Consider the following 41,365-nt stretch of genomic DNA (forward strand, 5'->3'; position numbering starts at 1 on the left):
GAAGCCGCGAACAGACTGACCGTTTCGCCCAGCGAGGCGGCGCCGAAGATGCCCACCAGGTTGGGCCAGAACGCCGTGCGCTGGTTGCTGCACAAGCGCGACAGGTTGCCCAGGTAAGGCCACCAGGAGAACCCTGCGGCGATGTTGATTTCCACCGCGATCATGAAGTTGACGTGCGGGTCTTCGAACGGCGGTTGCAGGGCCGGCATGGCCAGCAGATCGCCGATGCTGAAGCGCTGGAGGATCAGGTACATCAGCGCCAGCATGATCAGGATCAGGCTGGGCGCAATCACCGCGCTCAACCGGCGGATCATGTCCGGCCCACGCATGGCCACCGTCGCCGCCAGCACGATGGCCAGCAAACCACCGGCGGTCACCAGCCAGCCGTCACCGGCACCGGCCGGGCGCTGTTGAACCAGGGTGTCGAGGTTGTCCAGGGCGCGGCCGCACATCAGCCCCAGCACCGCCAGCCAGCCCATGGTCAGCACCACTACCGACAGCACGTAGACCAGCCGGCTGCCATTGATGCCGAACATGCTGCGCAGGAAGGTGAACTGCTCGACGCCGTACTTGCCGCACGGCAGGCTGGTGGAACAGCCGGCGAGGATCACCCCGATGATGTTGCCGATGACCACAGCGCAGATGCCCTGGCGTGGCCCGACGAACAAAGCAGTGGCGCCGCCGATGAGAAACACCCAGGTGGCCACGGCCAAGGCTGAGTTGGCATAGGCGAAGCCCCAGAAGCCCCAGACCCGCTCGCTTGGCAGCAAGGGGGTATCGCCACGTTCGGCGCCCAGGCGAAATTCCTGCTCGCGAGAATCGCTCATGGCTGGCCACCCCACAGGTAGAAGCCGACGACCAGTGCCAGCGCCAGCACGGCCAGGGCGATGCAGTCGGTCGTGGTCAACGCACCCGGCCAGCGCTGGCCGCTTTGCAGTTCTTCATAGGCGCGCAGGCGCCGGTCCAGGTCTTGCGCACGCTCCACATCGACTTCGCTGTTCATGGGCATCACCTCGGTAGGTTCTTGTTCTTGGAATACGATGCATGCCGATTCGCCAGCGCCGCCACCCAGAGGCAACGGCGCTGGCCACCCTGTCGGTCAGGGCAAGGTGATCCACACGGCTTTGGTTTCCAGCAGGAACTCCAGCTGTTCGGCCCCCATGTCCTTGCCATAGCCCGATTGCTTGTAGCCACCGAACGGCATGGACGGGTCCAGGGTGCTGTGCGCATTGACGTACACGGTGCCGGCACGCAACTGCGGGATCAGGCCGTGGACCCGGCCCAGGTCATTGGAGTAGAGCGCCGCCGCCAGGCCGAACGCCGAATCGTTGGCCAGGGCCAGTGCCTCTTCCTGGCTGTCGAAGGGCTGGGTCACCAGCACCGGGCCGAAGATCTCTTCCTGGACCACACGCATGTCGTTGCGGCAGTTGGCGAAAATGGTTGGCTGCACGTAGAAGCCCGGGCCTTCGACGGGCTCGCCGCCGTAGTAGAGCTGTGCCCCTTCGGCCTTGCCCAGGGCAATGTAGTCGAGCACGCTTTGTTGCTGCTTGCGCGACACCATCGGGCTGATGAAGCAGTCCGGGTCCAGGCCGGGTGCGATCTTCAGCGTCGCGGTGTATTCGGCCAGCGCCGCCAGGAACTGTGGGTAGATGCTGCGCTCGATGTAGGCCCGTGTCCCGGCATCGCAGACTTGCCCCGAGTTGAAGAACACGCCGTTGGCCACCGCCTGCGCCGCCGCCGGGATATCGGCATCGGCGAACACGATCACCGGTGACTTGCCGCCCAGCTCCAGGGTCAGGCGCTTCATCTGGTCCATCGCCGCCTTGCCCACGGAACAGCCGACCGGGGTCGAGCCGGTGAAGCTCAGCTTGTCGATGCCAGGGTGGCTGGACATCGCCTCGCCGACCACGCTGCCACGCCCGGTGACGATGTTGATCACCCCGGCGGGAATGCCGGCTTCCTCGACCAGTTCGGCGAAGCGCAGGGCCGACAGGGACGTCAGCTCGGCCGGCTTGACGACCACGGTGCAGCCGGTCGCCAGGGCAGCGCCAAGTTTCCAGGCCATGGTCTGCAAGGGGAAGTTCCAGGGCACGATGACGCCCACCACCCCGACCGGTTCCTTGCGCGTATAGGCCAGGTAGTTGCCCGGCAGCGAAGGCTCCACGGTACGCCCGTGAATCTTGCTGGCCCAGCCGGCGAAGTAGCGGAACGTGTCGACGGTGCCCTGGATGTCCACGGCGCGCGCCTGCTCTACCGACTTGCCCATGTCGATGGACTCGATCTGCGCCAACTCGTCGCCATTGCGCTCGACCAGATCGGCCAGGCGATGCAGCAGACGTTCACGTTCCAGGGGTTTGAGCTGGCTCCACGGGCCACCGTCGAACTGCGCCCGGGCGGCCTGCACGGCACGGTCGAGGTCCTCGGCAGTGCCCATGGGAATGCGCGTCAGCACGGCCTCGGTGGAGGGCTCGATCACGTCGCTGGTGGCGCCGTCGCTGGCCTCGACCCAAGCACCGCCGATGTACTGGCGCTGGGGCTTGGACAGGAAGCGCTGGGTAGCTTCCAGCACACCGAATGCCTGCAGATAGTCTTTAACCTTGTTGTCCACGGTGTGTCCCCGGTCAGCGAGCGCGGGCGCGCTCATGGAAGATGAAGCCGATGCTGTTCATCAGCAGTTGCGCGGCCAGGATCGAGGTGACACCCGCCGGGTCGTAGGCCGGGGCCACTTCCACCAGGTCCATGCCCACGACCCTGCCCTGGCTGCGACGCGCCAGCGCCTGGATGATTTCCAGCACTTCGTAGTAGAGAAAACCGCCATGGCTCGGCGTTCCGGTGCCAGGCGCGATGGACGGGTCGAAGCCGTCGATGTCGATGGTGATGTAGTAGTCGCGGTCTTCCGGGATCATCGCCAGCACGCCTTCCGGGCCCAGCCGGCGCACGTCGCGCACCGAGAGGATCTGCGAACCGGCGTCGCGCGCCGCGTCGTAGTCGTCGCGGTTGGAGGACGACACGTTGCGAATGCCCATCTGAGTCATGCCGACGATGTGATCCAGTTCCGAGGCGCGGCGCAGGGGGCTGCCGTGGCCGTAGCGCACGCCGTGGCGCTCGTCGACGAAATCGAGGTGGGCGTCGAAGTGAATGATATGGATCGGCCCACGCCCCTCGAACGCCTTGATCACCGGGGCGTGGATCGAGTGGTCGCCCCCCAGCACCACCGGCATGGCACCGGAGGCGAGGATCTGGCGCACCGCGGATTCGATATTGGCGTTGCTGCTGGCCATGTCGGTGTGAACGATGTCGGCATCGCCCACATCGACCATGCGCACCTGGTCCTGGGTCAGGTAGGTGGTGTCATCCTCGTGGTCATACGCGCCACTGTGGCCGAACGAGAACAGCGTGGATGCCTCGCGGATGCCGCGCGGCCCGAAGCGCGCGCCGGAACGCCACTGGGTGCCCATGTCGTTGGGCGCGCCGAGGATCGCCACATCGGCGTCGATGGCGTTCCAGTCGGTACAGATGGGCGATTTGGCGAAAGTGCAATGCCCCACGAAGGGCAGGTTCAGGCGGCCGGATTCATAACCGTGCTTTGCCATGTTCGGGCTTCTCCACTTCTTGTTCTATTCAGGAGACGGGGCCCGTGCGGGACCTCCGTTGCAGCCACTATGGGCGCAGCCCGGCAGCAAAAAAATGCGCAACTGCAGATGCATACATCGGCTAATCCGAAGTATTCGAGGCTTTTGAAATCCGCAAGATCCCGGCATTGCGGTAGCACGCCCAGCCATGCTTACCTTGGCAGAAAACAATCGATCGGATGCTCATATCAGCTTCACCGATGTGACGCACCGACAGGAGGCCAGGCGTGATCCAGCTCCACGATGTCGATCTCAAGCTCCTCAGGGTATTCGCCACCATCGTCAGGTGCGGCGGGTTTTCCGCAGCACAAGCCGCGCTGAACGCCGGCCAGTCGACCATCAGCGAACAGATGACGCACCTGGAAACGCGGCTGGGGGTCAAGCTCTGCCAGCGCGGGCGCAGCGGCTTTCGCCTGACCGAGCAAGGGGTGGCGATCCATGAAGCGGCGTTGCGCCTGCTCGGCGCCGTGGAAAGCTTCTGCCTCGACGCCGATGTGCTCAAGCAGCACATCAGCGGCAAGCTCAACCTCGGGATCATCGACTCGACGCTGACCGACCCCGACTCGCCGGTGCCGCGCACCACGCAACGTTTCGTCTCACGCGGCCACGACGCCCACCTCAACGTCTATATCGGCACCCCCGCCGAGCTCGAAGAGCGTGTACTGGACGGCCGCCTGCACCTGGCCATCGGGCACTTCCCCATGCGCGTGCCAGGGCTGTCCTACCTACCCCTCTACGACGAGGCGCTGGGCCTGTTCTGTGGCCGCCGCCATCCCTTGTTCGGCAGCAAGGCCAGCAATGGCCGCCTGCTGGAAGAAGTGCGCGCCTGCCGCCTGGTCGCGCGCGGCTACATGCAGCAGTACGACCTCGATCAACTGGGCATGAGCAAGGCCGCGGCCACCGTCGAAAATATCGAGGCGGCGGCGATCCTGATCATTTCCGGGGCCTATGTCGGGTTTCTTCCCGTGCATTTTGCCGAACCGTGGGTGAAGAGCGGGGAGATGTGCCGGTTGGGCGCGAGCACCCTGGACCTGAGCTCGCCCTTCGACGTGATTACCCGTCGCGGGGTGGCTGCGCCGCCGATATTGCAAGCGTTTCTGGAGGACCTGGCGGCTTGCATGCAGCCGGTGGTGTGAGCCGGCGTTTGTATCTTTTTGTGTTCAAAGTGCGAGCTGACACACAAGTACGCTGACTGCACTGTCGAGAGACACAACCGGGATACAACGATCTTCTTTACTGGCTTGCATTGATCAGCGCCAGGAGATGCCCATGCTCACCCTTCCCATTCCCCAACGTTTCCAGCGTTCCGCCCTGCTCGCCTGCGCCCTGATGAGCGCGACAGGGGCTTATGCCACACAACCTGCGCAGCCCGAGCGCCGCGTGGCGGTGGCGGATGACTTCGGGCCCTTGAAGCATATCAAGGCCGGTGTGCTGGAGGTGGCCTACGTCGAACAAGGGCCGGCCGATGGCCCCGTGGTGATCCTCCTGCACGGCTGGCCCTACGACATTCACAGCTTCCAGGAAGTCGCCCCGGCCTTGGCCGCGAAGGGCTATCGCGTTCTGGTGCCGTACGTGCGCGGTTATGGCGAAACCCGTTTCCTCTCCGCTGACACACCCCGCAACGCCCAGCCTGCGGCCCTGGCCAGCGATGTCATTGCCTTCATGGACGCACTGCAGGTCAAGCGCGCCGTGCTGGCCGGCTTCGACTGGGGTGCGCGCACAGCCGATATCGTTTCGGCCCTGTGGCCGGAGCGGGTGAAGGCACTGGTCTCGGTCAGCGGCTACCTGATCAGCAGCCAGCAAGCCGCCAAGGCGCCCTTGCCGCCCAGTGCAGAGCTGCAGTGGTGGTACCAGTACTACTTCGCCACCGAGCGCGGCGAACTTGGCTACACCCACAATCGCCATGCCTTCGCCAAGTTGATCTGGCAAACCGCATCACCCAAGTGGGCATTCGACGACGCCACCTTCGAACGCAGCGCCAAGGCACTGGACAACCCCGACCAGGTGGCCATCACCGTGCACAACTACCGCTGGCGGCTGGGGCTGGCCCAAGGCGAAACCCGCTACGACCCGCTGGAAGCCAAGCTGGCCAAGTTCCCCAGCATCGGCGTGCCCACCATCACCCTGGAAGGCGACGCCAACGGCGCACCGCACCCGCCCGCCGAGGCCTATGCCCAGCGCTTCACCGGCAAGTACGAATATCGCCTGCTCAAGGGTGGCGTTGGCCACAACCTACCGCAGGAAGCCCCCCAGGCCTTCGCCCAGGCAGTGGTGGATGCCGACCATCTGTGAGCGCACTCAGTTGGCCGCTGGCAATACGCTCAACGGATCGACCGGCTTGCCGTTCTGACGGATCTCGAAGTAGAGCTGTGTGCGGTCGGTGTCCAGGTCACCGGCCTCGGCAATCAGCTCCCCCTTGCTGACGGTTTGACCTTCCTTGACCAGCAATCTGCGGTTGTGCCCGTAGACGCTGGCGTGGGAGGTGCCGTGCTGGAGGATGATCAGGTTGCCGTAGCCGCGAATGTTGGTGGCGAACGCCACCTTGCCGCCGAGGCTGGCGAACACTGGCTGGCCTGGGGTGGCAGCGATGCGGATGCCCTTGCTGAGCTTGTCGGCTGGGGCATATCGACCGATGACCACAGCGTTCTTGATCGGCCAGTCCCAGCCGCGCAAGGTCACTTTGGTGGCCGGCGCAGTCGAGGTTTTGGTGGCGGTTTTGGTTGCAGTCTTAGTCGTGGCGCTGCCCGGGCCGAAGCGAATGTTCTGGCCCACGTTAACCGCGTAGGGTGGTTTGATGTTGTTGTAGCGCGCCAGTGCCTTGAAATCCCAGCCGTGCCGAGTGGCGATCGAATAGAGGGTGTCGCCACGCTTGACCTTGTAAACGCCACTGACGACTTTGTTGGCAGAGGTGCCGGTGCTGGGTGATTGGGAACTGCACGCAGAGATCGACAGCAGGACAGCGATCAGAATGAACCTGAAAAACACACCACACCTATTGAACGGAGACGCGATTGACGGAGTGGCCACTATAAAGCACTGAATGGCATGTGCATGCCAGGTAATGGCAATAAAACTGGCCTTTGCCCTACGCCTTCAGCTGGCAGACCCCGTTGGCGCGGTTTTTACCGGTGTAGGACACGTCGGGTGAACCATCAGGGTTGATCGTCAGGGAAATCGTCACGCCACTGCCTTTGGCTTCGAAGTAGTTGTCGTTGAACTTCTTCAGCTTGGCTTCCTTGCCATTGATGTAGATCGGGCCGCCCTTGTCGGCGTGGACTTCGATGTTTCCGGGACAAGTGGCATCAAGGAGGGGGATCTGGGCTTGGGCGATGGCGGGGGCTGCCAGCAGGAGGCCTAGCAGTAATGGCTTCATTTCATGCTCCTTGGTGTGTTGGCATAGGAAGGGAAGCAATAGCTCAGGTCGACCAACTTTGCCATGTCAGCGACAGCCAAGGCCCCAAGACTTGGGAAGGGAGGACTGCCGGAAAGTCGAGCCACGATTGATCCTCTGAAAAACAACAAATACCGCCAATCGGCGGGCATTCAGATCGGGCTTCCGAAATTGCAGGCACTGATATAGCCTCACCTAAAAAAAGGTCAGGGAGAGGCCGGCGAATAGAAGAGAAAACTGATGCTCTGGATCGCTTCCCTCATTCTGCTAATCCTTGTCGCTGCAGCAATTGTTCTCATCGTGTACCTCGTCGGCAAGCGGATCGATAAATGTGAGGATTACGATTAACAACGTCGAGATTGCACCCCCTTTTCCGATACCGTTGTCCCGACCCTCGTAGCCAAACCTGGTCTCAGGCCCCATTGTGTGTCCGGGTCCGAGCGGCCAATTGCGAGCGGGGCGTCAATATGGCCAAGGCAACCGCCACGATGAAGAGCGCTGGCACGTCACCTGCCAAGTGCCCCATTTGCTCCGGCTGGGTGACCGCCTGGACGGTCATGATTGCGCCGTGTACGGCGCTAGACCACACGGTGAACCAGATCAGGCTCAGATTGGCTAATGGATCACGTGCGGCCAGGATCAAGAAGACGCCGAGTGTCGCGTAGATGCCAACGATCATCATCGGGTAGTCCGAGTAACCGACGTGCCAGGCCCAGCCGGAAGGCCAGAACAACATCAGTGGGTAGAGAGCAAGACACGCGAGGCCAGCCAATACTAGAACGAGACGCAAATACCTGAGGCGGTCGACTACGGTCATGGCGGACTCCACTTTGGGTCTGGCATCTGGATGTTGGGGCCGCTTCGGGTCGGCCATGATTAGCCACTGGACTGGCTAGGCTAAGTAGGTAGCGTCGACCTTCTGTACTGGATCTTAACCGCAGCCGAGCTGGGTGTAGTGGCTGGAGGCGTTGCAATGACAACAATCGATGTGAAATCCCGATTCGAAGCAAAGCTTCTTCGTCCGGCACAACCTGGAAATGATACGTCGTGGGCGTTCGTAGTACTGCCAAGAGACGCGAGTGAACAGCTTCCGAGGCGAGGAAGGACGACAGTTGAAGGCAAAATCAATGGGCACCCTTTCCAGGCAACCCTTGAGCCTGATGGTCAGCTGAGCCATTGGCTGCAGGTAAGTAAAGCGTTACTCAAAGCCGCGGGGGCGGCCGTTGGCGATACCGTTACGCTAGAGTTAACCCCTGTGAAGCAGGAGCCCGAGCCTGACATCCCACCCGATTTTCAGGAGGCACTGGCAGCCATGCCTGAGGCTCGTTCAGTTTGGAACAGTACGACCACCCTCGCACGCGTAGACTGGATACATTGGATTACTTCAGCCAAGCAACTCAAGACGCGCGCAAAACGAATAGGGGATGCATGCGATATGCTTGCATCCGGCAGGAAGCACGTTTGCTGTTTTGACCCGTCAGGCTACTACAGTAAGGCCTTCCATGCGCCTGAGGCAGAAAATGGGAAATGAGGGGGGAAATGCGGAATGAAGGAGATCGGTAGAGGCTCGCGAATCAGCACCTCAGAAACGCAAAAAGCCCTGAATAATCAGGGCTTTGAATATGGCGGAAGCGTAGAGATTCGAACTCTAGGATAGTTGCCCATCGACGGTTTTCAAGACCGTTGCCTTAAACCACTCGGCCACGCTTCCAGCTCGTTTTGCGGCCGCCATAATACCGTAATGAAACACGCTGTCAAACTCTCTATGACGCCGGTTGCGGAACCTCTGATAGACTCCTTTGCATCTGAACGTTTCAAAACCACAGGTTTACCAAGGAGTGTCGCCATGCGCGAACAGGATTATGCCGTACACAACGGCCAGCAGGTCGAGCAGCGCGAGGTCAGCAAAGTCCTGCGCAACACGTACAGCCTGCTGGCACTCACCCTCGCCTTCAGCGGTGTCATGGCCTACATCTCCCAGCAGATGGGCGTCCGCTACCCGAACGTATTCGTGGTGCTGATCGGCTTCTATGGCCTGTTCTTCCTCACCGCCAAACTGCGTGATTCGGTCTGGGGCCTGGTGTCCACCTTCGCACTCACCGGCTTCATGGGCTTCATCCTCGGCCCGATCCTCAACCGTTACTTGGGCATGAGCGGCGGCGCCGAAGTGGTTAGCTCGGCCTTTGCCATGACCGCCCTGGTGTTCGGCGGCCTGTCGGCCTATGTGCTGATCACCCGCAAGGACATGAGCTTCCTCAGCGGTTTCATCACCGCTGGCTTCTTCGTCTTGCTGGGTGCTGTAGTGGCCAGCTTCTTCTTCCAGATCAGCGGCCTGCAACTGGCGATCAGCGCGGGCTTCGTGCTGTTCTCGTCGGTCTGCATTCTGTTCCAGACCAGCGCCATCATCCATGGCGGCGAGCGCAACTACATCATGGCGACCATCAGCCTGTATGTATCGATCTACAACCTGTTCATCAGCCTGCTGCAGCTGTTCGGCATCATGGGCCGTGACGATTGATTGGTTGAGTTGCAAGGAAAAGCCCGCTTCGGCGGGCTTTTTTGTGGGCGGGATTTGGAAATGCGTTTGGGTTGAGAGGCGGTCGTCGTGTGAAGTGCGGCGTCTATGAGATCGAGCGCCGCGCGGGCGGCGCTCGATTTATGCACCACCTCAAATCCCAAGCCAGCCCCCAAAAACCCACCCTATAAATTGACCTAAAAGTCAGCTTAAACAGCAAATGGTCGCCGATCTTGCCGCCAACGTGCTTCCCCCTACCCCAATCCCGCTTCATTCCGTAGAATGCGCTCCTTTTTTCCTCCGGGGCAGCAACCTGCAATGAGCTCACACGAACACAGCCCAGGCGCGGTGGCGCCTGCCAATGAACTGGTGCTTGGCCTCGAGGACAAGCCACGGCTGTTGATCGGCCTGCTGGCGGCGCTGCAACACCTGCTGGCAATCATCGTCCCCATCGTCACCCCTGGCTTGCTGATCTGCCAGGCGCTGGGCGTTTCGGCACGTGACACCAACCTGATCGTGTCGATGTCGCTGGTGATTTCCGGTATCGCCACCTTCGTTCAGTGCAAGCGCTTCGGCCCGTTCGGTGCAGGATTGCTCATCGTCCAAGGCACCAGCTTCAACTTCGTCGGCCCACTGATTGCCGGCGGTGCGTTGATGGTCAAGCAAGGCACGCCGGTGGAAAGCGTGATGGCGGCGATCTTCGGCGTGGTGATCGCCGGCTCGTTCGTCGAGATGGGTGTGTCGCGCATCCTGCCGTTCGTCAAACGCCTGATCACCCCGCTGGTGACCGGCATCGTCGTGCTGATGATCGGCCTGACCTTGATCAAGGTCGGTCTGATCAGCATGGGTGGTGGCTTTGGCGCAATGGCCGACGGCACTTTCGCCAACGGCGAAAACCTGCTGCTCTCGGGCGTGGTGCTGGCGATCATCGTGATCCTCAACCGCATCCCGGTGGTGTGGATGCGCAGCTGCGCCATCGTCATCGCCCTGGCCGTGGGCTATGCACTGGCAGGCTACCTTGGCCGCCTGGACTTCACTGGCATGCACCAGGCCGCACTGTTCCAGGTCCCGACCCCGCTGCACTTCGGCCTGGGCTTTTCCTGGGCGCTGTTCATTCCGATGCTGGTGATCTACCTGGTGACGTCGCTGGAAGCCATTGGTGATGTCACCGCCACCAGCAAGGTCTCGCGCCAACCGGTCGAAGGCCCGGTATGGATGCAGCGGATCAAGGGCGGTGTACTGGTCAACGGCGCCAACTCGCTGCTGGCCGGCTTCTTCAACACCTTCCCCAGCTCGATCTTCGCCCAGAACAACGGCGTGATTCAGCTGACCGGCATCGCCAGCCGCCATATCGGCATGTGGATTGCCGTGATGCTGGTCCTGCTGGGCCTGTTCCCCAGCGTTGCCGGGGTAATTCAGGCGGTGCCCGAGCCGGTGCTGGGTGGTGCAGCCATGGTCATGTTCGGTGCGGTAGCCGCCTCCGGCATCAACATCCTGGCCAGTACCCGCCTGGATCGCCGCGCCTTGCTGATTATCTCGGTATCGCTGGCGCTGGGCCTGGGCGTGGCTCAGGTCCCGGAATTCCTCGCGCACATGCCCGAGGCGATTCGCCATGTGCTGGAATCGGGCGTGGCCACCGGCGGCATCTGCGCCCTGCTGCTGAACTGGTTCCTGCCAGAGAACAAGGAACACGCCTGACCCGGCGTGCTTCAGCCGACAAAGCCCGCGCCCACCGGCGCGGGCTTTTTGCTTTATCATGGCCGCATTCCTTTATTCGAGTTGTCCATGAAATTCGCCATCGCGGTTTTTTCCCCGGCCCATGCGCCCTCCTCGCGCCGCGCCCTGCGCTTCGCCGAGGCGGTACTGGCCGACGGGCATGAGATTGCCCGGCTGTTCTTCTATCAGGACGGCGTTCACAGCGCCTCGGCCAACATCGTCGCGCCCCAGGACGAAGTGGATGTCGCGGCCCAGTGGCGCGCCTTTATCGAAGCCCAGCAGCTCGACGCGGTGGTGTGTATCGCCGCCGCCTTGCGCCGCGGTGTGCTCGATCAGACCGAAGCCACGCGTTACCGACGTCCGGCAGTGAACCTGCCCCAGCCCTGGGAGCTGTCGGGCCTGGGTCAGTTGCATGAAGCGGCGCAGCTTGCCGACCGCCTGGTCTGTTTTGGAGGCGATTGAAATGGCCAAATCCCTGTTGATCATCAGCCGCCAGGCGCCGTGGAATGGCCCTGGCGCACGCGAGGCACTGGACATCGCCCTGGCGGGCGGTGCGTTCGACCTGCCGCTGGGCATGCTGTTTCTCGATGACGGTGTGTTCCAGCTGGCGCCTGGCCAGCAACCGAGCGCCGTACAGCAGAAGAACCTCGGCGCCAACCTGCAGGCGCTGCCAATGTTCGGCGTCGAAGAACTGTATGCCTGCCAGCACAGCCTGACCCGCCGTGGCCTGGCCGCCGACACCCTGGACCTGCCGGTGGAGGTGCTGGACGACACAGCACTGACCGCGCTGATTGCCCGTTACGACCAAGTGGTGACGCTCTGATGCCAACCTTGCACGTGCTCTCCCATTCCCCCTTCGGCGACGACCGCCTGGACAGTTGCCTACGCCTGCTCGGCAGCAATGATGCCTTGCTGCTGTGCGGCGATGCGGTTTACGCCCTGCGCGACGGCAGCGACACGCAGCGCGTGCTACAGACGGCCGGCCTGGCTCAACGCCTGTTCGCCCTCGACGAAGACCTGCAAGCGCGCGCCATCAGCAGCGAGCTGGCCAAGGCGGTGGACTACCCGGCCTTCGTCGCCTTGTCACTGCACTACGACAAGGTCAACAGCTGGCTATGAACACACTGACTGTTGGCGATCAGGCGATCGCCCTGGACAAGGACGGCTTTCTGCTCGACCTGCAAGACTGGTCCCACGCCGCCGCCGAAGCACTGGCAGAGCGCGAAAGCATCGCGCTGACCGCCGATCACTGGGAAGTCCTCGAACTGCTGCGCCAGTTCTACGAGGAATACCAGCTGTCCCCGGCCACGCGCCCGTTGATCAAGTACACCGCACTCAAGCTGGGGCCGGAAAAGGGCAACAGCCCACACCTCAACCGCCTGTTCAATGGCACCCCCGCCAAGCTCGCAGCCAAGCTCGCGGGCCTGCCCAAGCCGACCAATTGCATATGACCGACGCTCGCCCGCTGACCCTGGAAACCCCGGCCGAACACCCCTTCGCCGAATTCGTGCGCATCCTTGGCAAGGGCAAGCGCGGTGCGCGCGGCCTGACCCGCGAGGAAGCCCGCGCTGCCATGACCCTGCTGCTGGAAGGCAAGGTCGAAGACACCCAGCTCGGTGCCTTCCTCATGCTGCTGCGGCACAAGGAAGAGAGCGCCGCAGAGCTGGCCGGCTTCACCGAAGCCGTGCGCGCCCACCTGCAAGCGCCCTCCATCGCGGTCGACCTGGACTGGCCGAGCTATGCCGGCAAGAAGCGCCACTTGCCGTGGTACCTGCTGGCAGCCAAATGCCTGGCCAACAACGGCGTGCGCATCCTCCTGCACGGTGGCGGCGCGCACACCGCCGGGCGCCTGTACACCGAACAGGTGCTGGCCCTGCTGCAGATACCGCTGTGCCGTGACTGGCATGCGGTCAGCGAGGCTTTGGACCAACAGCGCCTTGCCTTCGCGCCCCTGCAGGACTGGCTGCCGCAGCTGCAGCGCATGATCGACCTGCGCAACACCCTCGGCCTGCGCTCGCCCATCCATTCCCTGGCGCGCGTGCTCAACCCGCTGGGCGCCCGTTGCGGCCTGCAGAGCATCTTCCACCCCGGGTACCAGGCCGTGCACCGCGAAGCCAGCTGCCTGCTCGGCGACCATGCCGTGGTGATCAAGGGTGACGGCGGCGAGATCGAGGTCAACCCCGATGTCATCAGCCACTTGTACGGCACCACGGCGGGAGAAACTTGGGATGAAGAATGGCCAGCGCTGAGCGAGCGCCGCCACGTGAAACCGCCGAGCCTGCAGCCAGAACAGCTGCTGGCCGTCTGGCGCGGCGAAACCGAAGACAGCTACGGTGAAATGGCCGTGATCGCGACCATGGCCTTGGCCCTGCGCGGGCTGGGCCAGGATCGCGAGCAGGCATTTGCCACGGCACGCGATTACTGGAGCGCAAGAAACCCATCGAATAAATAGATGATTACCCCGCAGTCTTTGCACTAGTTGTTCGAACGATTTCCCCTAGACTGAGCTCCAACGACAAACGACTTTGTTCCGAGGAGCTCACCATGGGCCTTTTGATCGACGGCCGCTGGCATGACCAGTGGTACGAAAACGGCAAGGACGGCGCGTTCAAGCGCGAGAATGCCCAGCGCCGCAATCAACTGCCCGCCCCCGAGGCCGGCCGCTACCACCTGTATGTGTCGCTGGCGTGCCCGTGGGCTCATCGCACCCTGATCTTCCGCGCGCTCAAGGGCCTGGAACCGCTGATCGATGTGTCGGTGGTGAGCTGGCTGATGCAGGAAAGCGGCTGGACCTTCGACCCGCAGCAAGGCTCCAGCGGCGACCACCTCGACGGCCTCACCTACCTGCACCAGCGCTACACCCAGGACGACCCGCACTACACTGGCCGTGTCACCGTGCCCGTACTGTGGGACAAGCAAGAGAAGCGCATCGTGAACAACGAGTCGTCGGAGATCATCCGTATCTTCAACAGCGCCTTCAACGAGCTGACCGACAACCACCTGGACCTGTACCCCGAGCCACTGCGCCCGGCCATCGAGGCGCTCAACGCTCGTATTTATCCGGCGGTGAACAACGGCGTGTACCGCGCAGGCTTCGCCACCACGCAAGAGGCCTACGAGGCCGCGTTCGATGACGTGTTCAATGAGCTGGATTATCTGGAAGATCTGCTAAGCCGCAATCGCTACCTGGCCGGTGAATACCTGACCGAGGCCGACGTGCGCCTGTTCACCACGCTAGTGCGTTTCGATGCGGTGTACCACGGGCACTTCAAGTGCAACCTGCGCCGCTTGAGCGACTACCCGAACCTGTCCAACTGGCTGCGCGAGCTGTATCAGTGGCCGGGGGTGGCGCAGACGGTGAATATGGAACATATCCAGAAGCACTATTACATGAGCCACAAGACCATCAACCCGAATGGGATTGTGCCTAAGGGGCCGTTGCAGGACTTTAACCAGCCGCATGATCGGGAGCGGTTGGTGGGCAAGGGTATTTGGCAGGTTTGAGATCGTCGGGGCTGCTTTGCAGCCCCAACAATTTCAGTCCTGCTGCGAGCCTTCGAACCAGGCCAGCTTCTCGCGCAACTGCACCACTTCCCCGACGATCACCAGGGTCGGCGCATGCACCTCATGCTGGGCCACCAGCGCCGGCAAGTCCGCCAAGGTGCCGGTGAACACCCGCTGATTGCGCGTAGTCCCCTGCTGCACCAACGCCGCCGGGGTACTGGCCGCGCGGCCATGACGAATCAGCTCGGCACAAATGGTCGGCAACCCCACCAGCCCCATGTAGAACACCAAGGTCTGCGCCGGTGCAACCAGGTCATCCCAAGGCAGATTACTGGTACCGTCCTTGAGGTGCCCGGTCACGAACCGCACCGACTGGGCATAGTCACGGTGAGTCAGCGGAATACCGCCATAGGCGGAACAGCCACTGGCCGCGGTAATGCCCGGCACCACCTGGAACGGGATGCCATGCTCGGCCAGCTCCTCGATCTCCTCGCCACCCCGGCCGAAGATGAACGGGTCGCCGCCCTTCAGGCGCAACACCCGCTTGCCCTGCTGCGCCAGGTCGACCAGCAGGCGGTTGATCTGGTCCTGCGGCACGGCATGGTCGGCGCGGCGCTTGCCCACATAAATGCGTTCGGCATCGCGCCGGCACATCTCGATGATCGCAGGCGCCACCAGACGGTCGTAAAGCACCACGTCAGCCTGCTGCATCAGGCGCAAGGCGCGGAAAGTCAGCAAGTCCGGGTCACCCGGTCCAGCGCCTACCAAATACACCTCGCCGCCCTGCTGTACCGGGGCACCGTCGACCATGGCCTGCAACAGCTTTTCGGCCTCGGTCCCCTGCCCGGCCAACTGGCGCTCGGCAATCGGGCCCTGGAACACGGTTTCCCAGAAGCCGCGGCGCTGGTTGACGTCCGGGTACAACGCCTTGACCTTGTCGCGAAAACGCGCGGCCAAGCCGGCCAGCTCACCATAGGTAGACGGAATCCAGGCCTCCAGCTTGGCGCGGATCAAGCGCGCCAGCACCGGGGCGTCACCGCCACTGGAAACCGCCACCACCAAGGGTGAACGGTCGACGATCGCCGGGAAGATCACCGTGCACAGGGCCGGCGCATCCACCACGTTGACCGGCAGGCTGAGCGCCTGCGCATCGGCCGAGACCTGGGCGTTGAGCCCCGAGTCATCGGTGGCTGCGATCACCAGCCGGCAACCGACCAGGTCGTCCGCCCGATAGCCACGCACCTGGACCTCGCCGCCGCCTTCACGGGCCAGCGCGGCCAGCTGGCCATCGACGTCGGGCGCTACCACCCGCAGCGCGGCGCCGGCATCGGCCAGCAGGCGCGCCTTGCGCAAGGCGATTTCGCCGCCGCCGACGACCAGCACGCGGCCGCCCTGCAGCTTGTGGAACAGCGGCAGGTAATCCATTTAGCGGATGACCTCGACACCACCCATGTACGGCTTGAGCACTTCCGGCACACGGATCGAGCCGTCGGCCTGCTGGTAGTTCTCCAGCACCGCTACCAGGGTACGGCCCACCGCCAGGCCGGAGCCATTGAGGGTGTGCACCAGCTCAGGCTTGCCGGTTTCCGGGTTGCGCCAGCGGGCCTGCATGCGGCGGGCCTGGAAGTCACCGCAGTTGGAGCAGGAGCTGATCTCGCGGTACTTGTCCTGGCTCGGCACCCACACTTCCAGGTCGTAGGTCTTCACGGCGCCGAAGCCCATGTCGCCGGTGCACAGGGCCAGCACGCGATACGGCAACTCCAGCAGCTGCAGGACGCGCTCGGCGTTGGCGGTCAGGCCTTCCAGCGCTTCCATCGACTTGGACGGCTCGACCACCTGGACCATCTCGACCTTGTCGAACTGGTGCTGGCGGATCATGCCGCGAGTGTCGCGGCCCGACGCGCCGGCTTCACTGCGGAAGCACGGGGTATGGGCAACCAGCTTGAGCGGCAGCTGCTTGGCGTCGAGGATCTCGCCCGCCACCAGGTTGGTCAGCGACACTTCGGCGGTCGGGATCAGGTAGAAGTCGGCTTCGCCTTCGCGGCTGATCTTGAACAGGTCTTCCTCGAACTTCGGCAGCTGGCCAGTGCCTTGCAGCGCCGGGGCCTGCACCAGGTACGGGGTGTAATGCTCTTCGTAGCCGTGCTCACCGGTGTGCAGGTTGATCATGAACTGCGCCAGTGCGCGGTGCAGGCGGGCGACCGGGCCACGCAACACGGCAAAGCGGGCACCGGACAGCTTGGCCGCGGCTTCGAAGTCCAGGCCACCGCTGATCTCGCCCAGGGCGACGTGGTCCTTGATCTCGAAATCGAACGCTTTCGGCGTACCCCAGCGGCGCACTTCGATGTTGTCGTCTTCGCTGGCACCGACCGGAACGCTGGCGTCCGGCAGGTTCGGAATGGTCAGCAGGATGCCGTCCAGTTCAGCCTGGATACCGTCCAGCTCGACCTTGCCGGCCGCCAGCTCATTGGCCATGCGCTCGACGTCGGCCATCAGCGGCGCGATGTCTTCGCCCTTGGCCTTGGCCTGGCCAATCGATTTGGAGCGGGCGTTACGCTCGGCCTGCAACTGCTCGGTACGGGTCTGTACCGCCTTGCGGCGTTCTTCCAGCGATTCGATGCGCGCGACATCCAGGCTGAAGCCACGGGAGGCGAGGCGGTCAGCCACTTCCTGGAGTTGGCCGCGTAACAGTTTGGAATCGAGCATGTCGTTCTCTCGTTATGTATAGAGGTTGGTTCAGAGTCGGGTCAGGGACAGGCCGGCCCAAGTGGCCAGGAGCCCGCCCATCACGCTAATACCGGTATAGCCCACGGCCAGGGGCACCTGCCCACTTTCCATGAGGCGCACGGTATCGAGCGAAAAGGAGGAAAATGTCGTCAGCCCGCCCAGGAAGCCGACGATCAGGCCTGCGCGCAGCTCCACGGGGGCCATCGGCTTGTGCAGGAACAGGCCGTAAAGCAGGCCGATCAGCAGGCAGCCAACCAGGTTGACAGCCAGCGTACCGAGATAGAAATGCCGGGGCCAGTTGGCCGCAACCCAGTTAGCGGTGGCGAAACGCAGCAGGGTGCCGGCGATACCCCCTGCGCTGACGGCGGCGATGAGTGCGATCACGGCTTTCTCCGCTGTCGGGGGCTGTTGCGGTCGAGCTCGTGCAGATGACGCAGTTTTTCGCCGATCTTCAGCTCCAGGCCACGGGGAACAGGTTGGTAGTAAGGCCGTGGTTCGAGCTGGTCGGGGAAGTAGTCTTCGCCGGCGGCGTAGGCATCGGGCTCGTCGTGGGCGTAGCGGTATTCATCGCCATAGCCCAATTGCTTCATCAGCTTGGTCGGCGCATTGCGCAGGTGCAGTGGCACCTCCAGCGAACCGTGCTCGGCCGCCTCGCGCAATGCGGTCTTGAAGCCCATGTACACGGCGTTGCTCTTCGGTGCGCAGGCGATATAGGTGATGGCCTGGGCCACCGCCAGTTCACCCTCGGGGCTGCCCAGGCGCTCCTGCACGTCCCAGGCGGCCAGGCACAGGCTCAGCGCGCGCGGGTCGGCGTTGCCGATGTCTTCGCTGGCCATGCGCACCACGCGGCGGGCGATGTACAGCGGGTCGCAGCCGCCGTCGAGCATGCGCGCGAACCAGTACAGCGCGGCATCGGGATTCGAGCCACGCACCGATTTGTGCAGCGCGGAAATCTGGTCGTAGAAGGCCTCGCCGCCCTTGTCGAAGCGCCGGCGGCTGTCACCGAGCAGGCTCTGCAACAACTCGACGGCGATCTCGCCACCGTCTTCGGCCAGGTCCGAGGCGTTCTCGAGGAAATTGAGCATGCGCCGGCCATCGCCATCGGCGGCAGCCATGAGCATCTTGAAGGCCTCGTCGCCGACCCGCAGGTTGCGCTTGCCCAAGCCCCGCTCTTCGCTGAGCGCACGGTCGACCAACTTGCGCAGCGCGACTTCGTCGAGGCTCTTGAGCACATACACCCGCGCCCGCGAGAGCAAGGCGTTGTTCAGTTCGAACGACGGGTTTTCGGTGGTGGCGCCGATGAAAATCAGCGTGCCATCTTCCACGTAGGGCAGGAAGGCATCCTGTTGAGACTTGTTGAAGCGGTGCACCTCATCGACGAACAGGATGGTACGCCGGCCGTACTGGGCGGCCTGCTGCTTGGCCACCTCGACAGCCTGGCGGATCTCCTTGACCCCGGCCAGCACCGCCGACACCGTTTCAAAGTGGGCATCGCAGAACTGCGCCAGCAGCCGCGCCAGGGTGGTCTTGCCCACGCCTGGCGGCCCCCAGAAGATCATCGAGTGCAGCGCACCCTGCTCCAGCGCCTCGCGCAGCGGTTTGCCACGCGCCAGCAAATGCTCCTGGCCGACGTACTCGCCCAGGTTGGAGGGGCGCAGGCGAGCAGCCAGGGGCTGGGCGACGGGTTCGCTTCGAAACAGGTCCATGACGAGCTCCGGTTACTCCTTGATCACGTCAGCGCCTTTGGGGATGTCGAACCTGAACTTGCTGTCCGGCACCGCCTGATTGGCCTTGACCCCGTTGAACAGGATGTTGGTGCGCTGGCCGACGCTGTCGATCAGTTGCATGTCGTTGATCAGGCCCTTGCGGAACGACACGCGCAGCGAGTCGAACAAGGTGTCCTTGGTCTTCGGCTTGAGGGTGAAGTCCATCACATCGCCCTGCTCCTTGGAGGTGATGTCGAAGCTCTGGCTGATCTTCGACACATCACCGGACAGCAGCAGCGCCGGGGTCTGGTTCAGCCGCACGTCGAGCTTCTTGATGGTGGCCTGTTCCAGGTCCGGGTCCCACAGGGTGACGTTCTTGCCATCGGACACCACCACCTGCTCCTGCGGTGCGTCGGTGTGCCAGTAGAACAGGCCCGGGCGCTTGACCGTCATCTTGCCGGAGGTTTCCTGCAGGCTGGTGCCACCGGCATCCAGGGTCAGCTGGGAGAAATTGGCTTCGATGGTCTGCGACTTTTCCAGCAACTGGGTCAGGCGCTGTACATCCTGCTCACCGGCATAGGCCGACACAGTGGTCGACACAGAAGCCAGGGTCAGGGCAGAAACCAACAGCATGCGAATCGCGCGCATGTTTATCCTCATTGAGCATTGAAGGAGCCGGGCGCCACCGTTGGCGCCCGGCAAGGTGTTCATCAGTCGCGTGGGCCGCCTGGGGCGATCACTTCCCGCGAGCCGTTGCTGTTCATCGGGGTAACCACGCCGGCCATTTCCATTGCCTCGATCATGCGGGCGGCGCGGTTGTAGCCGATCTTCAGCTTGCGCTGCACGGCCGAGATCGATGCACGTCGGCTTTCGAGCACGAATTGCACGGCCTCATCATACAGCGCGTCGCTCTCCGAATCTTCGCCATCGCCACCACCGCCGCCGCCTTCGAAGCCGCTGCCGGCCTCTTCCACGCCATTGAGGATGTCGTCGTTGTAGTCCGGTGCACCGCGCATCTTCCAGGCTTCCACGACCCGGTGCACTTCGTCGTCGGAGACGAACGCACCGTGAACACGGATCGGCAGGCTGGTGCCCGGCGGCATGTAGAGCATGTCACCGTGACCCAGCAACTGCTCGGCGCCACCCTGGTCGATGATGGTCCGCGAGTCGATCTTGCTCGACACCTGGAACGCCATGCGGGTCGGGATGTTGGCCTTGATCAGGCCGGTGATCACGTCCACCGACGGGCGCTGGGTGGCGAGGATCAGGTGGATACCGGCAGCACGCGCCTTCTGTGCGATACGGGCGATCAGCTCTTCGACCTTCTTGCCGACGATCATCATCATGTCGGCGAATTCGTCGACCACCACCACGATGGTCGGCAGGGTCTTCAGCACTGGCGGTTCGTCGTCCATGCTCTCGCGGCGGTACAGCGGGTCGTGGATGACCTCGCCCGCCTCCTGGGCATCCTTGATCTTGCGGTTGAAGCCGGCCAGGTTGCGCACGCCCATCGCCGCCATCAGCTTGTAGCGCCGTTCCATCTCGGCCACGCTCCAGCGCAGGGCGTTGGCGGCGTCCTTCATGTCGGTGACCACCGGGCACAGCAAGTGCGGGATGCCTTCGTAGATCGACAGTTCAAGCATCTTCGGGTCGATCATGATCAGCCGCGCGTCTTCCGGGCCCGACTTGAACAGGATCGACAGGATCATCGCGTTCACGCCCACCGACTTACCGGAACCGGTAGTACCGGCCACCAGCAGGTGCGGCATCTTGGCCAGGTCGGTGATCACCGGCTTGCCGCCGATGTCGTGGCCCAGCGCCAGGGTGACCGGCGACTTCTGCTCATCGTACTGCGGCGTCGCCAGCACTTCGGAGAAGCGCACCATCTGGCGGTTCTCGTTGGGGATCTCGATACCCACGGTGGTCTTGCCGGGGATCACCTCGACCACCCGCACGCTGGTCACCGCAATGGACCGCGCCAGGTCCTTGGCCAGGTTGGCGATACGGCTGACCTTGACCCCGGCCGCCGGCTGGATTTCATAACGGGTAATCACAGGGCCCGGGTGGATGGAGTCCACCGAGACTTCCACGCCGAATTCCTTGAGTTTGATCTCCAGCAACTGGCCGACACCGGCCAGGGACTCTGGCGAATACTCGATCTTCTTCTGCTCGGCCGGGTCGAGGATGGAGATCGACGGCAGGGTACCTTCCACCGCGCTGTCGACGAACAACGGTGTCTGCTTCTCTTTCATCACCCGCTTGCTTGGCTCGGGCGCCTTCACCGCAGGCGGCATGATCACCGGTGCCGCAGGTTGCTCACGGGGCACCACCGTCTCGCGTGGCACCACGGGTTCACGCGGCACCACTGTTTCGCGCGGCGCAGCCGGCCGGGCTGGGGCTTCTTCGCGCTCGACGATGCGCTCGCGTGGCTGTGGCTTGATCAGCTCGCGCTTCTCGGCAGGCGTCGGCGCCGCGTCGAATTTGGGCTCGTCGACCTCGCGCAACTGCGCCTCCAGGCGTTTGCGCTCGTTGCGTGCCTCCCACCAGCGGTTGGCCGCGCCTTGCACCAGCTCGAACAGGTCGAGGGTGATCTTGCCGGTCATGTCCATCACCTTGAACCAGGACAGGTCGGTGAACACGGTCAGGCCGAACAGGAACAGGGCAATGAACATCAGTGTGCTGCCCTGCACGTTGAGCAGGTTGCGCGCGAGCTCGCCGAGGCTTTCGCCCAGAGCTCCACCGGCGGAGAACGGCAGGCTCGCCGGCGGATGGAAATGGATATGCGCCAGAGCCGCACCGGACAGCACCAGGAATACCAGGCCGATCAACCGCCAGGAGAACAGCCAGCCACTCCACTGCCACGGCTGGTGCCGTTCGCGGAATATCTGCCAGGTCTTGATCGCCAGCAACAGCGGGAAGATGTAGGCGAAATAGCCAAGCACCATGAACAGGATGTCGGCGAAATATGCACCGGCACGCCCGGCGGCATTCTGCACCTGCTCAGCGTTGCTGGTGTGGCTGAAGCCCGGGTCGGAGGTGTCGTAGGTCAGCAGTGCCATCCACAGGTACAGGCACAGGGCGCCGACAGCGATCAACGCACCTTCCTTGAGGCGGTAATGCAGCTGCTGCCGCCACAGGGGCACGGGCAAAGGAGCTGGAGTTGCGGTGGATTTCTTCAAAACGCGTCTATTCCTGCGCGTGCTGCGCGTCCAGTAGTGATCGGCCGATGTCTGGCCAATGAACCCCTACTTTTAACATTACTGCCCGCCGGCCGCCATGGCGGCACGCCGTATGGAGCTAGGCTGGGGGCGACTTTCGTATAGCTGCAATTTGAGCATGCATTTTCTTTTGTGACAAAGGCTTATGCTGTGTTTTTGCACAGGTGTGACAGCAAATGCGCTCAATGGTGCCTGTGGCTTCATGAAAGCGCAGGAAATTGCCTGCTTCACGGCCAGCACCTGCGCATTGGCGGGCAAGCATTGACCCTCGAAGCCTTGCGCGCCATGCTGCCCTCTCCCCTCCCCCACCGCACGATAGACCATGCTCACCTGGCTGACCCGCGACTCGCTGACCTTCCCTCCCCTGGAAAAGGCCCTGCACGACCCCAACGGTTTGCTCGCCGCCGGCGGCGACCTGAGCCCCGACCGCCTGGTGCAGGCCTATCGCCATGGCTGCTTCCCCTGGTACCAGGACGGCCAGCCAATCCTCTGGTGGTCGCCTGACCCGCGCACGGTGCTGCTCCCTGACGAGCTGCACGTCTCGCGCTCGCTGGCCAAGCTGATGCGCCAGGGCCGCTACCAGGTCAGCTTCGACACCGACTTCGCCGCCGTGATCGCCGCCTGCGCCGCGCCCCGCGACTACGCTGACGGCACCTGGATCACCGACACCATGCGCGATGCCTACTGCGAACTGCACCGGCGCGGCATCGCCCATTCGGTGGAAGTACGCCAGGACGGCGAGCTGGTCGGCGGACTCTACGGCCTGGCCATGGGCCGGCTGTTTTTCGGCGAATCGATGTTCAGCCGCGCCGACAACGCCTCCAAGGTCGGTTTCGTGACCCTGGTCGAGCACCTGCGCCAAGCCGGCTTCGTGCTGATCGACTGCCAGATGCCGACCAACCACCTGCACAGCCTTGGCGCCCGCGCCATCAGCCGCGCGTGCTTCGCCGAGTACCTCGCACAGCACCTCGACCAGCCCAATAGCGCCACCTGGCTGGTCTAGGCGAGTTTTGCCAGCTGGCTTACACTTAAAACAAAGTCTCACCGAAGGGGTCGATCATGACAGAGTTGGCGCGGTTGAAGTTCTATGCCACTCAGCCCCACTCCTGCAGCTATCTGCCGGACGAGCAGGCGACCACCCTGTTCCTCGACCCCAGCCAGCCGATGGACGTGCATGTGTATGCCGACCTGTCGGAGATGGGCTTTCGGCGCAGTGGCGACCACCTGTATCGCCCGCACTGCCAGAATTGCAACGCCTGCGTGCCGGCACGCATCCCTGCTGCTCGCTTCATTCCCAACCGTCAGCAGCGACGCATTCTCAAGCGCAATGCCGACCTTACCGTGACTGCTGCGCGACCGGCCTTCAAGGAAGAGTACTTCGACCTGTACCGGCGTTACATCGAGACCCGCCACGCCGATGGCGACATGTACCCGCCGAGTCGCGACCAGTTTTCCACCTTCCTGGTGCGCGACCTGCCGTTCTGCTGGTTCTACGAGTTCCGCCTGGCCGGGCGCCTGCTGGCGGTGGCCGTGTGCGACCTGCTGCCCAACGGCCTGTCAGCGGTCTACACCTTCTACGAGCCCGATGAGGAGCGTCGCAGCCTGGGGCGTTTTGCCATTCTCTGGCAGATTACCGAAGCCCTGCGCCAGGACCTGGAAGCGGTCTACCTCGGCTACTGGATCAAGAACTGCAAGAAGATGAACTACAAGACCCAGTACCGCCCCATCGAGCTGCTGATCAACCAGCGCTGGGTCACCCTCAATTGAAAGCATTGGCTTGACACACTATTTTCCGGCATAATCCACGCCACTTTTTTGCCCGCTGCAGTTATGCGTCGGGCTAACACTGGATACCTGAGGGCTCTACTGCATGTCGAAAGAAGACAGCTTCGAAATGGAAGGTACTGTCGTCGACACCCTGCCCAACACCATGTTCCGCGTGGAGTTGGAAAACGGGCACGTCGTAACCGCGCACATCTCCGGAAAGATGCGCAAGAACTACATCCGCATTCTCACTGGCGACAAGGTCCGCGTCGAGCTGACGCCTTATGACCTGAGCAAGGGCCGCATCACTTACCGTGCGCGCTAAGCTCCAGCCATGAAAAAGCCCGGCCATGTGCCGGGCTTTTTTGTGCCTTCAAGATTGTAAGGGGCTGCTCTGCAGCCCTTTCGCGACACAAGGCCGCTCCTACAGGCGTTCGCATATTCCTGTAGGAGCGGCCTTGTGTCGCGTAAGGGCCGCAAAGCGGCCCCTCGCATCACGCTACCTCTGCCGTGGTCTCGAAATCGAACACCAGTTCGCCATCGCGCAAGTCGATGTGCACCACACCGCCATGCTCGGCCAGCTCGCCAAACAGGATCTCTTCGGCCAATGGCCGCTTGATCTTGTCCTGGATAAGCCGCGCCATCGGCCGCGCACCCATCTGCACATCGTAGCCCGAGGCCGCCAGCCAGCCGCGTGCGGCATCGCTGACTTCCAGCAGCACCCGCTTGTCTTCCAACTGGGCCTGCAGCTCGATGAGGAACTTGTCGACGATGCTCTTGATCGTCTCATGGCTCAGACGGCCGAACTGGATGATGGTATCCAGGCGGTTGCGGAACTCCGGCGTGAAGCTCTTGCGAATCACTTCCATGGCATCGGACGCATGGTCCTGATGGGTGAAGCCGATCGACGCCCGTGCCGCGGTTTCTGCCCCGGCGTTGGTGGTCATGATCAGGATCACGTTGCGGAAGTCGGCCTTGCGCCCGTTGTTGTCGGTCAGGGTACCGTGGTCCATCACCTGCAGCAGCAGGTTGAAGACTTCCGGGTGGGCCTTCTCGATCTCGTCGAGCAGCAACACGCAATGCGGCTGCTTGGTGATGGCTTCGGTCAACAGGCCGCCCTGGTCGAACCCGACATAGCCTGGAGGCGCACCGATCAGGCGCGACACGGTGTGCCGCTCCATGTACTCGGACATGTCGAAGCGCACCAGCTCGACCCCCAGCGCCTTGGCCAACTGCCGCGCCGCTTCGGTCTTGCCGACGCCGGTGGGGCCGGCGAACAGGAACGAACCGACGGGCTTGTCCGGCGCCTTGAGGCCGGCACGGGACAGCTTGATCGCCGTGGCCAGCGAGTCGATCGCGGCATCCTGACCGAACACGGTCAGTTTCAGGTCACGCTCCAGGTTGCGCAGCAGCTCCTTGTCGGAACTGGTGACGTGCTTCGGCGGAATCCGCGCGATCTTGGCAACGATGTCCTCGACCTGCGGCACCTCGATACGCTTGACCCGGTTTGCCTCAGGCTGCAAGCGCTGGTAGGCACCCGCCTCGTCGATCACGTCGATGGCCTTGTCCGGCATGTGGCGATCGTTGATGTAGCGCGAGGCCAGCTCGGCAGCCGCACGCAGCGCCTCGTCGCTGTACTCGATGTTGTGATGGCTTTCGAACCGCCCCTTCAGGCCACGCAGGATACCGACGGTGTCTTCGACCGACGGCTCACTGACATCGACCTTCTGGAAGCGCCGAGCCAGGGCCCGGTCTTTCTCGAAGATGCCGCGAAACTCCTGGAAGGTGGTCGAGCCGATGCAGCGAATATCGCCGGACGACAGCAGCGGCTTGAGCAGGTTGGACGCATCCATCACCCCGCCAGACGCCGCACCCGCACCGATGATGGTGTGGATTTCGTCGATGAACAGAATCGCTTGCGGGCGTTTGCGCAGCTCGCCGAGCAACGCCTTGAAGCGCTTCTCGAAATCGCCGCGGTACTTGGTGCCGGCCAGCAACGCGCCGAGGTCAAGCGAATACACCACGCTTTGCGCCAGCAGGTCGGGCACCTGGCCGTCGACGATACGCTTGGCCAGGCCTTCGGCGATGGCGGTTTTACCGACGCCGGCCTCACCAACCAGCAGCGGGTTGTTCTTGCGCCGACGGGCAAGGATCTGCGCAACGCGCTCGACTTCCTGCTCGCGGCCTACCAGCGGATCGATACGGCCCGCACGCGCCAGCTCGTTGAGGTTGCTGGCATAGGCGTCCAGAGGGTTGCTCGAAGACGAGGTTTCACCACCGTCCTCGTCCTGCATTTCCTGGTCGCTTTCGCTGTGTGAACCATGACCTGGCACCTTGGAGATGCCATGGGCGATGTAGTTGACCACGTCGATACGGGCCACGCTCTGCTGCTTGAGCAGGAACACGGCCTGGCTTTCCTGTTCGCTGAAGATCGCCACCAGCACATTGGCACCGGTCACTTCGCGCTTGCCGGAGCTTTGCACGTGGAACACGGCACGCTGCAGCACACGCTGGAAGCCCAGGGTCGGCTGGGTTTCACGGTCTTCGTCATTGACGGGAATAAGGGGTGTAGTGGAATCGATGAACTCTTGCAGGTCGTGCTTGAGTTTGTCGAGATTGGCGCCACAGGCGCGCAGAACGGTCGCGGCAGCCTCATTGTCAAGGAGTGCCAGCAGCAAATGTTCGACGGTCATGAACTCATGACGCTTCGAACGAGCCTCCTTGAAGGCAAGATTGAGGGTGACTTCGAGCTCGCGGTTTAACATAGCTTCACCTCATACCCAAGTGGTCGGCGATTAACCGTCCTTCTCGATTTCACAGAGTAGCGGATGCTGGCTTTCCCTGGCGTATTGGTTGACCTGCATGGCCTTTGTTTCGGCGATGTCACGGGTAAACAATCCGCACACTGCCCGCCCCTCGGTATGGACGGTCAGCATGATCTTGGTCGCCAGCTCGCGGTTCAGACTAAAGAACGTTTCGAGCACTTCGACGACGAAATCCATCGGCGTGTAGTCATCGTTGAACAAAACCACCTTGTACATAGGTGGAGCCTGCAGGATCGGCTTGGCTTCCTGTACCGCAAGACCTGAGCCGTCGTCCTCGTTCGATTGCGGGCGATCCTGATTGAATGTTAGTCGAATCTTGCTAGGTGCATGCATGGAAAGAATTTCATCATGATCGACAGGTTAAGGTTGTGGGTTGACCGCACAGGCCACTGCCAGCGCACGCGCTGGGCGACCTTGACTATCGGCAAAACGGTGTTACAACCAATAAGAACCCACCGTGGTCGATAAAGATCCGCGCAGTCAACCAGATTTTTCGCATGGTTCGTATGCGGATGAAGTGGATGATACTCCAGTGATGGAGTCCTTTGCAGAGGGACATAGGGATGGCAAGCGGTAAAGTCAAGTGGTTCAACAATGCCAAGGGCTACGGATTCATCAACGAGGAGGGTAAAACCGAAGATCTGTTCGCGCATTACTCAGCGATCCAGATGGACGGTTACAAGACACTCAAAGCTGGCCAGACAGTGAACTTCGATATCATCCAGGGGCCAAAAGGACTGCACGCGATTGCGATCGTGCCCGCTGGAGCCGAAGCCGCGAGCAAGGTGTCACCCCCTCTCGAAACCGTCAAAGCCTGAATCACCCGCTCTGCCGGTATACGAACAAACCGGCCGCTTCTTTTTTAATAGAAGCGGCCGGTTTTCAATTGCCTCACATATGTTTGATCATCTCGTCCCCGAAGCCTGAACTGCCCACCAGCTTGGCCCCCTCCATCAGCCGCTCGAAGTCATAGGTCACGGTCTTGGCTGCAATCGCGCCATTGGTGCCCTTGATGATCAGATCGGCCGCCTCGGTCCAGCCCATGTGGCGCAGCATCATCTCCGCAGACAGGATCACCGAGCCAGGGTTGACCTTGTCCTGCCCGGCGTACTTGGGCGCGGTGCCGTGAGTCGCCTCGAACATGGCCACGGTATCGGACAGGTTGGCCCCCGGCGCGATGCCGATGCCGCCCACTTCCGCCGCCAAGGCATCGGACAGGTAGTCCCCGTTGAGGTTGAGCGTGGCGATCACGTCATATTCGGCCGGACGCAGCAGGATCTGCTGCAGCATGGCGTCGGCGATGGCATCCTTGACGATGACCTCGCGCCCGGTCCTGGGGTTCTTGAACTTCATCCACGGGCCGCCATCGAGCAGCTCGGCACCGAACTCGTCCCTGGCCACCTCGTAGCCCCAGTCCTTGAAGGCCCCCTCGGTGAACTTCATGATGTTGCCCTTGTGCACCAGGGTCAGCGATTCGCGGTCGTTATCCACCACATACTGCAGGGCCTTGCGCACCAGGCGCTTGGTGCCCTCGCGGGAGACCGGCTTGACGCCGATGCCACAGTCCTGGTCGAAGCGGATCTTGGTAACGCCCATTTCCTCCTTGAGGAACTTGATCACCTTGTTCGCCTCAGGCGAGCCGGCCTTCCATTCGATGCCGGCATAAATGTCCTCCGAGTTTTCCCGGAAGATCACCATGTCCACATCCCCGGGCTTTTTCACCGGGCTCGGCACACCCTGGAACCACAGCACCGGGCGCAGGCACACATACAGGTCGAGCTGCTGACGCAGGGCCACGTTCAGCGAACGGATGCCGCCACCGACCGGGGTGGTCAGCGGCCCCTTGATCGACACCACGTATTCTCTCACCGCATCCAGGGTTTCCTGGGGCAGCCAGGTGTCCTGGTCATACACCTGGGTGGCTTTCTCCCCGGCGTACACCTCCATCCAGGCGATCTTGCGCTTGCCGCCGTAGGCTTTCTGCACGGCCGCATCGACCACCTTGATCATCACCGGCGACACATCGACGCCAATCCCATCGCCTTCGATATAAGGAATGATGGGGTTGTCGGGCACATTGAGCGAATGGTCTGCATTGACGGTGATCTTGGCGCCGTCGGTCGGAACCTTGATTTTCTGGTATCCCATGCTTGCACTACTCCGCTTTCGGGTGTGATTGGACATCATGCGATCCCACTGAGCCTAAACCACATCCGCCGACCTGCAAGGCCCTATCGCCGGCAAGCCGGCTCCCACAAAAAGCCCAGGCACCGCCAACCCCTGCGGGAGCCGGCTTGCCGACGACAGGACCACCACCGCCAAACCTGCGGCAACGCACCGCATTGCCCCTACGTCTTTGGTCTTATAAATGGCGCCGATGTCACTTCGTCTTGCTGAATAGCCTGATTGGTTTGATATACTGCGCCGCGACCCAAGGGTCATCGGGGCGAATCCCAGGTAAATGCGGCTCGCCCTCGGCCAGCAATGGCCAAAAGCCTGGGTTGTTACCGCAGCTCAGCACTTGACGCTCGACTGATGCATCCACCATCACCGCTCGCAGCCTCTCGACTTTCCGCTCATGGCGTCGCCGGAGCGAAGCGCTTACCCTGCGCACCACGAGACTCGAGTACGCTCAGCACATAGAGAGTTAACCCGCATGCCCACCCGTTCCAAGATCATCTATACCTTCACCGACGAAGCCCCCGCCCTCGCCACCTACTCGCTGCTGCCGATCGTCGAAGCCTTCACCGCTTCGGCTGACATCGCCGTCGAAACCCGCGACATTTCCCTGGCTGGCCGTATCCTCGCGGCATTCCCGGAGCAACTGGGCGCCGAGAAGCAGGTAGGCGATCACCTGGCGGAGCTGGGCCAACTGGCTACCACCCCTGAAGCCAACATCATCAAGCTGCCGAACATCTCGGCCTCGGTCCCGCAGCTCAAAGCGGCGATCAAAGAGCTTCAGGCCAAGGGCTTCAACATCCCTGACTACGCCGACGAGCCGGCCACCGCCGAAGAAAAAGAATCCCGCGCGCGCTACGACCGCATCAAGGGCAGCGCCGTGAACCCGGTACTGCGCGAAGGCAACTCCGACCGCCGCGCGCCGCTGTCGGTCAAGAACTACGCTCGCAAGCACCCGCACAAGATGGGTGCCTGGGCCGCCGACTCCAAGTCGCACGTTGCCCACATGAACAATGGCGACTTCTACGGCAGCGAGAAGGCCGCACTGATCGAGGCTGACGACAGCCTGCGCATCGAGCTGGTCGGCAAAGACGGCAGCACCACCGTGCTGAAAGAAAAGACCGCCGTCAAAGCCGCCGAAGTCATCGACTGCGCCACCATGAGCCGCAAGGCCCTGAAAGCCTTCATCGCCGAGCAGATCGCTGATGCCAAGGCCTCCGGTGTGCTGTTCTCGGTCCACCTGAAGGCCACCATGATGAAGGTCTCCGACCCGATCATGTTCGGCGTCATCGTCGAAGCGTTCTACGGCGAAGTACTGGCCAAGCACGCTGCCGCGCTGACCGAAGCAGGCTTCAATGCCAACAACGGCATCGGCGACCTGTACGCCCGCATCAAGGACCTGCCAGCTGACAAGCAGGCCGAGATCGAAGCCGACATCCAGGCCCTGTACGCCGAGCGTCCAGCCCTGGCCATGGTCAACTCCGACAAGGGCATCACCAACCTGCACGTACCGAGCGACGTCATCGTCGACGCCTCGATGCCTGCCATGATTCGTGACTCGGGCAAGATGTGGAACACCGCCGGTGAACTGCAAGATGCCAAGGCGATCATCCCGGACCGCTGCTACGCCGGTATCTACCAGGCCACCATCGAAGACTGCAAAGTCAACGGTGCCTTCGACCCGACCACCATGGGCAGCGTGCCGAACGTTGGCCTGATGGCGCAGAAAGCCGAAGAGTACGGCTCCCACGACAAGACCTTCCAGGTCAAGGCCGATGGCGTCGTGCGCGTGGTCGACAGCAAGGGCAAGGTCGTTCTGGAGCAGAACGTCGAAGCCGGTGACATCTTCCGCATGTGCCAGACCAAAGACGCGCCGATCCAGGACTGGGTCAAGCTGGCCGTCAACCGTGCCCGCCTGAGCGACACCCCTGCGGTGTTCTGGCTGGACCCGGCCCGTGCCCACGACGGCGTGATGATCGAGAAGGTGCAGCAGTACCTGAAGGATCACGACACCTCTGGCCTGGACATCCGCATCCTGGCTCCGGTCGACGCCATCAAGTTCTCCCTGGCCCGCATCCGCGAAGGCAAGGACACCATTTCGGTGACCGGCAACGTGCTGCGCGACTACCTGACCGACCTGTTCCCGATCATGGAGCTGGGCACCAGCGCCAAGATGCTGTCGATCGTGCCGCTGATGAACGGCGGTGGCCTGTTCGAAACCGGCGCCGGCGGTTCGGCACCGAAGCACGTACAGCAGCTGGTTGAAGAGAACTTCCTGCGTTGGGATTCGCTGGGTGAATTCCTGGCCCTGGCCGCTTCCCTGGAGCACCTGGGCAACACCTACGACAACCCGCGCGCCAAGGTCCTGGCCAACACCCTGGACCAGGCCACCGGCAAGTTCCTCGACACCAACAAGTCGCCTTCGCGCAAAGTCGGTGGTATCGACAACCGCGGCAGCCACTTCTACCTGACCCTGTACTGGGCCGAAGCCCTGGCTGCCCAGAGCGACGACGCCGCCCTGCAAGCGCGCTTCGCACCGCTGGCCAAAACCCTGATCGAGAACGAAGCGACCATCGTCGCCGAGCTCAACGCCGTTCAGGGCAAGCCGGCCGACATCGGTGGCTACTACGCCCCGGATGCCGAGCTGACCGCCAAGGTGATGCGCCCAAGCCAGACCCTGAACAGCGCCATTGCCGCCCTGTAAGGTTCGCTTGAAGTAACAGCACAAACCCCGGCCACGCACCGGGGTTTGTGCTTTCTGAAGCACTGCCGTGCCCTTGTAGGAGCGGCCTTGCGTCGCGAAAGGGCCGCAGGGCGGCCCCAGAATTTCAGCGGCGCCGCATACATCGCTGGGGCTGCTGCGCAGCCCTTTCGCGACGCAAGGCCGCTCCTACAAAGGCTCATGGAGCCCACAAAATGACCTGGCAACCCCACATCACCGTCGCCACCATTGTCGAACACGAAGGCAAATTCCTCTTCGTCGAAGAATTCAAAGCCGGCCAGCACGTCTTCAACCAACCCGCCGGCCACCTCGAACCCAATGAGACCCTGCCCCAGGCCGCCCTGCGCGAAACCCTCGAAGAAACCGCCTGGGAAGTCGAGCTCACCGGCGTGGTCGGCATCTACCTCTACACCGCCCCCAGCAACGGCGTGACCTACCAGCGCATCTGCTTCGCCGCCCGCCCCGTGCGCCACCACGCCGACCTGGCCCTGGACAGCGATATCGTCCGCGCCGTCTGGCTGACCCGCGAAGAACTGCTGGCCGACCCCAGCCGCTGGCGCAGCGAGCTGGTGCCACGCTGCCTGGACGACTACCTCAAAGGCCCCTTGCACAGCCTCGATCTGCTGCGCGACTGACGCGCCGCCCCGGGTTTGATAGAATCGGCGTTTTTCCCCCTTGATACACATCGGTAACCATGACCAGCCCAGCACTCAAAGACCCCGCCAAGACCCGCGTCATCGTCGGCATGTCCGGCGGCGTGGACTCTTCCGTCTCCGCCCTTCTGCTCATGGAACAGGGCTACCAGGTGGAAGGGCTGTTCATGAAGAACTGGGAAGAGGACGACGGCACCGAGTACTGCACCGCCCGTGAAGACCTGGCCGACGCCCAGGCCGTGTGCGACCGCATCGGCATCAAGCTGCACACCGCCAACTTCGCCGCCGAGTACTGGGACAACGTGTTCGAGCACTTCCTCGAGGAATACAAGGCCGGCCGCACGCCGAACCCGGACATCCTCTGCAACCGCGAAATCAAGTTCAAGGCGTTCCTCGAGTACGCCCTGTCGCTGGGCGCCGACCTGATCGCCACCGGCCACTATGTGCGCCGCCGCGACACCGGCGAGCTCACCGAACTGCTCAAGGGCCTGGACCCGAACAAGGACCAGAGCTATTTCCTGCATGCCGTCGGCGGCAAGGAAATCGCCCGCACCCTGTTCCCGGTCGGCGAGCTTGAAAAGCCCGAAGTGCGCGCCATCGCCGAAAAACACGGCCTGGCCACCGCCAAGAAGAAGGATTCCACCGGCATCTGCTTCATTGGCGAACGCCGCTTCAGCGACTTCCTCAAGCAGTACCTGCCGGCCCAGCCGGGCAACATCGAAACCACCGAAGGCGAAGTGATCGGCCGCCACCACGGCCTGATGTACCACACCATCGGCCAGCGCCAGGGCCTTGGCATCGGCGGCCTGAAGGACGCCGGCGACGAGCCGTGGTACGTGCTGCACAAGGACCTGACCCGCAACGTGCTGGTGGTCGGCCAGGGCAACGAACACCCTTGGCTGTTCTCCCGCGCCCTGCTCGCCTCGGAAATTTTCTGGGTCAACCCGATCGATTTGAGCAGCCCGCGCAAGCTCACCGCCAAGGTGCGCTACCGCCAGAGCGACCAGCAGTGCATCCTGGAGCTGACTGAAACCGGCTACCGCGCCGTGTTCGACGAGCCGCAGCGCGCCGTGACCCCGGGACAGTCGGTGGTGTTCTATGACGGCGAGGTGTGCCTGGGCGGCGGCGTGATCGAAACCGCCGAGCCGTGGAGCCCGCGCGCATGAGCAACCTGCAGGAGCAATTGATTGCCCTGGGCGGAGTATTCCAGGCCGCCGTGCTGGTCGACCGCATCGCCCGCACCGGCCAGGCCAGCGAGGCCAACATCGGCTGCATGCTGGGCAGCCTGCTGGTGCGCGACCCGAAGGACACCCTGGAAGTGTTCGGTGGCGACGACCTGAACCTGCGCGACGGCTACCGCGCGCTGGTCGGCGCCCTGGAGCGCGACCCCAACAGCCTGCAGCGCGAACCGCTGCGCTATGCCCTGTCGATGCTGGGCCTGGAGCGCCAGCTGAACAAGCGCGGCGACCTGCTCGACACCATCGGCAATCGCCTGCCGCAGATCCAGTCGCAGGCCGAGCATTTTGGCCTGGTTCACGAAAACGTCATCGCCTCCAGTGGAGCCTTGTACCAGGACACCTTGAGCACCTTGCGCCAGCGCATCCAGGTGCATGGCGACATGCGCTTCCTGCAGCAGGCCAGCAATGCCTCGAAGATCCGCGCCCTGCTGCTCTCCGGCATTCGCGCTGCGCGCCTGTGGCGCCAGCTGGGCGGGCACCGCTGGCAGCTGGTGTTCAGCCGGCGCAAGTTGCTCAACGAACTGTACGACATGATGCGCAACGCCTCCTGAGAAATGCGCACAACCTTTGTAGGAGCGGCCTTGCGTCGCGAAAGGGCCGCAACGCGGCCCCAGGGTCCGAGCATGCACACAAATTGCTGGGGCTGCTTCGCAGCCCTTTCGCGACGCAAGGCCGCTCCTACAGGCATTTTTCATGTATGATATGCGCCCTTCCAAAAGCCTGACTGTCCGAGAACACCCCATGCAGCTTTCTTCGCTCACTGCGGTTTCCCCTGTTGACGGCCGTTACGCCGGCAAAACCCAGGCCTTGCGCCCCATCTTCAGCGAATTCGGCCTGATCCGTTTCCGCGCCCTGGTCGAAGTGCGCTGGCTGCAGCGCCTGGCCGCTCACCCGCAAATCGGCGAAGTGCCGGCGTTCTCCGCCGAAGCCAACGCCCTGCTGGACAGCCTGGCCACCGACTTCAAGCTCGAGCACGCCGAACGCGTCAAGGAAATCGAGCGCACCACCAACCACGACGTCAAGGCGATCGAATACCTCCTCAAGGAGCAGGCCGCCCAGCTGCCTGAGCTGGCCAAGGTCAGCGAGTTCATCCACTTCGCCTGCACCAGCGAGGACATCAACAACCTGTCCCATGCCCTGATGCTGCGCGCGGGTCGTGACGACGTGCTGCTGCCGCTGATGCGCCAGATCGCCGAATCCATCCGCGCCCTGGCCCACGCCCACGCCGACGTGCCGATGCTGTCGCGCACCCACGGCCAGCCGGCTTCGCCGACCACCCTGGGCAAGGAACTGGCCAACGTCGTGTACCGCCTGGAGCGTCAGATCGCCCAGGTTGCCGCCGTGCCGCTGCTGGGCAAGATCAACGGCGCCGTAGGCAACTACAACGCCCACCTGTCGGCCTACTCGCAGATCGACTGGGAAGCCAACGCCCGCGCCTTCATCGAAGACGAGCTGGGCCTGGTGTTCAACCCCTACACCACCCAGATCGAACCGCACGACTACATCGCCGAGCTGTTCGACGCCGTCGCCCGCTTCAACACCATCCTCATCGACTTCGACCGCGACGTCTGGGGCTACATCTCGCTGGGCTACTTCAAGCAGAAGACCGTCGCTGGCGAAATCGGCTCGTCGACCATGCCGCACAAGGTCAACCCGATCGACTTCGAGAACTCCGAAGGCAACCTGGGTATCGCCAACGCGCTGCTCCAGCACCTGGCCAGCAAGCTGCCGATCTCGCGCTGGCAGCGTGACCTGACCGACTCCACCGTGCTGCGCAACCTGGGCGTGGGCTTCGCCCACAGCGTCATCGCCTACGAAGCCAGCCTCAAAGGCATCGGCAAGCTGGAAGTCAACACCGCACGTATCGCCGCCGACCTGGACGCCTGCTGGGAAGTGCTGGCCGAGCCGATCCAGACCGTCATGCGCCGCTTCAACATCGAGAACCCCTACGAGAAGCTCAAGGAGCTGACCCGTGGCAAGGGCATCACCCCTGAAGCGCTGCTGACCTTCATCGACGGCCTGGACATGCCAGCCGAAGCCAAGGCCGAACTCAAGCTGCTGACCCCTGCCAGCTACATCGGCAACGCGGCAGCACAGGCCAAACGCATCTAAGCTGACCGTCGCGCTCAACGCCCGGCCTCGCCGGGCGTTTTTATTCCCGGACGAAAATTACGTTTTTTCAATAGGTTGAACATGAATCCTGATACTCCACTTCAGCTGCTCGGCGGCATCTCGGCCCGCGAATTCATGCGCGACTACTGGCAGAAGAAGCCGCTGCTGGTGCGCCAGGCCTTCCCGGACTTCGAAAGCCCGATCGACCCCGACGAACTGGCCGGCCTGGCCCTGGAAGAGGAAGTCGAGTCGCGCATCGTGCTCGAGCACGGCGCCCACCCGTGGGAACTGCGCCGCGGCCCGTTCAACGAAGACACCTTCGCCGAGCTGCCGGAACAGGACTGGACCCTGCTCGTTCAGGCCGTTGACCAGTTCGTGCCGGAAGTGGCTGAACTGCTGGAGCAGTTCCGTTTCCTGCCGAGCTGGCGCATCGACGACGTGATGATCAGTTTCGCCACCCCAGGTGGCAGCGTCGGCCCGCACTTCGACAACTACGACGTGTTCCTGCTGCAAGGCCACGGCAAGCGCAACTGGAAGATCGGCCAGATGTGCAACAGCGACAGCCCGCTGCTGCCCCACGCCGACCTGCGCATCCTCGCCGAATTCGAACAGAGCGGCGAATGGACCCTGGAGCCTGGCGACATGCTCTACCTGCCACCGCGCCTGGCCCACTACGGCGTGGCCGTCGACGACTGCCTGACCTACTCGGTCGGTTTCCGCGCGCCGAGCGCTGCCGAAGTGCTGACCCACTTCACCGACTTCCTCGGCCAGTTCCTGCCGGACGAAGAGCGTTACAGCGACGCCGACGCCGAGCCTGTCAGCGATCCGCACCAGATCCAGCACGATGCCCTCGACCGCCTCAAGGCGCTGCTCGACAAGCACATGGGTGACAAGGACCTGCTGTTGACCTGGTTCGGCCAGTTCATGACCGAGCCGCGCTACCCGGAGCAGGTCGTCGGTGAAGCGCTGAGCGAGGAAGAGCTGATCGAAGCCCTCGAAGATGGCGCAATCCTGATCCGCAACCCAAGCGCGCGCATGGCCTGGTCCGAGCTCAACGACGACCTGATGCTGTTCGCCAGCGGTCGCAGCTGCCCGCTGCCGGCCAAGCTGCGCGAACTGCTGAAGCTGGTCTGCGCCGCCGACGCCTTGCACATCGACAACCTCGGCGAATGGCTGCAGGATGAAGATGGCCTTATGCTGGTACAGCAACTGATCAACCAAGGGAGCCTGGGATTCGCCAATGAATAAGATTCGTGTGCGCCTCGCCGACTGGCAGAAAGACAACGCCGACATCCGCCGCATCCGCGAAGCCGTTTTCGTCGCCGAACAGCACATTCCGCCGGAGCTCGAATTCGACTCGGAAGACCAGGAAGCCCTGCACTTCCTGGCCCTGGAAGGTGATTACCCGATCGGCACCGCGCGCCTGCTGGCGGACGGCACCATCGGGCGTATCTCGGTGCTCAAGGACTGGCGCGGGCTGAAGGTTGGCGACGCACTGGTCAATGCGGTCATCGTCGAGGCGCAGAACCGCGATCTCAAGCAGCAGATGCTCAGCGCCCAGGTGCATGCCACACCGTTCTATGAGCGGCTTGGCTTTCGCGTAGTCAGCGAAGAGTTCCTGGAAGCCGGCATCCCGCACGTGGACATGGTGCGCGACTCCTGCGAGTTTGCCTGATACACCTCGCCCGCCCCTTCGCGGGACCAGTCGGATCGCCGCACCGCCGCTCCCACAGGTATTTCACTCTCTTCAAGAACAGTGACTACCTTGTGGGAGCGGGCTTGCCCCGCGAATAGGCCAGTGCAGACAACACATCCAGACCCGCAGAAACCTGTACATCCATCCAGATAAAACTTGCCTCTGCGCCCCCGCTTGCGCATCCTAGTGCCCATCATTCCCGATGAAGCATTTGCGGCCATGCGCCTGTTCCTCTGCGAAAAACCCTCCCAGGCAAAAGACATCGCCAAAGTCCTCGGCGCCCAGCGCAAAGGCGACGGCTGTTGGCAAGGCACCGACGTCTGCGTGACCTGGTGCATCGGTCACCTGCTCGAAACCGCCCCACCCGACAGCTACGACGAACGCTACAAGCGCTGGAACCTGGCCGACCTACCGATCATCCCGGAAAAGTGGAAGATGCTGGTGAAGCCCAAGACCGCCAGCCAGTTCAAGGCCGTCAAGCGCCTGCTCGGGGAGGCACGCGAGCTGGTAATCGCCACAGACGCCGATCGCGAGGGCGAGATGATCGCCCGCGAGCTGGTCGAGCACTGTCGCTACCGCGGCCCGATCCAGCGCCTGTGGCTGTCGGCACTGGACGACGCGTCCATCCGCAAGGCCCTGGCGCGCCTGCTGCCCGGTCAGGAAACCTTCAATCTGTATCACTCGGCACTGGGCCGCTCGCGCGCCGATTGGCTGATCGGCATGAACATGAGCCGGCTGTTCACCCTGCTTGGCCGCCAGTCCGGCTACCAGGGCGTGCTGCCGGTGGGGCGGGTGCAAACCCCGACCCTGCGCCTGGTGGTAGACCGTGACCGCAGCATCGCCGACTTCGTGCCCGTGCCGTTCTGGGCCATCGATGTGCAGCTGGAACAGGCCGGCCAGGTTTTCAACGCCCAATGGCGCGCGCCAGAAGACGCCTGCGACGATCAAGGCCGCTGCCTCAACCAGGCACTGGCGCAAGCGGCCGCCAGCGCCATCGGCAACGCCGGCACGGCGCGGGTGCTCAAGATTGTCACCGAACGCGTGCGCGAGGCCGCGCCGCTGCCCTTCGACCTTGGCACCCTGCAGGAGCTGTGCTCGAAGAAATTCGGCCTCGGCGCCCAGGAAACCCTCGACATCGCCCAGTCCCTTTACGAGACCCACAAGCTGATCACCTATCCGCGCAGCGACTGCGGTTACCTGCCGCTCAGCCAGCACAGCGAAGCGCCGGGCATCCTCGCTGCACTGCAGCGCGTCGACGCCAGCCTCGCGCCGCTGCAGGAGCACCTTGAACCCCAGCGCCGCTCGCGGGCCTGGAACGATGCCAAGGTCAGCGCCCACCACGGCATCATTCCCACTGCCGCAGCCAGCGACCCCTCGCGCCTGCCGGCCAAGCACAAGGCCGTGTACACCCTGATCCGCGCGCGTTACCTGGCGCAGTTTCTGCCCAACCATGAATACGACCGCACCCAGGCCGAGTTCGACTGCGCCGGCCACGCCCTGCGCGCCGTGGGCAAGCAGATCGTCGAGCCAGGCTGGCGCCGCGCCCTGCCCGAGGCACTGACCCCGGCCAAAGGCCGCGAGGCAGCGCCGGCCCAGGTACTGCCCACTTTGCGCGAGGGCCAGGACTGCGCGGTGCAAAGCCTGCAACTGAAAGACCTGTGGACCCAGCCCCCCAAGCCATTCACCGAAGGCGACCTGATCAAGGCCATGAAGAACGTGGCCAAGTTGGTTGACGATCCGCGCCTCAAGCAGAAGCTCAAGGAAACCACCGGTATCGGCACCGAGGCTACCCGCGCCAGCATCATCCAGGGCCTGCTCGACCGCGGCTACCTGGTGAAAAACGGCAAGGCCCTGGCCGCCACTCCGGCCGCGTTCAGCCTGATCGACGCCGTGCCCCGCGCCATCGCCGACCCCGGTACCACCGCCATCTGGGAGCAGGCGCTGGACATGGTGCAAAGCGGTGAAATGAGCCTGGAAGAATTCGTCGCCCGGCAGTCGGCGTGGATGGGCAAGCTGGTGGAGCGCTGCCGGGGCATGCGCATGAGCATCAGCGGGCCGGCGGTGGGCAAGGCGGCGCCGTGGAAGAAAAAGCGCCGCGCCGGAGGCAAAGGCAAGGCTGACAGCAGCGGGGCCAAAACGGTTGGCAGCAAGCCGAGACAGCCACGACGCAAGGCCTCCAGTTGATGTGTGCCTGCTCTGGCCTCATCGCCGGCAAGCCGGCGATGAGGCCACCCGAAACAACGAACGGATTGGCGTCGTGAAATTTTCCTGCTAAGTTTTCATGAAAATAATCACAATAATTTTCACGAGGCTCAGGCATGTTCAAGCAATCCGCCCAGCACGTCGCCAGTTACTACGCCCAGACCTACCCCGCCAGCATCCCTCTGCGCCCCACCCTGCAAGCTTCTCACGACACTGATGTGCTGATCGTCGGTGCCGGCTTCAGCGGCCTGCACACCGCCCTGCGCCTGGCCCTGGCCGGTAAGCGTGTGACCTTGCTGGAAGCCAGCCGCGTGGCCTGGGCTGCGTCCGGGCGCAACGGTGGCCAGGCCTTGCTGGGCTGGTCATGCGACATGCCGCCGCTGGAAAAGGCCTTGGGCGTGGAACGCACTCGGCGCCTGTGGCAGAGCATGTGCTGGGCCGCCGACGAGCTGCGCCAATTGCCGCTGCGTCATGGCTTCGATATCGACTACCGCATGGGTAGCCTGTGGACGGCGGTGCTGCCGCGTCGGGTGAAACTGCTGGAAGAAGCCTTGCACGAAGCCGAGCACAAATGGGGCTATGACGCCCTGCACCTGATCGGCCGCGACGAGCTGGGACAGTGGATCGACAGCCCGCGCTACCAGGCCGCGCTGTACGACGCCAAGGGCGCACACCTCAACCCGCTGAAGCTGGCTCAGGGCCTGGCCACTACCATCGAGGCCCACGGCGGGCAGATCTTCGAGCAGAGCCAGGTGCTGGAACTGCAGCAGACAGCCAGCGGTCATATCGCCCGCACCGCCCAGGGCGAGGTGCGCTGCGAGGTGCTGGTGCTGGCCTGCAATGCCTACATCGACCGCCTCGACCGCAGCCTGTCGCGCCGGTTGTTGCCGGTCGGCTCGTACCAGGTGGCCACCGCGCCGCTGGGGGCGGATGTCGCGCGTTCGCTGCTGCCGCGCAACAGCTGCGTGATCGACAACCAGTTCGTGCCCGACTACTTCCGCCTCACCCCCGACCACCGCCTGCTGTTCGGCGGTGGCTGCACCTACCTGGGCGGCATCCCCAAGGATGTCGCCAGCGCCACCCGCCCCTACCTGGAACGGGTATTCCCGCAACTGGCCGGCGTGACCATCGATTACGCCTGGGGCGGGCACATCGACTGCAGCTTCCAGCGCACCCCGGACGTTGGCCGCCAGGGCCAGCGCTACTGGCTGCAAGGCTTTTCCGGGCATGGCGTGCTGCCGACCCTGGCGGCGGCGCGGGCGGTCAGCGATGCGATTCTGGGCGACGACGAGCTGTTGAGTTTGTACCAGGGGATCGACAACGGGCGATTCCCTGGGGGTGATTTGCTGGCTGCGCCGCTGGAGGCGGCGGCCAAGGCCTGGTATCGGATGCGTGATCGGGTCTGAAGGCGTTGGATCTGTTCGGGCCTCATCGCGGATGAATCCGCTCCTACACACACGCACAGCGGGGTTGAGCTGCACCCCAAAAGTTGGACGCTGAGTGTGTAAGGCTACGCGGCCTGGGCTCTGTAAGCCACAGGGCTCAGGCCGCCGAGTTTCATCTTGA

The 41,365-nt window shown here is 63.2% G+C and carries 40 protein-coding genes and 1 tRNA gene (1 of these 41 cut by a window edge); 24 read left to right on the forward strand and 17 right to left on the reverse strand.

What is annotated here, in order from left to right:
• From ACIPZG_RS21230 to speB, 4 genes are all read right to left on the reverse strand, one after another.
• A protein-coding gene (locus ACIPZG_RS21230; RefSeq protein WP_400716618.1) for a purine-cytosine permease family protein crosses the window boundary here: on the reverse strand, positions 1-827 show its 5' portion. Its footprint begins 637 nt before the window's first position; the window shows 827 of its 1,464 coding nt (coding positions 1-827); it begins with the start codon at positions 825-827; the stop codon falls past the left edge of the window.
• Positions 824-1,003, reverse strand: a complete 180-nt coding sequence (locus tag ACIPZG_RS21235; protein ID WP_400716620.1) for a hypothetical protein — start codon at positions 1,001-1,003, stop codon at positions 824-826. Before ACIPZG_RS21235 ends, ACIPZG_RS21230 begins: the two co-directional genes overlap by 4 nt.
• Positions 1,004-1,099: 96 nt before the next feature.
• Positions 1,100-2,608, reverse strand: coding sequence for an aldehyde dehydrogenase family protein (locus tag ACIPZG_RS21240; RefSeq protein WP_400716622.1), 1,509 nt, complete (start codon positions 2,606-2,608; stop codon positions 1,100-1,102).
• Between the two features lie 13 nt (positions 2,609-2,621).
• Positions 2,622-3,593, reverse strand: coding sequence for an agmatinase (speB, locus tag ACIPZG_RS21245; RefSeq protein ID WP_400716624.1), 972 nt, complete (start codon positions 3,591-3,593; stop codon positions 2,622-2,624).
• Between the two features lie 266 nt (positions 3,594-3,859).
• Between speB and ACIPZG_RS21250 the strand changes: the two genes are divergently transcribed.
• Together ACIPZG_RS21250 and ACIPZG_RS21255 are read left to right on the forward strand one after the other, a co-directional pair.
• Entirely contained in the window at positions 3,860-4,768 is a 909-nt protein-coding gene (locus tag ACIPZG_RS21250; RefSeq protein ID WP_400716626.1) for a LysR family transcriptional regulator, read from the forward strand.
• A 133-nt stretch (positions 4,769-4,901) separates the two neighbouring features.
• Positions 4,902-5,924: an alpha/beta fold hydrolase gene (locus ACIPZG_RS21255; RefSeq protein ID WP_400716628.1), complete on the forward strand. Its 1,023-nt coding sequence runs from the start codon at positions 4,902-4,904 to the stop codon at positions 5,922-5,924.
• Positions 5,925-5,930: 6 nt separating this feature from the next.
• Here the strand turns inward: ACIPZG_RS21255 and ACIPZG_RS21260 are convergent, their stop codons facing one another.
• The 3 genes from ACIPZG_RS21260 to ACIPZG_RS21270 all read right to left on the reverse strand — a co-directional run bounded on the left by ACIPZG_RS21260 (position 5,931) and on the right by ACIPZG_RS21270 (position 7,840).
• Positions 5,931-6,617: a peptidoglycan DD-metalloendopeptidase family protein gene (locus tag ACIPZG_RS21260; protein WP_400716630.1), complete on the reverse strand. Its 687-nt coding sequence runs from the start codon at positions 6,615-6,617 to the stop codon at positions 5,931-5,933.
• A gap of 100 nt (positions 6,618-6,717) precedes the next feature.
• Positions 6,718-7,005 carry a hypothetical protein gene (locus tag ACIPZG_RS21265; protein WP_400716632.1) on the reverse strand — a complete coding sequence of 96 codons (288 nt, stop codon included), beginning with the start codon at positions 7,003-7,005 and terminating at the stop codon, positions 6,718-6,720.
• Positions 7,006-7,435: 430 nt separating this feature from the next.
• Complete coding sequence (locus ACIPZG_RS21270; RefSeq protein WP_400716634.1) at positions 7,436-7,840, reverse strand: DUF6632 domain-containing protein; 405 nt, start codon at positions 7,838-7,840, stop codon at positions 7,436-7,438.
• 156 nt (positions 7,841-7,996) lie between these two features.
• Between ACIPZG_RS21270 and ACIPZG_RS21275 the strand changes: the two genes are divergently transcribed.
• Positions 7,997-8,554 carry a YdeI/OmpD-associated family protein gene (locus tag ACIPZG_RS21275; RefSeq protein WP_400716636.1) on the forward strand — a complete coding sequence of 186 codons (558 nt, stop codon included), beginning with the start codon at positions 7,997-7,999 and terminating at the stop codon, positions 8,552-8,554.
• 92 nt (positions 8,555-8,646) lie between these two features.
• On the opposite strand, the gene ACIPZG_RS21280 is transcribed toward ACIPZG_RS21275, so the two are convergent.
• Positions 8,647-8,734: transfer RNA gene (locus tag ACIPZG_RS21280), tRNA-Ser, on the reverse strand.
• A gap of 135 nt (positions 8,735-8,869) precedes the next feature.
• On the opposite strand from ACIPZG_RS21280, the gene ACIPZG_RS21285 reads away from it, so the two are divergent.
• The 8 genes from ACIPZG_RS21285 (at position 8,870) to ACIPZG_RS21320 (ending at position 14,758) form a co-directional block, all read left to right on the forward strand.
• A complete protein-coding gene (locus ACIPZG_RS21285; RefSeq protein WP_008094725.1) occupies positions 8,870-9,541 on the forward strand; it encodes a Bax inhibitor-1/YccA family protein in 672 nt (223 codons plus the stop codon).
• Between the two features lie 315 nt (positions 9,542-9,856).
• The gene (locus ACIPZG_RS21290) at positions 9,857-11,236 is read left to right on the forward strand and encodes a nucleobase:cation symporter-2 family protein (protein WP_400716638.1); all 1,380 of its coding nucleotides are present in this window, start codon (positions 9,857-9,859) and stop codon (positions 11,234-11,236) included.
• 87 nt (positions 11,237-11,323) lie between these two features.
• Positions 11,324-11,716 carry a sulfurtransferase complex subunit TusD gene (gene tusD / locus ACIPZG_RS21295; protein ID WP_400716640.1) on the forward strand — a complete coding sequence of 131 codons (393 nt, stop codon included), beginning with the start codon at positions 11,324-11,326 and terminating at the stop codon, positions 11,714-11,716.
• A gap of 1 nt (position 11,717) precedes the next feature.
• Positions 11,718-12,077: a sulfurtransferase complex subunit TusC gene (gene tusC / locus ACIPZG_RS21300; protein WP_400716642.1), complete on the forward strand. Its 360-nt coding sequence runs from the start codon at positions 11,718-11,720 to the stop codon at positions 12,075-12,077.
• Complete coding sequence (tusB, locus tag ACIPZG_RS21305; RefSeq protein ID WP_400716644.1) at positions 12,077-12,373, forward strand: sulfurtransferase complex subunit TusB; 297 nt, start codon at positions 12,077-12,079, stop codon at positions 12,371-12,373. The genes tusC and tusB overlap by 1 nt, the downstream gene beginning before the upstream one ends.
• Positions 12,370-12,705 carry a TusE/DsrC/DsvC family sulfur relay protein gene (locus tag ACIPZG_RS21310; RefSeq protein ID WP_008097719.1) on the forward strand — a complete coding sequence of 112 codons (336 nt, stop codon included), beginning with the start codon at positions 12,370-12,372 and terminating at the stop codon, positions 12,703-12,705. The genes tusB and ACIPZG_RS21310 overlap by 4 nt, the downstream gene beginning before the upstream one ends.
• The gene (locus ACIPZG_RS21315; protein WP_400716646.1) at positions 12,702-13,706 is read left to right on the forward strand and encodes a glycosyl transferase family protein; all 1,005 of its coding nucleotides are present in this window, start codon (positions 12,702-12,704) and stop codon (positions 13,704-13,706) included. Before ACIPZG_RS21310 ends, ACIPZG_RS21315 begins: the two co-directional genes overlap by 4 nt.
• A gap of 92 nt (positions 13,707-13,798) precedes the next feature.
• Positions 13,799-14,758 carry a glutathione S-transferase family protein gene (locus tag ACIPZG_RS21320; protein ID WP_400716648.1) on the forward strand — a complete coding sequence of 320 codons (960 nt, stop codon included), beginning with the start codon at positions 13,799-13,801 and terminating at the stop codon, positions 14,756-14,758.
• A gap of 33 nt (positions 14,759-14,791) precedes the next feature.
• Here the strand turns inward: ACIPZG_RS21320 and cysG are convergent, their stop codons facing one another.
• The 6 genes from cysG to ACIPZG_RS21350 all read right to left on the reverse strand — a co-directional run bounded on the left by cysG (position 14,792) and on the right by ACIPZG_RS21350 (position 22,370).
• Positions 14,792-16,183, reverse strand: coding sequence for a siroheme synthase CysG (gene cysG, locus ACIPZG_RS21325; RefSeq protein WP_400716650.1), 1,392 nt, complete (start codon positions 16,181-16,183; stop codon positions 14,792-14,794).
• Positions 16,184-17,464, reverse strand: a complete 1,281-nt coding sequence (gene serS / locus ACIPZG_RS21330; protein WP_400716652.1) for a serine--tRNA ligase — start codon at positions 17,462-17,464, stop codon at positions 16,184-16,186.
• 30 nt (positions 17,465-17,494) lie between these two features.
• Positions 17,495-17,869: a fluoride efflux transporter CrcB gene (gene crcB, locus ACIPZG_RS21335; protein WP_400716654.1), complete on the reverse strand. Its 375-nt coding sequence runs from the start codon at positions 17,867-17,869 to the stop codon at positions 17,495-17,497.
• On the reverse strand, positions 17,866-19,191 hold the full coding sequence (locus ACIPZG_RS21340; protein WP_400642415.1) for a replication-associated recombination protein A: 1,326 nt from the start codon (positions 19,189-19,191) through the stop codon (positions 17,866-17,868). The genes crcB and ACIPZG_RS21340 overlap by 4 nt, the downstream gene beginning before the upstream one ends.
• Before the next feature lie 12 nt (positions 19,192-19,203).
• Positions 19,204-19,839: an outer membrane lipoprotein chaperone LolA gene (gene lolA, locus ACIPZG_RS21345; protein WP_008097734.1), complete on the reverse strand. Its 636-nt coding sequence runs from the start codon at positions 19,837-19,839 to the stop codon at positions 19,204-19,206.
• Between the two features lie 62 nt (positions 19,840-19,901).
• Entirely contained in the window at positions 19,902-22,370 is a 2,469-nt protein-coding gene (locus ACIPZG_RS21350) for a DNA translocase FtsK 4TM domain-containing protein (RefSeq protein ID WP_400716656.1), read from the reverse strand.
• 361 nt (positions 22,371-22,731) lie between these two features.
• Between ACIPZG_RS21350 and aat the strand changes: the two genes are divergently transcribed.
• The 3 genes from aat (at position 22,732) to infA (ending at position 24,498) form a co-directional block, all read left to right on the forward strand.
• On the forward strand, positions 22,732-23,412 hold the full coding sequence (aat, locus tag ACIPZG_RS21355) for a leucyl/phenylalanyl-tRNA--protein transferase (RefSeq protein WP_400716658.1): 681 nt from the start codon (positions 22,732-22,734) through the stop codon (positions 23,410-23,412).
• Positions 23,413-23,468: 56 nt separating this feature from the next.
• Entirely contained in the window at positions 23,469-24,176 is a 708-nt protein-coding gene (locus tag ACIPZG_RS21360; RefSeq protein WP_008097741.1) for an arginyltransferase, read from the forward strand.
• Positions 24,177-24,279: 103 nt separating this feature from the next.
• Positions 24,280-24,498 (forward strand): translation initiation factor IF-1, encoded by a 219-nt coding sequence (gene infA, locus ACIPZG_RS21365; protein ID WP_002553999.1) that lies wholly within the window; start codon positions 24,280-24,282, stop codon positions 24,496-24,498.
• Positions 24,499-24,667: 169 nt separating this feature from the next.
• Here the strand turns inward: infA and clpA are convergent, their stop codons facing one another.
• Both clpA and clpS read right to left on the reverse strand, forming a co-directional pair.
• Entirely contained in the window at positions 24,668-26,938 is a 2,271-nt protein-coding gene (gene clpA, locus ACIPZG_RS21370; RefSeq protein ID WP_400642412.1) for an ATP-dependent Clp protease ATP-binding subunit ClpA, read from the reverse strand.
• 30 nt (positions 26,939-26,968) lie between these two features.
• Positions 26,969-27,331 carry an ATP-dependent Clp protease adapter ClpS gene (clpS, locus tag ACIPZG_RS21375; protein WP_043274002.1) on the reverse strand — a complete coding sequence of 121 codons (363 nt, stop codon included), beginning with the start codon at positions 27,329-27,331 and terminating at the stop codon, positions 26,969-26,971.
• A 230-nt stretch (positions 27,332-27,561) separates the two neighbouring features.
• Between clpS and cspD the strand changes: the two genes are divergently transcribed.
• Positions 27,562-27,816, forward strand: a complete 255-nt coding sequence (cspD, locus tag ACIPZG_RS21380) for a cold shock domain-containing protein CspD (protein ID WP_008097747.1) — start codon at positions 27,562-27,564, stop codon at positions 27,814-27,816.
• Between the two features lie 73 nt (positions 27,817-27,889).
• Here the strand turns inward: cspD and icd are convergent, their stop codons facing one another.
• The gene (gene icd / locus ACIPZG_RS21385) at positions 27,890-29,146 is read right to left on the reverse strand and encodes an NADP-dependent isocitrate dehydrogenase (RefSeq protein WP_008097749.1); all 1,257 of its coding nucleotides are present in this window, start codon (positions 29,144-29,146) and stop codon (positions 27,890-27,892) included.
• Positions 29,147-29,654: 508 nt separating this feature from the next.
• On the opposite strand from icd, the gene ACIPZG_RS21390 reads away from it, so the two are divergent.
• From ACIPZG_RS21390 to ACIPZG_RS21430, 9 genes are all read left to right on the forward strand, one after another.
• A complete protein-coding gene (locus ACIPZG_RS21390; protein ID WP_400716660.1) occupies positions 29,655-31,880 on the forward strand; it encodes an NADP-dependent isocitrate dehydrogenase in 2,226 nt (741 codons plus the stop codon).
• A 212-nt stretch (positions 31,881-32,092) separates the two neighbouring features.
• A complete protein-coding gene (locus ACIPZG_RS21395) occupies positions 32,093-32,533 on the forward strand; it encodes an NUDIX hydrolase (RefSeq protein ID WP_400716662.1) in 441 nt (146 codons plus the stop codon).
• Between the two features lie 59 nt (positions 32,534-32,592).
• Positions 32,593-33,717: a tRNA 2-thiouridine(34) synthase MnmA gene (mnmA, locus tag ACIPZG_RS21400; RefSeq protein WP_400716664.1), complete on the forward strand. Its 1,125-nt coding sequence runs from the start codon at positions 32,593-32,595 to the stop codon at positions 33,715-33,717.
• Positions 33,714-34,340, forward strand: coding sequence for a high frequency lysogenization protein HflD (gene hflD / locus ACIPZG_RS21405; RefSeq protein ID WP_400642408.1), 627 nt, complete (start codon positions 33,714-33,716; stop codon positions 34,338-34,340). The genes mnmA and hflD overlap by 4 nt, the downstream gene beginning before the upstream one ends.
• Before the next feature lie 190 nt (positions 34,341-34,530).
• Complete coding sequence (purB, locus tag ACIPZG_RS21410) at positions 34,531-35,901, forward strand: adenylosuccinate lyase (protein ID WP_008092880.1); 1,371 nt, start codon at positions 34,531-34,533, stop codon at positions 35,899-35,901.
• Between the two features lie 81 nt (positions 35,902-35,982).
• Positions 35,983-37,149, forward strand: coding sequence for a JmjC domain-containing protein (locus ACIPZG_RS21415; protein ID WP_400716668.1), 1,167 nt, complete (start codon positions 35,983-35,985; stop codon positions 37,147-37,149).
• Entirely contained in the window at positions 37,142-37,576 is a 435-nt protein-coding gene (locus ACIPZG_RS21420; RefSeq protein WP_008092882.1) for a GNAT family N-acetyltransferase, read from the forward strand. The genes ACIPZG_RS21415 and ACIPZG_RS21420 overlap by 8 nt, the downstream gene beginning before the upstream one ends.
• A 240-nt stretch (positions 37,577-37,816) precedes the next feature.
• Positions 37,817-39,781 carry a DNA topoisomerase III gene (locus ACIPZG_RS21425; RefSeq protein ID WP_400716670.1) on the forward strand — a complete coding sequence of 655 codons (1,965 nt, stop codon included), beginning with the start codon at positions 37,817-37,819 and terminating at the stop codon, positions 39,779-39,781.
• Positions 39,782-39,915: 134 nt separating this feature from the next.
• Positions 39,916-41,205, forward strand: coding sequence for an NAD(P)/FAD-dependent oxidoreductase (locus ACIPZG_RS21430; protein WP_400716672.1), 1,290 nt, complete (start codon positions 39,916-39,918; stop codon positions 41,203-41,205).
• Positions 41,206-41,365: the final 160 nt, after the last annotated feature.

It is taken from the genome of Pseudomonas sp. NPDC089395 (assembly GCF_044749525.1).
Taxonomy (GTDB): Bacteria; Pseudomonadota; Gammaproteobacteria; order Pseudomonadales; family Pseudomonadaceae; genus Aquipseudomonas.

Bases quoted from the DNA above. Each gene is read 5' to 3' on its own strand.
- ACIPZG_RS21235 (WP_400716620.1), bottom strand. From the start codon at position 1,003: ATGAACAGCGAAGTCGATGTGGAGCGTGCGCAAGACCTGGACCGGCGC.
- speB (WP_400716624.1), bottom strand. From the start codon at position 3,593: ATGGCAAAGCACGGTTATGAATCCGGCCGCCTGAACCTGCCCTTCGTG.
- ACIPZG_RS21255 (WP_400716628.1), top strand. From the start codon at position 4,902: ATGCTCACCCTTCCCATTCCCCAACGTTTCCAGCGTTCCGCCCTGCTC.
- ACIPZG_RS21265 (WP_400716632.1), bottom strand. From the start codon at position 7,005: ATGAAGCCATTACTGCTAGGCCTCCTGCTGGCAGCCCCCGCCATCGCC.
- ACIPZG_RS21270 (WP_400716634.1), bottom strand. From the start codon at position 7,840: ATGACCGTAGTCGACCGCCTCAGGTATTTGCGTCTCGTTCTAGTATTG.
- ACIPZG_RS21275 (WP_400716636.1), top strand. From the start codon at position 7,997: ATGACAACAATCGATGTGAAATCCCGATTCGAAGCAAAGCTTCTTCGT.
- ACIPZG_RS21285 (WP_008094725.1), top strand. From the start codon at position 8,870: ATGCGCGAACAGGATTATGCCGTACACAACGGCCAGCAGGTCGAGCAG.
- ACIPZG_RS21290 (WP_400716638.1), top strand. From the start codon at position 9,857: ATGAGCTCACACGAACACAGCCCAGGCGCGGTGGCGCCTGCCAATGAA.
- tusD (WP_400716640.1), top strand. From the start codon at position 11,324: ATGAAATTCGCCATCGCGGTTTTTTCCCCGGCCCATGCGCCCTCCTCG.
- tusC (WP_400716642.1), top strand. From the start codon at position 11,718: ATGGCCAAATCCCTGTTGATCATCAGCCGCCAGGCGCCGTGGAATGGC.
- tusB (WP_400716644.1), top strand. From the start codon at position 12,077: ATGCCAACCTTGCACGTGCTCTCCCATTCCCCCTTCGGCGACGACCGC.
- ACIPZG_RS21310 (WP_008097719.1), top strand. From the start codon at position 12,370: ATGAACACACTGACTGTTGGCGATCAGGCGATCGCCCTGGACAAGGAC.
- ACIPZG_RS21315 (WP_400716646.1), top strand. From the start codon at position 12,702: ATGACCGACGCTCGCCCGCTGACCCTGGAAACCCCGGCCGAACACCCC.
- ACIPZG_RS21320 (WP_400716648.1), top strand. From the start codon at position 13,799: ATGGGCCTTTTGATCGACGGCCGCTGGCATGACCAGTGGTACGAAAAC.
- cysG (WP_400716650.1), bottom strand. From the start codon at position 16,183: ATGGATTACCTGCCGCTGTTCCACAAGCTGCAGGGCGGCCGCGTGCTG.
- serS (WP_400716652.1), bottom strand. From the start codon at position 17,464: ATGCTCGATTCCAAACTGTTACGCGGCCAACTCCAGGAAGTGGCTGAC.
- ACIPZG_RS21340 (WP_400642415.1), bottom strand. From the start codon at position 19,191: ATGGACCTGTTTCGAAGCGAACCCGTCGCCCAGCCCCTGGCTGCTCGC.
- lolA (WP_008097734.1), bottom strand. From the start codon at position 19,839: ATGCGCGCGATTCGCATGCTGTTGGTTTCTGCCCTGACCCTGGCTTCT.
- aat (WP_400716658.1), top strand. From the start codon at position 22,732: ATGCTCACCTGGCTGACCCGCGACTCGCTGACCTTCCCTCCCCTGGAA.
- ACIPZG_RS21360 (WP_008097741.1), top strand. From the start codon at position 23,469: ATGACAGAGTTGGCGCGGTTGAAGTTCTATGCCACTCAGCCCCACTCC.
- infA (WP_002553999.1), top strand. From the start codon at position 24,280: ATGTCGAAAGAAGACAGCTTCGAAATGGAAGGTACTGTCGTCGACACC.
- clpA (WP_400642412.1), bottom strand. From the start codon at position 26,938: ATGTTAAACCGCGAGCTCGAAGTCACCCTCAATCTTGCCTTCAAGGAG.
- clpS (WP_043274002.1), bottom strand. From the start codon at position 27,331: ATGCATGCACCTAGCAAGATTCGACTAACATTCAATCAGGATCGCCCG.
- cspD (WP_008097747.1), top strand. From the start codon at position 27,562: ATGGCAAGCGGTAAAGTCAAGTGGTTCAACAATGCCAAGGGCTACGGA.
- icd (WP_008097749.1), bottom strand. From the start codon at position 29,146: ATGGGATACCAGAAAATCAAGGTTCCGACCGACGGCGCCAAGATCACC.
- ACIPZG_RS21390 (WP_400716660.1), top strand. From the start codon at position 29,655: ATGCCCACCCGTTCCAAGATCATCTATACCTTCACCGACGAAGCCCCC.
- ACIPZG_RS21395 (WP_400716662.1), top strand. From the start codon at position 32,093: ATGACCTGGCAACCCCACATCACCGTCGCCACCATTGTCGAACACGAA.
- mnmA (WP_400716664.1), top strand. From the start codon at position 32,593: ATGACCAGCCCAGCACTCAAAGACCCCGCCAAGACCCGCGTCATCGTC.
- hflD (WP_400642408.1), top strand. From the start codon at position 33,714: ATGAGCAACCTGCAGGAGCAATTGATTGCCCTGGGCGGAGTATTCCAG.
- purB (WP_008092880.1), top strand. From the start codon at position 34,531: ATGCAGCTTTCTTCGCTCACTGCGGTTTCCCCTGTTGACGGCCGTTAC.
- ACIPZG_RS21415 (WP_400716668.1), top strand. From the start codon at position 35,983: ATGAATCCTGATACTCCACTTCAGCTGCTCGGCGGCATCTCGGCCCGC.
- ACIPZG_RS21420 (WP_008092882.1), top strand. From the start codon at position 37,142: ATGAATAAGATTCGTGTGCGCCTCGCCGACTGGCAGAAAGACAACGCC.
- ACIPZG_RS21425 (WP_400716670.1), top strand. From the start codon at position 37,817: ATGCGCCTGTTCCTCTGCGAAAAACCCTCCCAGGCAAAAGACATCGCC.
- ACIPZG_RS21430 (WP_400716672.1), top strand. From the start codon at position 39,916: ATGTTCAAGCAATCCGCCCAGCACGTCGCCAGTTACTACGCCCAGACC.